The 56,742-nt window shown below is 61.4% G+C and carries 50 protein-coding genes and 4 tRNA genes (1 of these 54 only partly in view); 32 read left to right on the forward strand and 22 right to left on the reverse strand.

The window, feature by feature from the left end:
- Positions 1-2: 2 nt before the first annotated feature.
- The 5 genes from Q7U49_RS13290 to Q7U49_RS13310 form a co-directional block, all read right to left on the reverse strand.
- Positions 3-75 (reverse strand) — tRNA-Thr (locus Q7U49_RS13290).
- A gap of 29 nt (positions 76-104) precedes the next feature.
- Positions 105-1,109: a class 1 fructose-bisphosphatase gene (locus Q7U49_RS13295; RefSeq protein ID WP_304764757.1), complete on the reverse strand. Its 1,005-nt coding sequence runs from the start codon at positions 1,107-1,109 to the stop codon at positions 105-107.
- Positions 1,110-1,132: 23 nt separating this feature from the next.
- Positions 1,133-3,832: an aminopeptidase N gene (pepN, locus tag Q7U49_RS13300; RefSeq protein ID WP_304764758.1), complete on the reverse strand. Its 2,700-nt coding sequence runs from the start codon at positions 3,830-3,832 to the stop codon at positions 1,133-1,135.
- A 95-nt stretch (positions 3,833-3,927) separates the two neighbouring features.
- Positions 3,928-5,032, reverse strand: a protein-coding gene (gene prfB / locus Q7U49_RS13305; RefSeq protein ID WP_304764759.1) for a peptide chain release factor 2 whose coding sequence is annotated in 2 segments (ribosomal slippage) — positions 3,928-4,950 and positions 4,952-5,032 — 1,104 coding nt in all. Because the reading frame shifts where the segments join, the coding sequence is not laid out codon by codon here.
- 56 nt (positions 5,033-5,088) lie between these two features.
- A complete protein-coding gene (locus Q7U49_RS13310; protein ID WP_304764760.1) occupies positions 5,089-5,991 on the reverse strand; it encodes an alpha/beta fold hydrolase in 903 nt (300 codons plus the stop codon).
- Positions 5,992-6,016: 25 nt separating this feature from the next.
- Between Q7U49_RS13310 and Q7U49_RS13315 the strand changes: the two genes are divergently transcribed.
- From Q7U49_RS13315 to Q7U49_RS13335, 5 genes are all read left to right on the forward strand, one after another.
- Positions 6,017-7,894, forward strand: a complete 1,878-nt coding sequence (locus Q7U49_RS13315) for an acyl-CoA synthetase (RefSeq protein ID WP_304764761.1) — start codon at positions 6,017-6,019, stop codon at positions 7,892-7,894.
- 48 nt (positions 7,895-7,942) lie between these two features.
- Entirely contained in the window at positions 7,943-9,007 is a 1,065-nt protein-coding gene (locus tag Q7U49_RS13320) for an aldo/keto reductase (RefSeq protein ID WP_304764762.1), read from the forward strand.
- 29 nt (positions 9,008-9,036) lie between these two features.
- Positions 9,037-9,531 (forward strand): aminoacyl-tRNA deacylase, encoded by a 495-nt coding sequence (locus Q7U49_RS13325; RefSeq protein ID WP_304764763.1) that lies wholly within the window; start codon positions 9,037-9,039, stop codon positions 9,529-9,531.
- A 62-nt stretch (positions 9,532-9,593) separates the two neighbouring features.
- The gene (gene plsY, locus Q7U49_RS13330; protein WP_304764764.1) at positions 9,594-10,325 is read left to right on the forward strand and encodes a glycerol-3-phosphate 1-O-acyltransferase PlsY; all 732 of its coding nucleotides are present in this window, start codon (positions 9,594-9,596) and stop codon (positions 10,323-10,325) included.
- A complete protein-coding gene (locus Q7U49_RS13335; protein ID WP_304764765.1) occupies positions 10,322-11,017 on the forward strand; it encodes an amidotransferase in 696 nt (231 codons plus the stop codon). Before plsY ends, Q7U49_RS13335 begins: the two co-directional genes overlap by 4 nt.
- A gap of 9 nt (positions 11,018-11,026) precedes the next feature.
- Here the strand turns inward: Q7U49_RS13335 and Q7U49_RS13340 are convergent, their stop codons facing one another.
- Complete coding sequence (locus Q7U49_RS13340; protein ID WP_304764766.1) at positions 11,027-11,983, reverse strand: HD-GYP domain-containing protein; 957 nt, start codon at positions 11,981-11,983, stop codon at positions 11,027-11,029.
- A 36-nt stretch (positions 11,984-12,019) separates the two neighbouring features.
- Positions 12,020-12,505: a YajQ family cyclic di-GMP-binding protein gene (locus Q7U49_RS13345; protein WP_304764767.1), complete on the reverse strand. Its 486-nt coding sequence runs from the start codon at positions 12,503-12,505 to the stop codon at positions 12,020-12,022.
- A gap of 33 nt (positions 12,506-12,538) precedes the next feature.
- On the opposite strand from Q7U49_RS13345, the gene murB reads away from it, so the two are divergent.
- Positions 12,539-13,612: a UDP-N-acetylmuramate dehydrogenase gene (gene murB / locus Q7U49_RS13350; protein ID WP_304764768.1), complete on the forward strand. Its 1,074-nt coding sequence runs from the start codon at positions 12,539-12,541 to the stop codon at positions 13,610-13,612.
- Positions 13,613-13,656: 44 nt separating this feature from the next.
- Positions 13,657-14,619, forward strand: a complete 963-nt coding sequence (locus Q7U49_RS13355; protein ID WP_304764769.1) for a complex I NDUFA9 subunit family protein — start codon at positions 13,657-13,659, stop codon at positions 14,617-14,619.
- 69 nt (positions 14,620-14,688) lie between these two features.
- Here the strand turns inward: Q7U49_RS13355 and argG are convergent, their stop codons facing one another.
- The 3 genes from argG to Q7U49_RS13370 are packed head-to-tail and all read right to left on the reverse strand — an operon-like array spanning position 14,689 to position 16,777.
- Entirely contained in the window at positions 14,689-16,032 is a 1,344-nt protein-coding gene (gene argG, locus Q7U49_RS13360) for an argininosuccinate synthase (protein WP_304764770.1), read from the reverse strand.
- Positions 16,033-16,037: 5 nt separating this feature from the next.
- Positions 16,038-16,364, reverse strand: a complete 327-nt coding sequence (locus Q7U49_RS13365; protein ID WP_304764771.1) for a pyrimidine/purine nucleoside phosphorylase — start codon at positions 16,362-16,364, stop codon at positions 16,038-16,040.
- A gap of 47 nt (positions 16,365-16,411) precedes the next feature.
- Positions 16,412-16,777, reverse strand: a complete 366-nt coding sequence (locus Q7U49_RS13370) for an ArsC family reductase (RefSeq protein ID WP_304764772.1) — start codon at positions 16,775-16,777, stop codon at positions 16,412-16,414.
- An 81-nt stretch (positions 16,778-16,858) separates the two neighbouring features.
- Between Q7U49_RS13370 and folC the strand changes: the two genes are divergently transcribed.
- The 10 genes from folC (at position 16,859) to Q7U49_RS13420 (ending at position 24,702) form a co-directional block, all read left to right on the forward strand.
- Complete coding sequence (gene folC, locus Q7U49_RS13375) at positions 16,859-18,175, forward strand: bifunctional tetrahydrofolate synthase/dihydrofolate synthase (protein ID WP_304764773.1); 1,317 nt, start codon at positions 16,859-16,861, stop codon at positions 18,173-18,175.
- 19 nt (positions 18,176-18,194) lie between these two features.
- Entirely contained in the window at positions 18,195-18,878 is a 684-nt protein-coding gene (locus tag Q7U49_RS13380; RefSeq protein ID WP_304764774.1) for an SPOR domain-containing protein, read from the forward strand.
- Between the two features lie 16 nt (positions 18,879-18,894).
- Complete coding sequence (locus tag Q7U49_RS13385; protein WP_304764775.1) at positions 18,895-19,383, forward strand: CvpA family protein; 489 nt, start codon at positions 18,895-18,897, stop codon at positions 19,381-19,383.
- Between the two features lie 27 nt (positions 19,384-19,410).
- Positions 19,411-20,910 (forward strand): amidophosphoribosyltransferase, encoded by a 1,500-nt coding sequence (purF, locus tag Q7U49_RS13390; protein ID WP_304764776.1) that lies wholly within the window; start codon positions 19,411-19,413, stop codon positions 20,908-20,910.
- A gap of 2 nt (positions 20,911-20,912) precedes the next feature.
- Positions 20,913-22,136: an O-succinylhomoserine sulfhydrylase gene (locus Q7U49_RS13395; RefSeq protein ID WP_304764777.1), complete on the forward strand. Its 1,224-nt coding sequence runs from the start codon at positions 20,913-20,915 to the stop codon at positions 22,134-22,136.
- Positions 22,133-23,527 carry a glutamate--tRNA ligase gene (gene gltX / locus Q7U49_RS13400; protein WP_304764778.1) on the forward strand — a complete coding sequence of 465 codons (1,395 nt, stop codon included), beginning with the start codon at positions 22,133-22,135 and terminating at the stop codon, positions 23,525-23,527. The genes Q7U49_RS13395 and gltX overlap by 4 nt, the downstream gene beginning before the upstream one ends.
- A gap of 58 nt (positions 23,528-23,585) precedes the next feature.
- Positions 23,586-23,661 (forward strand) — tRNA-Ala (locus Q7U49_RS13405).
- A 34-nt stretch (positions 23,662-23,695) separates the two neighbouring features.
- A tRNA-Glu gene (locus Q7U49_RS13410) sits at positions 23,696-23,771 on the forward strand.
- 89 nt (positions 23,772-23,860) lie between these two features.
- Positions 23,861-23,937 (forward strand) — tRNA-Asp (locus Q7U49_RS13415).
- Between the two features lie 135 nt (positions 23,938-24,072).
- Entirely contained in the window at positions 24,073-24,702 is a 630-nt protein-coding gene (locus Q7U49_RS13420) for a LysE family translocator (RefSeq protein WP_304765197.1), read from the forward strand.
- Here Q7U49_RS13420 and Q7U49_RS13425 read toward each other — a convergent pair.
- Together Q7U49_RS13425 and Q7U49_RS13430 are read right to left on the reverse strand one after the other, a co-directional pair.
- A complete protein-coding gene (locus Q7U49_RS13425; RefSeq protein WP_304764779.1) occupies positions 24,686-25,591 on the reverse strand; it encodes a DMT family transporter in 906 nt (301 codons plus the stop codon). The two genes, Q7U49_RS13420 and Q7U49_RS13425, sit on opposite strands and share 17 nt — an antisense overlap.
- Positions 25,588-26,082 (reverse strand): methylated-DNA--[protein]-cysteine S-methyltransferase, encoded by a 495-nt coding sequence (locus Q7U49_RS13430; RefSeq protein WP_304764780.1) that lies wholly within the window; start codon positions 26,080-26,082, stop codon positions 25,588-25,590. The genes Q7U49_RS13425 and Q7U49_RS13430 overlap by 4 nt, the downstream gene beginning before the upstream one ends.
- Before the next feature lie 128 nt (positions 26,083-26,210).
- Here Q7U49_RS13430 and Q7U49_RS13435 point away from each other — a divergent pair, with 128 nt between their 5' ends.
- The 7 genes from Q7U49_RS13435 to Q7U49_RS13465 all read left to right on the forward strand — a co-directional run bounded on the left by Q7U49_RS13435 (position 26,211) and on the right by Q7U49_RS13465 (position 34,783).
- On the forward strand, positions 26,211-27,593 hold the full coding sequence (locus Q7U49_RS13435; protein ID WP_304764781.1) for a phosphomannomutase/phosphoglucomutase: 1,383 nt from the start codon (positions 26,211-26,213) through the stop codon (positions 27,591-27,593).
- Positions 27,590-28,594: a lipopolysaccharide heptosyltransferase I gene (gene waaC, locus Q7U49_RS13440; RefSeq protein ID WP_304764782.1), complete on the forward strand. Its 1,005-nt coding sequence runs from the start codon at positions 27,590-27,592 to the stop codon at positions 28,592-28,594. Before Q7U49_RS13435 ends, waaC begins: the two co-directional genes overlap by 4 nt.
- A complete protein-coding gene (locus Q7U49_RS13445) occupies positions 28,591-29,889 on the forward strand; it encodes a 3-deoxy-D-manno-octulosonic acid transferase (protein ID WP_304764783.1) in 1,299 nt (432 codons plus the stop codon). Before waaC ends, Q7U49_RS13445 begins: the two co-directional genes overlap by 4 nt.
- A gap of 82 nt (positions 29,890-29,971) precedes the next feature.
- Complete coding sequence (locus Q7U49_RS13450; RefSeq protein WP_304764784.1) at positions 29,972-30,247, forward strand: helix-turn-helix domain-containing protein; 276 nt, start codon at positions 29,972-29,974, stop codon at positions 30,245-30,247.
- Positions 30,237-31,454, forward strand: a complete 1,218-nt coding sequence (locus Q7U49_RS13455) for a type II toxin-antitoxin system HipA family toxin (RefSeq protein ID WP_304764785.1) — start codon at positions 30,237-30,239, stop codon at positions 31,452-31,454. Before Q7U49_RS13450 ends, Q7U49_RS13455 begins: the two co-directional genes overlap by 11 nt.
- Before the next feature lie 272 nt (positions 31,455-31,726).
- Positions 31,727-32,713 carry a DmsE family decaheme c-type cytochrome gene (locus Q7U49_RS13460; RefSeq protein ID WP_304764786.1) on the forward strand — a complete coding sequence of 329 codons (987 nt, stop codon included), beginning with the start codon at positions 31,727-31,729 and terminating at the stop codon, positions 32,711-32,713.
- Between the two features lie 21 nt (positions 32,714-32,734).
- Entirely contained in the window at positions 32,735-34,783 is a 2,049-nt protein-coding gene (locus tag Q7U49_RS13465; RefSeq protein ID WP_304764787.1) for an MtrB/PioB family decaheme-associated outer membrane protein, read from the forward strand.
- Between the two features lie 245 nt (positions 34,784-35,028).
- Here the strand turns inward: Q7U49_RS13465 and Q7U49_RS13470 are convergent, their stop codons facing one another.
- The 6 genes from Q7U49_RS13470 to Q7U49_RS13495 are packed head-to-tail and all read right to left on the reverse strand — an operon-like array spanning position 35,029 to position 42,446.
- Complete coding sequence (locus Q7U49_RS13470; RefSeq protein WP_304764788.1) at positions 35,029-36,348, reverse strand: TolC family outer membrane protein; 1,320 nt, start codon at positions 36,346-36,348, stop codon at positions 35,029-35,031.
- Positions 36,349-36,407: 59 nt separating this feature from the next.
- Positions 36,408-36,749 (reverse strand): rhodanese-like domain-containing protein, encoded by a 342-nt coding sequence (locus Q7U49_RS13475; protein WP_304764789.1) that lies wholly within the window; start codon positions 36,747-36,749, stop codon positions 36,408-36,410.
- Between the two features lie 2 nt (positions 36,750-36,751).
- Complete coding sequence (locus tag Q7U49_RS13480) at positions 36,752-37,414, reverse strand: protein-L-isoaspartate O-methyltransferase (protein ID WP_304764790.1); 663 nt, start codon at positions 37,412-37,414, stop codon at positions 36,752-36,754.
- Between the two features lie 41 nt (positions 37,415-37,455).
- Complete coding sequence (locus tag Q7U49_RS13485) at positions 37,456-40,632, reverse strand: efflux RND transporter permease subunit (protein WP_304764791.1); 3,177 nt, start codon at positions 40,630-40,632, stop codon at positions 37,456-37,458.
- Complete coding sequence (locus Q7U49_RS13490) at positions 40,633-41,766, reverse strand: efflux RND transporter periplasmic adaptor subunit (RefSeq protein WP_304764792.1); 1,134 nt, start codon at positions 41,764-41,766, stop codon at positions 40,633-40,635.
- Complete coding sequence (locus tag Q7U49_RS13495; RefSeq protein ID WP_304764793.1) at positions 41,763-42,446, reverse strand: TetR/AcrR family transcriptional regulator; 684 nt, start codon at positions 42,444-42,446, stop codon at positions 41,763-41,765. Before Q7U49_RS13495 ends, Q7U49_RS13490 begins: the two co-directional genes overlap by 4 nt.
- 152 nt (positions 42,447-42,598) lie before the next feature.
- On the opposite strand from Q7U49_RS13495, the gene msrA reads away from it, so the two are divergent.
- The 3 genes from msrA (at position 42,599) to clpA (ending at position 45,922) form a co-directional block, all read left to right on the forward strand.
- On the forward strand, positions 42,599-43,147 hold the full coding sequence (msrA, locus tag Q7U49_RS13500) for a peptide-methionine (S)-S-oxide reductase MsrA (RefSeq protein WP_304764794.1): 549 nt from the start codon (positions 42,599-42,601) through the stop codon (positions 43,145-43,147).
- Positions 43,148-43,156: 9 nt separating this feature from the next.
- Entirely contained in the window at positions 43,157-43,513 is a 357-nt protein-coding gene (gene clpS, locus Q7U49_RS13505) for an ATP-dependent Clp protease adapter ClpS (protein WP_304764795.1), read from the forward strand.
- A gap of 81 nt (positions 43,514-43,594) precedes the next feature.
- Entirely contained in the window at positions 43,595-45,922 is a 2,328-nt protein-coding gene (gene clpA / locus Q7U49_RS13510; protein WP_304764796.1) for an ATP-dependent Clp protease ATP-binding subunit ClpA, read from the forward strand.
- Between the two features lie 123 nt (positions 45,923-46,045).
- On the opposite strand, the gene Q7U49_RS13515 is transcribed toward clpA, so the two are convergent.
- The 4 genes from Q7U49_RS13515 to Q7U49_RS13530 form a co-directional block, all read right to left on the reverse strand.
- Complete coding sequence (locus Q7U49_RS13515) at positions 46,046-46,651, reverse strand: DsbC family protein (RefSeq protein ID WP_304764797.1); 606 nt, start codon at positions 46,649-46,651, stop codon at positions 46,046-46,048.
- A 98-nt stretch (positions 46,652-46,749) separates the two neighbouring features.
- Positions 46,750-48,189: an efflux transporter outer membrane subunit gene (locus Q7U49_RS13520; protein WP_304764798.1), complete on the reverse strand. Its 1,440-nt coding sequence runs from the start codon at positions 48,187-48,189 to the stop codon at positions 46,750-46,752.
- Positions 48,182-51,337: an efflux RND transporter permease subunit gene (locus Q7U49_RS13525; protein ID WP_304764799.1), complete on the reverse strand. Its 3,156-nt coding sequence runs from the start codon at positions 51,335-51,337 to the stop codon at positions 48,182-48,184. Before Q7U49_RS13525 ends, Q7U49_RS13520 begins: the two co-directional genes overlap by 8 nt.
- A 12-nt stretch (positions 51,338-51,349) precedes the next feature.
- Positions 51,350-52,567, reverse strand: coding sequence for an efflux RND transporter periplasmic adaptor subunit (locus Q7U49_RS13530; protein ID WP_304765200.1), 1,218 nt, complete (start codon positions 52,565-52,567; stop codon positions 51,350-51,352).
- Between the two features lie 182 nt (positions 52,568-52,749).
- Between Q7U49_RS13530 and Q7U49_RS13535 the strand changes: the two genes are divergently transcribed.
- The 5 genes from Q7U49_RS13535 to pnp all read left to right on the forward strand — a co-directional run.
- On the forward strand, positions 52,750-53,370 hold the full coding sequence (locus tag Q7U49_RS13535; protein WP_304764800.1) for a TetR family transcriptional regulator: 621 nt from the start codon (positions 52,750-52,752) through the stop codon (positions 53,368-53,370).
- Positions 53,371-53,389: 19 nt separating this feature from the next.
- Entirely contained in the window at positions 53,390-54,460 is a 1,071-nt protein-coding gene (tsaD, locus tag Q7U49_RS13540; RefSeq protein WP_304764801.1) for a tRNA (adenosine(37)-N6)-threonylcarbamoyltransferase complex transferase subunit TsaD, read from the forward strand.
- Positions 54,461-54,551: 91 nt separating this feature from the next.
- On the forward strand, positions 54,552-55,799 hold the full coding sequence (locus Q7U49_RS13545) for a branched-chain amino acid ABC transporter substrate-binding protein (protein ID WP_304764802.1): 1,248 nt from the start codon (positions 54,552-54,554) through the stop codon (positions 55,797-55,799).
- Between the two features lie 118 nt (positions 55,800-55,917).
- Complete coding sequence (rpsO, locus tag Q7U49_RS13550) at positions 55,918-56,184, forward strand: 30S ribosomal protein S15 (RefSeq protein WP_300216322.1); 267 nt, start codon at positions 55,918-55,920, stop codon at positions 56,182-56,184.
- 222 nt (positions 56,185-56,406) lie between these two features.
- On the forward strand, positions 56,407-56,742 hold the start of the coding sequence (pnp, locus tag Q7U49_RS13555; protein ID WP_304764803.1) for a polyribonucleotide nucleotidyltransferase. The gene runs 1,779 nt beyond the window's last position; only the first 336 of its 2,115 coding nucleotides appear in the window; its start codon is at positions 56,407-56,409; the stop codon falls past the right edge of the window.

A 56,742-nucleotide genomic window follows, 5' to 3' on the forward strand; every position in this document is an offset into this window, starting at 1 on the left:
GGTGCCGGAGAGATGAATCGAACACCCGACCTTCTCATTACGAATGAGCTGCTCTACCGACTGAGCTACACCGGCTTGGAAAGACGCAGATTATAGCGGCCGGTTCAGGCCTCGCTGTGGTAGCGGGTGACGCGTTCCACCTCGTTTTTGGAGCCCATGAAAACGCTCACGCGTTCGTGCAATTTGGTGGGGGTGATGTCCATGATGCGCTGCTGGCCGTTGGTGGAAGCACCACCGGCCTGTTCGATCAGCCAGCTCATGGGATTGGCCTCGTACAGCAGGCGCAATTTGCCCGCCTTGTCGGGTTCACGCTTGTCCCAGGGGTACATGAAAATTCCGCCACGGGTCAGAATGCGGTGCACGTCGGCCACCATGCTGCCGACCCAGCGCATGTTGAAGTCCTTGCCGCGCGGGCCGTCCCGGCCTTGCATGCATTCGTCGATGTAGCGTGTGACAGGGGCGGCCCAATGGCGCTGGTTGCTCATGTTGATGGCAAATTCCTTGGTGTCGTCGGGCACGCGCAGGTCTTCTTCGGTCAGGATGAACGAGCCCTGTTCACGGTCCAGCGTGAACACGGTGACGCCGTCGCCCACGGTGAGCACCAGCGTGGTTTGCGGGCCGTAAACGCAGTAGCCTGCGGCCACTTGTTTGCTGCCGGCTTGCAGAAAGTCCTGTTCCGACACGCCCGCACCTTCGGGTTTGACCAGCACGCTGAAGATGGTGCCAATGCTGACATTGACGTCGATGTTGCTGGAGCCGTCCAGCGGGTCGAACATCAGCAGGTATTCGCCTTGCGGGTAGCGGTTGGGCACCACGTAGATGCCTTCCATTTCCTCGCTGGCCATGGCCGCCAGGTGGCCACCCCATTCGTTGGCTTCGATCAGCACTTCGTTGGCGATGATGTCGAGCTTCTTTTGCATTTCGCCCTGCACGTTTTCGCTCTCGGCGCTGCCCATCACGTCGCCCAGGGCGCCTTTGCTGACGGCCTGGCTGATGCGCTTGCAGGCGCGTGCCACCACTTCAAGCAGCAGGCGCAACTCGGGCGGAATGTGGCCCTCCATGCGCTGCTGTTCCACCAGGTAACGGGTCAGGGATATTTTCTTGGGCATGTTTTTTTCCTCAATGTGCTTGTTTAATCGGCCAGGGCGCGGCTGACCACTTCGCGCACGTCGTTACTCAGGTCAGGCTTGGCCGCGACGCGTTTGAGGGCTTCCAAAGCGGCGTTGCGGTAAGGCTCGGCCAGCCTTTTCCAGCGGTCCAGCGCGCGTGCCAGGCGCGCCGCCACTTGCGGGTTGATGGCATCGAGCGCCAGCACCTGGTCAGCCCAAAAGACATAGCCTGCCGCATCGGTGCGATGGAAGGCGCCCGGGTTGGCGCTGCAGTAGCTGAAGATCACGCTGCGCGCGCGATTGGGGTTGCGGATGTGGAAGTCGGGGTGCTTGAGCAGTTGGCGCACCGCTGGCAGCACCTGGCCGCCACGGTCGGTGCAACCGGCTTGCAGTGCAAACCATTTGTCGAGCACCAGTTCTTCGGCCTTGAACAGGCTGTGAAAACGCGCCAGCGCTGGGGTAGCCAGCGCATGACCCGTGTGCACCAACGCGCTCAGGGCATTGAAGCGGTCGGTCATGTTGTCGGCATCCTTGAAGCGCTGATAGGCTTTGCCAGGCCAAATCGCGTCACCGGACGCACGGGCGGCCAGGCACAGGCAATTCAAGGCCAGCCCCGCCAGCGCGCGGCGGCCGCTGGACAGGGTGTCGGGGCGGTAGCCGCCATTGTGGCAATGCGCCTCATAGGCCCACTGCCAGTCAGCGCCCAGCTCACAGGCCAATTGCTCGCGCATGGCTTCGCGCACCGCGTGGATGCGTTGCGGGTCGACCACATCAAGCTGCTCGGCGATGTAGGTTTCGGACGGCAGCGTGAGCACCAGTTCCTTGAAGGCGGCATCCAGCGCGGGATGGCGCAGCACCGAACGCATGGCTGAAACAAAGGCCGCATCGAGGCCGCTCGCCGCAGGACCGGCCGCCTTGATGGCGTGGACGGCGCTGCGCAAGGCCAGGCGCTGTCCGGCTTCCCAGCGGTTGAAAGGGTCGGGGTCATGGGCCAGCAGCGTCAGCAATTGCGCATCGCTGTAGTCCAAGTCCACGACCACCGGGGCGCTGAAACCGCGCAGGATCGACGGCACGGGTTCTTCCAGCACATTTTCGAAGGTGATCGACTCCGTCGCCTGGGTCATGACAAACAGGTGGCTGTCGCTGGCAACTGCTGAACTGGCTTGCACCTGCAAGGGCAGGGCGGCACCGCTGCCAGCGCTCACCAGCCCCAGGCTGACCGGGATCACAAAGGGTTCCTTGGCGTCCTGACCCGGTGTGGCTGGGCAACTCTGGACAAAGTTCAGGGTGTAGGTCTGTGCCACCGCGTCGTAGTGCGCGGTGGTGGCCAGTCGGGGGGTGCCGGCTTGGCTGTACCAGCGCTTGAACTGGGGCAGCAGCCTGGCCAGCGCCGAGTCCGGATTGGCATCGGCTACTGCCTGCGCAAAGTCATCGCAGGTCACGGCGCTGCCATCATGGCGGGCAAAGTACAGCGTCATGCCTTTGGCAAAACCTTCGCGTCCGACCAGGGTCTGCATCATGCGCACCACCTCGGCACCTTTTTCGTAAATGGTGACGGTGTAGAAATTGTTGATCTCGATGTAGCTGTCGGGACGCACCGGGTGCGCCATCGGGCCGGCGTCTTCGGGGAACTGGGCCGTGCGCAACACACGCACGTCTTCGATGCGCTTGACAGCGCGGCTTGAGGCGTCAGCGCACAGGTCCATGCTGAATTCCTGGTCGCGGAACACTGTCAGGCCTTCCTTCAGGCTCAGCTGGAACCAGTCGCGGCAGGTGATTCGGTTGCCGGTCCAGTTGTGAAAATACTCGTGGCCGACCACGCTCTCGATGTTGGCAAAGTCGACATCGGTGGCGGTGGCCTGGTTCGCCAGCACGTACTGGGTGTTGAAGACGTTGAGGCCCTTGTTTTCCATGGCGCCCATGTTGAAGTCGCTGGTGGCCACGATCATGAAGCGCTCCAGGTCCAGCGGCAGGCCAAAGCGGGCTTCGTCCCAGATCACGGAGTTGATCAGCGACGTCATCGCGTGCTCGGTCTTGTCCATGTCGCCGGGGCGCACATACACCTGCAGCAGGTGGTCGGTGCCAGCGCGTGAGGTGATGCGTTGCTCGCGGCACACCAACTGGCCGGCGACCAGCGCAAACAGGTAGCAGGGCTTTCTGTGCGGGTCCACCCAGGTGGCAAAGTGGCGACCGTCGTCCAGCAGGCCACTCTCAAGCAGGTTGCCGTTGGAGAGCAGCACCGGGTATTTGGTTTTGTCGGCGCGCAGCGTCACGGTAAAGCTGGCCATCACATCAGGGCGGTCCAGGAAATAAGTGATGCGCCGGAAACCCTCGGCCTCGCATTGGGTGAAAAACGAGTCGTTGCTGACGTACAAGCCCATGAGCTTGGTGTTTTTGGCGGGCGCGCAAGTGGTGAATATCTCCAGCTCGAAGCTACCCTCCAAAGGCAGGTTTTCCAGCACCAGTTGGCCTGCATCCATCTTGAAGCTGGTGCCAGCACCATTGACCAGCACACGCGCCAGGTTGAGCTCGTCGCCGTCCAGGCGCAGCGCCTGGGCCGGTACGCCGGGGTTGCGGCGCAGCGTCATTTTGTTGAGCACGCGGGTCTTGGCCGCGTCGAGGTCAAAGCTCAGGTGAACCGTGTCGATCCAGAACGCCGGGGCGCTGTAGTCCTCCCGCCGGATGACCGTAGCGGGGGTGTTTGCATCACGAAGTAACAACATCAGGAGTCTCCAGGAAATTCGAATTTAAGAGTGCAGGGCATTCGCGCCGGGCGGCGATCATGGGGTCGTGCGCAATGACAATGCGCGGACGGCCATCAAACGCCCTGTTTCAAGGAGGCTTCAATGAAGGGGTCCAGATCGCCGTCAAGCACTTTCTGCGTGGCCGAGGTCTCGTAGTTGGTGCGCAGGTCCTTGATGCGGCTGTTGTCGAGCACATAAGAGCGAATCTGGTGTCCCCAGCCCACGTCGGTCTTGCCGTCTTCAAGCTTTTGCTGTTCTTCCTGCTGCTTGCGCAACTCGAAGTCATAGAGCTTGGAGCGCAGGCGCTTCCAGGCGATGTCGCGGTTGCCGTGCTGGCTGCGGCCGTCCTGGCACTGCACCACGATGCCGGTGGGCAGGTGGGTCAGGCGCACCGCCGAGTCGGTCTTGTTGATGTGCTGACCGCCCGCGCCGCTGGCACGGTAAGTGTCGGTTCGCACATCAGACGGGTTGATGTTGATCTCGATCGAGTCGTCAATCTCGGGGTAGACAAACACGCTGGCAAAGCTGGTGTGTCGGCCGCCCGACGAGTCGAAGGGCGATTTGCGCACCAGCCGGTGCACGCCGGTCTCGGTGCGCAGCAGGCCAAAGGCGTATTCGCCTTCGACCTTGAACGAGGCACCCTTGATGCCGGCGGTGTCGCCCGGGGTTTCGTCCTCGATCTCGGTCTTGAAGCCCTTGCGCTCGCAGTAGCGCAGGTACTGGCGCAGCAGCATGCTGGCCCAGTCGCAGGCCTCGGTGCCACCGGCGCCGGCCTGGATGTCGACAAAACAGTTCAGCGGGTCCGCCGGGTTGTTGAACATGCGGCGGAATTCCAGACCCTTGACGATCTCTTCGAGCTTGGCAGCATCGGTTTCGATGTGGATCAGGCCGGCCTCGTCGCCTTCTTCCTTGCTCATCTCGAACAGCTCGGTGTTGTCCGCGAGTTCGCTTTCCAGTTCGCTGATGGTCACCACCACACCGTCAAGCGCCTTCTTTTCGCGGCCCAGCTCCTGGGCGCGCTTGGGGTCGTTCCAGACGGTGGGGTCTTCGAGCGAGGCGTTGACGGTTCTCAGTCGTTCAAATTTGGCATCGTAGTCAAAGATACCCCCGTAATTCAAGGGTTCGGGCAGTCAAATCTGCCAAATTTGAGCCAAGGGCGTTGATGCGTTCTGCTTCCATGATGCGGGTCCTAAAGGGGTTGGTCGGTCAATAACCCGCTATTTTCTCACGCCGGGCTAACGCATGAAACGCTCCAGCAACGTGGCCACAGCCAGCGGCTGGTCATGGTGCAACATGTGGCCGCAGTCGGGCACTTCGACCCGTTCCAACCAGGCCACAGATTGCAGCCGTTCGTGGTGCTCTGCACGGGTGAACTTTTCCTTCCAGAAGAGGTCGATGGTGTCCTCGCACGCTTCCACCATCAGCGTGGGTGCCGTGATGCAGCGATGGATGGCCAGCATTTCGTCAACCCTGTAAAGTTGGGCGCTGGCGATCTTGTGCGCTGCTTCGCCCAAAATGGACCACTGACCAGGCGTAAGCTCGGCGGACCAGTGGCCCGCTAGCCAATGGGCCTTGTCGTTGCCCAGGCGGGCGTTGGTTTTCATCAGGCGCCGGGCCACGGCTTCGAGTGAGTCGTAGGTTTTGAGCTGCAGCCCGCCGCTGGCGAGGGCTTTCACGCTGTCAAGCCATTGGGTATAACGCACCGGAGCTTGGTCAGCCTGGATGGCGGGCAGACCGAAACCTTCCAGATTCACCAGCCGACGCACCCGCCCAGGCCGTACCCCGGCGTAGACCATGGCCACGTTGGCGCCCATGCTGTGGCCGACCAGATGCACGCTCTGGCCCGGGGCATAGTGGTCCAGCAGGGCGTCCAGGTCGGCCAGGTAGTCGGGAAACCAGAAGGCGTCCGCGCCGCCAGACTGGGTCAGGCCAAAGCCGCGCCAGTCAGGCGCGATGATGAAATGGTCCTCGGTGAGCGCATCGACCACAAACTGAAAGCTGGCTGCCACGTCCATCCAGCCGTGCAGCAGCACCAGCGGTGTTTTGTGGGGTCCGGCTTCGCCCCAGCAGCGCACGTGGTAATTTAAACGGCGTATTGGGACAAACTCGCTATGGGAAATTCTTTTGACTTGGTACATTCGACCGATCATAAGGAGTCATTGCATGTCAGTCAGTCAAGCCAGCGACAAAGTCGCTCTTGCGCGCGCCGGAGGCGTTCATGCCTGGGCTCTGCCACCCGCCTATGCCGGGCTGCACGGGGGCTTTGCCTGGCAGGTGCCAACGTATTTCAACATGGCGCAGGCCTGCTGTGCGCGTTGGGCAACGCAGCCGGACGCGTTACAAAACACAGCCATTCACGACTGTCAGCCCGATGAGGCAAGCCGTTCATATTGCTATGCCGAACTGCAGGACCAGGCCAACCGCCTGGCCAATGTGCTGACGGACCTGGGGGTGTTGCCGGGGGACAGGGTGGCCATCGTGATGCCGCAGCGTTTCGAGACTGCGGTGGCCTACATGGCCGTGCTGCAGATGGGTGCCGTGGCCATGCCACTGTCGCAACTTTTTGGCCCGGAGGCGTTGGAGTTCCGTTTGCAGGACAGCGAGGCTGTGGTGGCGATCGGCGACGCCCAGACCCTGGCCAACGTGCGGGCGGTGCGTGCCAGTTGCCCGGATCTGCGCCAAGTGATCGGTGTCCGGCTTGATGCCCAGACCCGGACGCTGGCCGACAAAGCCTATGAACCGGCGCTGGCAGGCGCCAGTGACCAGTTCGATTTGGTGACCACGCGCGCTGACGCACCCGCCATCCTGATCTACACCAGCGGGACTACCGGTAACCCCAAGGGCGCGCTGATTCCGCACCAGGCCCTCATTGGCAACCTGACCGGGTTTTTGTGCAGCCAGAACTGGTTGGGTTTTGCCATGACGGCCGCGCCGGTTGATAGTTTGCAACAATTGACCAACCCGCAACATTTGCCCACCGGCTCCGAAGCCGTGTTCTGGAGCCCCGCCGACTGGGCCTGGACCGGTGGGCTGATGGATGCGTTGCTGCCCTCGCTTTACTTTGGCCGCCCGATCGTGGCTTTTAATGGTCGCTTCGGCCCTCAAGTGGCGCTGGAGCTGCTGCGCGACTTTGGTGTGACGCACACTTTTCTCTTTCCCACGGCCCTGAAAGCCATGATGAAAGCCTTTCCCGGCCAAACTGGCCAGACCGTCAACGCGCAATTCGGCCTCAAGCTGCAAGCCATCATGAGTGCTGGCGAGGCCGTGGGTGACGCGGTGTTTGACTACTGTCAGTCGCAATTGGGCGTGACCGTGAACGAGATGTTTGGCCAGACCGAGATCAATTACATCGTGGGCAATTGTGCTGCCCTGTGGCCGCCCAAACCCGGCAGCATGGGCATGGGCTACCCCGGCCACCGGCTGGCCGTGATCGACGACGCGGGCACCGAGTGTGCCCCCGGAGAGTTGGGCGACGTGGCTGTCAACCGCTTTGACGTGCAGGGCCAGCCCGACCCCATCTTCTTTTTGGGTTACTGGAAAAACGAGGCCGCAACGCAGGCCAAGTTCACCGGTGACTGGTGCCGCACCGGCGACCTGGCCAGCCGCGACACCGACGGCTACCTGTGGTACCAGGGCCGCAGTGACGACGTGTTCAAGGCCGCGGGCTACCGCATTGGGCCTGGCGAAATCGAAAACTGCCTGGTCAAACACCCGGCGGTGGCCAATGTGGCCGTGGTGCCCAAGCCCGATGCGGCGCGCGGCGCGGTGGTCAAGGCCTATGTGGTGTTGTCACCCGACTTTATGGCGGCGCGCGCCAACTTCACCGGGACCCGGGAACAATTTGAGGCCCAGCTCCTGGGGCAACTGCAAGCCCATGTCAAGGACAAGCTGGCTCCCTATGAATACCCCAAGGAAATCGAATTTCTGGACGCTCTGCCCATGACCACCACCGGCAAGGTGCAGCGGCGCGTGCTGCGGCTGCAGGAAGAAGCCCGGGCGCTTGCGCTCAAGGCGACCACCACTTCTGCCGCCAACACGTAAACTACAAAAGTCGGCTGCAAGGCCATTTTCAATTCAACTTACTGACGCATGAAAAAAATTCAACTGGGTCAAAGCGACCTCCATGTCACGCCCATCTGCCTGGGTACCATGACTTTTGGCGAGCAGGTCGACGAGGCCACATCTTTTGACATTCTGGACCGTTCGCTGGAACGTGGTGTCAACTTCATTGACACGGCCGAAATGTATGCCGTCCCGCCGCGCGCCGAAACCTTCAATGCCACCGAAAAAATCATTGGCAACTGGCTCAGCCAGCGCCCTGGTGCACGGCAAAAGTTGGTGATGGCAACCAAGGTGGCGGGGCCGTCGCGCAACATGCCGTGGATCCGTGGCGGCAGCCCGGATTTAACAGGCAAGGACATTCTGGAAGCCTGTGAGGGCAGTCTGAGGCGCCTGAAGATTGATGTCATCGACCTGTACCAGATTCACTGGCCGGTGCGCTCCGTCCCGGCTTTTGGCGGCGTGTATTACCAGCCTGCCAGTGTCAGTGAGGGCACCTCTATCCACGCCCAACTGGAAGCCTTGCAGCAGCTGGTGCAGGCGGGCAAGGTGCGCGCCATCGGCCTGTCCAATGAAACGCCCTATGGCGTGCATGAGTTCGTGCGTCTGGCCGAGCAGTACGGTTTGCCGCGCGTGGCCACGGTGCAAAACGGCTACAGCCTGCTGAACCGCAGTGTTGAAAACGCCCTGGATGAAACCCTGCATCGGCTCAATGTGTCGCTGCTGGCTTACTCACCGCTCTCCTTCGGTTTGCTCACGGGCAAATACGATGTCACCGGCCTGACTGGGCCAGGCACATCGCCTGAAGCACGGTTGACCAAATTTGAGTCGAGCCGCAAGCAGCGCTGGGGCCGCCCGGCGGCCCTCGCCGCGGCCAGGCGCTACAGCGCGCTGGCGCGCGAGCATGGCCTGACGCCGCTGCAAATGGCGCTGGCGTTTTGTTACACCAAATGGCAGGTGGCCAGCACCCTCATTGGCGTGACATCGGTGGCCCAATTGGATGAGTGTCTTGATGTCTGGGGCACCACGCTGAGCCCCGAGTTGCTCAACGCCATCGATACCCTGCGCTGGGAAATACGCGACCCTGCGCAGTAAATTAATTGGGTTCAGATTCCAGTTAATTTATGGCCAAACACGTCAGCCTGACGCCGGCCACCCGGTTCCTCAAGGACAGCAAGGTGGTCTTTAGCGAGCACCCTTATGCCTACCTTGAGCATGGTGGCGCGCTGCACAGTGCCTCTGAGTTGGGCTGGGACCCTTACGCGGTGGTCAAAACCCTCATCATGCAAGACCAGGACGCCAAGCCGCTGGTGGTGCTGATGCACGGAAACCGCAAGGTGTCGGCGAAAAATCTGGCGCGCCAGATCGGCGCCAAGTCGGTCGAGCCTTGCGCGCCCGAAGTGGCGAATCGGCACAGCGGCTACCTGGTCGGTGGTACCTCGCCCTTTGGCACACGGCGTGCCATGCCGGTTTATATCGAGTCGACCATTCTGACGCTGCCTAAAATTCTGATCAATGGCGGGCAGCGCGGTTATCTGGTGGGTATTGACCCGCTGCTTTGCGTGACCCTGCTGGGTGCCCGGGCAGTGCAGTGCGCGCTGGCCGAGGCCTTGAGCTGACACTGGCAAAATAGCGCCATCGCACCCAAACCCTTGGGTCGCCAGGAGTTGATTTGGAATCCATGCAGAGTTTTTTACCGCTGTTGGCGGTGTTGGTCGGCTACCTGATCGGGTCGCTGTCGTTTGCCGTTATCGTCAGTCGCGCCATGGGTTTGAGTGACCCGCGCACCTTTGGCAGCAAAAACCCGGGCGCCACCAATGTGCTGCGCTCCGGCAGCAAGGCAGCGGCCATCCTGACCTTGTTGCTGGACGCGGCCAAGGGCTGGCTGCCGGTGGTGCTGGTCAAGTGGTACGGCCCGGCTTACGGTCTGGGCGATGGCACGCTGGCCTTGGTGGGTTTGGCGGCATTTTTGGGCCATGTGTTCCCGGTGTTCTTCCGGTTTGTGGGTGGCAAGGGTGTGGCCACGGCGCTGGGTGTGCTGCTGGGTTTCAGCGGCTGGCTGGGGTTGGCCACGGCGCTGATCTGGCTGCTGATGGCGGTGCTGTTTCGCTACTCGTCACTGGCCTCCATCACGGCTGCGCTGCTGGCGCCCGTGGTCTATGTGCTGGGCGACGGCGGGCTCTGGCTCATGAGCAAAAGCGTGGCCTTGAGTGTGGCTGTGATGTCGCTGTTCTTGCTTTACCGCCATGCCGAAAACATCAACCGGTTGATCAAAGGGACAGAAACAAAGCTGGGCAAGAAGGCTGGCGCTGCGCCGGTCGTGCAAACCCATGCCCATGGCCACGCCAAGCATGGTCATCGACATCCGCCGCACGGTGATCAAAAGTCTCAGACAAAAAACGACCACGCATGAAACTCTGCATTCTTGACAACGACTTTCTGGACCCGGCGGTCGCGCCGACCTATGTCGGTTACGGCGCCATGTTCGAGCGCCTGCTGCGCCAGGCCGGCGCCGACGGCACGTTTGATATCTTCAACACCGTCAAGGGCGAGTACCCGGCTTCTTTCGATCCGTACGATGCCGTGCTGCTCACGGGCAGCAAGGCCGATTCGTTTTCACAAGAGCCCTGGGTGCTGACACTCAAGGACAAGGTGCAGGCGCTCCTGAAAAGCAGAAAGAAGTTGATCGGCGTGTGTTTCGGCCACCAGTTGATCGCCTTGTGCCTGGGCGCCAAGGTGGGCCGCGCACCGCAAGGCTGGGGCGCCGGGCGCATGCGCTACCAATGGCTGGCACCCGAGCTGGCGCCGGGCCGCGAGGAAGTCGCGCTGCTGGCCAGCCACCAGGACCAGGTGTTCGCGCTGCCCAGCGGCACCCGGCTGCTGGCCACCAGTGATTTTTGCCCGGTGGCGGCCTTTGGCGTTGACGGGCAGGTGTTTTGCGTGCAGGCGCATCCTGAATTCGTCGAGGACTACAGCGCCTTTTTGCTCAATAAGCGGCGCACCATGTTTGGCGAGGAGCGCTACCAGGCCTTCACCCAGAGCCTGGCCAAGGGCCACGAAGGTTTGGCTGTCGCACGCATGATGGTGGCGTTTGTCAACGCCTGAGATGCGGGCTTAAACTGCCTGAGCGCCGAGTTGCAGGATCAAATGGTGGTTCAGGTGTTCCTGAACGCGCGACGCGGGCAGGGCAGCGGCGATGGCGGGATTGCCCGCAACACTCGAATGCAGGCTGGGCGGGCGCATCAGTTGGCCTTTCTCGTTGAGCACAATGGCCACGTCTGGGCGCTTGGCTTCGCTGCGGCGGCGCATGACCACGCCCACGGTGGCGTTGTCCAGCTGAACGTAGGTGCCAGGCGGGAACAAGCCCACCACGCGCAGCAGCGCCTGGCCCACCTGGTTGTGTTGTGCGGAAGTGGTCGCCACCAGGCTTTTGGCAGATTCGGTTGCGCTGCGTCCCTCACGCGACTGCCGCGGGCTGATCATGGCGGCGTAACGGTCCACCACGTTGAGCATGTGCACCAGGCGCTGCGGCGCTGCCAGGCGCATCACGTCGTCACTCAAGCTGGTTTCCTGGTGGTGTTGCTGCACGGTTTGCAGCCAAAGCGCGTCGGTGATGCCCAAAGTGCGCAACAGTTCGGCGCTACGCGCTTCATGTGCGCGCACGGCTGCTTCCTGCTCTGGTGTCAGACGCCCGCGCTGGTTGGCCAGCTGGTCTTGCAAGCCAGTCATGGCAAGGTTCATGGTCAGGGCCGCATGAACCAGGCTGTCGCGTTCGGTCTGTGGTAACTCAATTTCTTGGGCCAGCAGATGACACAAGACAGCACAGACCAGGGCGTGGGAGGCGCTGTAGCCCACAGGCGAGTGGCTGGCCAGTTGAAACAACAGGTACAGTGCCACGTCGGTGTCGTACTGGATCAGGTTCTGCATCCAGCGGTCGTATTGTTCAATGCGCGTCGCAAACTGCTGCACGCTGTGCGGGTGGCTCAGGACGATGCCCAGGCCCGCTTCCAGGTCGGACCAGAGGCCCAGCAGGTCCTCGTATTCGTCCTCGGACTTCAGGATGAAGCTCATGGCGTGGTGCGTGTCCAGGACCGCTGAGGCGTTTGCTTAATCGCGAAAGTTGTCAAAACTCAGCGGAATGTCGGTGATTTCCTTGCGCATCAGCGCCATCGCGGCCTGCAGGTCGTCACGCTTGGTGCCACTCACGCGCAGCTTGCCGTCCTGGATGGCGGCCTGCACCTTGATCTTGCTGTCCTTGATGATGCGCTGGATCTTTTTGCCGAGTTCGGTCTCGATGCCGTCACGCACCTTGATGACCTGCTTGACCTTGTCGCCGCCCATTTTTTGCACGTCGCCCTTGTCCAGAAAACGCACATCGACATTGCGCTTGGTGAGTTTGTTGCGCAGGATGTCCTCGATCTGGCTGAGCTGAAAATCAGCGTCGCCGATCAGCGTGATCTCCTTGTCCTTGAGCTCGATGGCAGCGGGTGTGCCCTTGAAGTCAAAGCGGGTGGTGATTTCCTTGACTGTATTTTCAATGGCATGTTTCACATCGACCATGCTGGCTTCGCAAACGGTATCAAAAGAGGGCATAAGGGTTCTCGCTAAATGTTCGACAATCCCGCCATGTTAGTCCAGAAAAACGTATCCCTTCAGCCCTTCAATACCTTTCACATTGTTGCCAAGGCCCATGCGCTGGTGCGTATCAGCAGCGAATCCGACGTGCAGGCGGTCCTGACCGACCCCACCTGGGCCGGGAGCCCGAAGTTTGTACTGGGTGGCGGCAGCAACATTGTGCTGACCGGCGATGTCAAGTCCCTGGTGCTGAAAGTCGAGGTGATGGGCCGGCGGCTGGTGCAGGAAACCGCCAGAGCTTTCATTGTGGAAGCCGGTGCCGGTGAAAACTGGCACGACTTTGTCAGCTGGACGCTCGAAGCTGGCTACCCCGGGCTGGAAAATATGGCTTTGATTCCGGGCACGGTGGGCGCCTCGCCGGTGCAGAACATCGGTGCTTACGGGGTCGAGCTGCAAGACCGCTTTGATTCACTGGACGCCATCGACCTGCAGACCGGCCAACTTTTTACCCTGAATGCGGCGCAATGCGCGTTTGGTTACCGCGACTCGGTGTTCAAACACGCCAGCGCGTCAGATGCCGATGCGGGTCACCAGGCCGTGGGCCTGAAAGACCGGGCGTTGATTTTGCGGGTGCGTTTTGCCCTGCCCAAACCCTGGAAGCCGGTGCTGGGTTATGCCGACATCGACAAAAAGATGGTTGAGCAGGCCGTCAGCAATCCGACCGCGCAGCAACTTTACGACTGGGTGTGTGCCATTCGGCGCGCCAAGCTGCCCGACCCGGATGTGATCGGCAACGCCGGCAGTTTTTTCAAAAACCCCACGGTCACGCCTGAACAGTGTGCCGATATCATCGCCCGTGAGCCCAAACTGGTGCATTACGTGCTGGCCGATGGCTCGGTCAAGCTGGCCGCAGGCTGGCTCATTGATGCCTGTGGCTGGCGCGGCAAGTCGGTGGGGCAGGCGGGGGTCTATGAAAAACAGGCACTGGTGCTGGTCAACCGCGGCACCGGTGTGGACGGCTCGGGCACCACTGGCGGCGAGGTCATGACCTTGGCCCGGGCGATCCAGACCAGCGTATACGAACGTTTTGGCATCCGGCTGGAAACCGAGCCGGTCATTATTTAAACCCGGGACCGCGACGCGTCCCATTTTTAGCGCATCATCACGACATGAAAAAAATATTTGTTTTAGGCAGTACCGGCTTCGTTGGCACCCATGTGTGTGAAAAACTGGTGCGCGAGGGCTGGCAGGTCACGGTCGCCACGCGGCGCCGCTCCAACGCCGATGTGGTGATGCATTTGCCTGGCCTCACCGTGCAAGAGCTCGACGTGCATGATGAAGCGGCCTTGACGCGCGCTGTCGCCGGGCATGACGCGTTGGTGAACCTGGTGGCCATTCTGCATGGCACGCAGGCGGCGTTTGAGCATGTGCATGTGGCCTTGCCGCAAAAAATTGCCCATGCCTGCCTGGCCAATCGCGTTGCCCAGGTGGTGCACATCAGTGCCCTCGGGGCCGATTCACTGCAACCCACGCTGGCACCTTCCATGTACCTGCGGTCCAAGGGTGAGGGCGAGGCCGTGCTGGTGCAAGCGGCCATGGGTGGCAGTGCTGGTGACACAGCGCAGGCCGGATTCGATCTGAGCATCCTGCGCCCGAGCGTCATCTTTGGCGCCGAAGATAAATTCTTGAATATGTTTGCCAAGCTGCAAAAAATGCTGCCAGTGGTGCCGCTGGCGGGCGCTGATGCCAAATTCCAGCCGGTGTGGGTGCAAGACGTTGCCACCGCCGTGGTGCGCTGCCTTAGCGGTGCCAGCGCTGCGCCGTCGCCGCGGGTGATCGAGGCCTTTGGCCCGGAAATCCTGACGCTGAAACAATTGGTGCAAATCTCGGCGCAGCTCAGTGGCTCGGGCGGTGGCATGGGTCGCCTGGTGATTCCGCTGCCGGGCTGGGCCGCGCGGCTGCAGGCTACCGTGATGGGCATGGCCCCGGGCGAGCCCATGATGAGTCTGGACAACCTGGACTCGATGAAGGTCGACAACATCGCCACGGGCAAGCAGCCCGGGCTCGAATCCCTGGGCATCAAGGCAGCGGCCCTGCGGCCGATTGCCAAGCAGTACCTGGGTAAGCGCTGATCCTGGACCTTGTGGGGTCGACTTCAGTCGACCTGGCAGACTGAAGTCTGCCCCACAGTTGTCAACTGTTCAGCGCTTGCTCTCGCCCGTGAGGCTGAGCAGGTCGCCGCCGCCACCCAATGACAGCAGGCCCGACTTGGCATAAATGCCCAGTTTGGCGCGGGTGTCGACAATGTCGAGGTTGCGCATGGTCAGCTGGCCAATGCGGTCGGCGGGTGAAAACGGTGCGTCTTCCACTTTTTCCATGCTCAGGCGTTCGGGCGCGTAGGTCAGGTTGGGTGACTCGGTGTTCAGTAGCGAGTAGTCATTGCCGCGGCGCAGTTCCAGCGTCACTTCGCCGGTCACGGCGCGCGCCACCCAGCGCTGGGCGGTTTCGCGCAGCATGATGGCTTGCGAGTCAAACCAGCGGCCCTGGTACAGCAGGCGGCCCAACTTGCGGCCGTTGTCGCGGTACTGCTCGATGGTGTCTTCGTTGTGGATGCCGGTCACCAGACGCTCGTAGGCGATGAACAGCAACGCCAGCCCGGGGGCCTCGTAGATACCTCGGCTCTTGGCTTCGATGATGCGGTTTTCGATCTGGTCGCTCATGCCCAGGCCGTGGCGGCCACCGATGCGGTTGGCTTCCAGGATCAGGCTCACCAGGTCGGGGTATTCGACGCCATTCAATGCGACCGGGCGGCCTTCTTCAAAGCGCACCGTTACCTCTTCGGCTTTCACAACGCAGTCGTCGCGCCAGAACGGCACGCCCATGATCGGGTTGACGATGCGCATGCCGCAGTTCAGGTTTTCCAGGTCCTTGGCCTCATGGGTGGCGCCCAGCATGTTGGAGTCGGTCGAATAGGCCTTCTCGGCGCTCATCTTGTAGCCAAAACCATGCTGCGTCATGAAGGCCGACATCTCGGCGCGGCCGCCGAGTTCGTCAATGAAGGCCTGATCCAGCCAGGGCTTGTAGATCTTGAGCGAGGGGTTGGTCAGCAGGCCGTAGCGGTAAAAACGCTCGATGTCATTGCCCTTGAAGGTGCTGCCGTCGCCCCAGATATTGACGTCGTCTTCCTTCATGGCGGCCACCAGCATGGTGCCGGTGACAGCGCGGCCAATGGGCGTGGTGTTGAAGTAGGTCACGCCAGCCGTGCTGATGTGGAAGGCACCGCTTTGCAGCGCCGCCAGGCCCTCGGCGGCAAGCTGCTGGCGGCAGTCGATCAGGCGGGCTTTTTCAGCGCCGTATTCCATCGCCTTGCGCGGGATCTCGTCGTAATCGGTTTCGTCGGGCTGGCCCAGGTTGGCGGTGTAGGCGTAGGGCAGGGCGCCCTTGAGCTTCATCCAGTGCAGCGCGGCGCTGGTGTCGAGGCCGCCCGAAAAGGCGATGCCGACCTTTTGGCCGGCGGGAATGTTTTGAAGGATGGTGGCGCTCATGGGGTTCAACCGAAGTGGCAGATGTAGTGGTAAGGCTCGCTGCCCGGGTTAATGCGAATGTCGAATTGGGTGTTGCCGGGAACGCTGAATTGCTCACCGGCGCTGGACTTGACCCAGTCCTCGGTGCCCGCCAGCCGGTATTCACAGCTGCCGGCCACGCATTCCATGACTTCGGAGACGCCGGTGTTGAAGGTCAGGGTGGCAGGCAGGATCACGCCGACTGATTTTTTGGTGCCGTCCGCGAAGGTGATGCCGTGGCTGATGCATTTACCGTCAAAGTAAACGCTTGCTTGCGTGGTGACGGTCACGCCGTCGATGTGGGTGGTTGTCATGGTGAAGGTGCTCTTGAGCGGTGAAAAGGGAGATTTTAGAGGAGGCTCTACAGCGCTGCCCGTGCGGCAAAACCGGCTGCATCAAAGCCCACACTGATTTGGCCATTGGGCCACAGCGCTACCGGGCGCTTGATCACGCTGGGCTGGGCCAGCATCAAGGCGGTGGCCGACGCATCATCGACCACGGCGGCGCGGGTGGCCTCGTCAAGCTTGCGCCAGGTCGTGCCCTTGCGGTTCAGCAGCACAGCCTCGCCCACCTGCGCCAGCCAATTTGGCAGCAACTCGGCGGGCACGCCCTGTTTCTTGAAATCATGAAACTGGTAGGCCACACCATGGTCGGTGAGCCAGGCGCGCGCTTTTTTGACGCTGTCGCAGTTGGGAATGCCGTAAACAATGAGAATGGAGGTTTTCATGGCCTCCATCATGCCATTAGCGGGGAATAAGGCCCGGGCGGCAAGGGTGTGCACGCCGTCTGGTGGACAATTCGGGGCTGTATGAAACCAACGCCTCAAACCCTCAACGACTGGCTCGCCCATTGCGAGCAACTTCATCCCACCACCATCGACATGGGCCTGGAGCGTGTGCATGCCGTGGCCCGGCGCATGGGCATTGGTTTTACTTGCCCGGTGATCACCGTGGCCGGCACCAATGGCAAGGGCTCGACCTGTGCCATGCTGGAATCCATTTTGTTGCAGGCGGGTTACCGCACCGGGGTCTATACCTCGCCGCATCTGGTGCATTTTGAGGAGCGGTTGCGTTTGAACGGTGAACCGGTCAAGGCGTCCGAGCTGGCGGCGGCGCTGGCCCGGGTGGAAAGCGCCCGGGTGCAGGGGGATGATGCGGTCTCCCTCACTTATTTTGAATTCACCACGCTGGCCATTCTGGACGTGCTGCGGCACAGCCGCCTGGACGTCGTGGTGCTTGAAGTCGGCCTGGGTGGCCGGCTGGATGCGGTCAATATCATCGAACCTGACTGCGCCATCATCACCAGCATCGACCTCGATCACACCGCGCTGCTGGGTGAGACCCGCGACGCCATCGGCTTTGAGAAGGCTGGCATCATGCGCACCGGCAAGCCGGTGGTGGTGAGCGACCCCATGCCACCGCAAAGCGTGCTGGACCGGGCGCTGGAGGTGGGCGCCGACCTGTGGCGCGTGGGGGTGGACTTCAACGTGACCGGCGACAAGCAGCAATGGGCCTGGGCCGGGCGCGGCAGGCGCTACAGCGGCATGGCTTACCCGGCGCTGCTTGGCGCCAACCAGCTGGTCAACGCGGCAGGCGTGCTGGCGGCGCTGAATGCCTTGCGCGATTGCCTGCCCATCACGGCACAGGCGGTGCGCAACGGCTTTGCCTTTGTCGACTTGCCGGGGCGCTTTCAAATTGTGCCGGGTCAGCCCAACCTGGTGCTGGATGTGGCGCACAACCCGCATGCGGCGGCGGCACTGGCGGCCAACCTGGATGCCATGGGCTTTTTCCCGACCACCCACGCGGTGTTTGGCGCCATGGCCGACAAGGACATTGCCGCCGTGCTGGCACGGCTCAATCCGCTGGTCGACAAGTGGTACTTCACCAATTTGCCGACCGAACGGGCAGCCCGCGCCACTGACTTGATGGCCCAATGGCAGGCTGCAAACCAGCGCAAGGACTGTACTGCCGAGGTCTATGTCGACCCCGAGTCGGCGCTGCAGGCGGCCCTCTCGCAGGCGGACCCCGCTGATAGAATCGTCGTTTTCGGATCGTTCCTGACGGTGGGCGGCGTGCTGAAAGATGGCGTGCCCCGATTGCAGGCCAAGCATTTGCCGCATTCCTGATTCACTCAAACTCATCTGCATGGACTTTTTCAAGTTTCGCAAAAAAGGCGATCCCTCCCCCAGCGCGTCGGTTCAGCCTGAAAGTGTGGAGCGCATGCGCCAACGCGCCCGCCATCGCCTGGTGGGCGCGACCGTGCTGGTGCTGGTTGGCGTGATTGGTTTTCCCTTGCTGTTCGACAAGCAGCCACGCCCCATTGCGGTGGACACACCGATCGATATTCCCGACAAAAGCAAGGTGTCCCCCCTGGCCTTGCCGGCATCGCCAGCCTCCAGCATCGCGCCGCTTGCACCTGCGCCTGCTGCGGCTGCGGCGTCGGCACCGCAGTCGGTGGTGATCACCGAGAGCGCCGAGCCCGCCAAGGCTGTCAAGCCGGAAGCCAGCGTGGTGAGCCCGCCGGTGGCGGTCAAGGCAACCGAGGCCGACAAGGTGCAGGCCTTGCTGGATGGCAAGGCGGCGCAAGAACCCGCTGCGGCTGGCCGTTTTGTGGTGCAAGTGGGTGCTTTTGCCGACCCGGCGCGGGCCCGTGAAGTGCGCCTGAAACTGGAGCGTGCCGGCCTCAAAACCTACACCCATGTGGCAGAAACCAAGGAGGGTCCGCGAACCCGGGTGCGCGTCGGTCCTTTCGCCAGCAAGGCAGAGGCAGAAAAGACCGCCGAAAGAATCAAAAAGCTGAACCTGCCCGCAGGCATATTGACGCTGTGACGCGTGCTTGCTGACCATGCCTGTGCTGGATTGGGTTTTTGCCGCGGTATTGCTGTTGTCGGTGTTGTTGGGCGCCTGGCGCGGCTTGGTGTTCGAGGTCTTGTCGGTGCTGAGCTGGATCGCCGCCTTTGTGCTGGCGCAGTGGCTGGCACTGGACGTGGCACACTATTTGCCGATGAGCGGCGCCAGTGACATGGTGCGCTACGCTGCCGGTTTCCTGCTGGTCTTCATTGCCACGGTCATGTTTGGCGGTCTGGTGGCCGCACTGCTGAAAAAGCTGATGGCGAGTGTTGGTTTGCGGCCGGTGGACCGCGTGCTGGGGGCTATTTTTGGCGCTGCACGAGGTGTTTTGCTGTTGCTGCTGGCCACCTTGCTGGCTGCCATGACGCCCTTCAAAGCCAGCTCAGCCTGGCAGGAGTCCAGTGGCGTGGCGCTGTCCCTGGCGGTGTGGCACAGTCTGCAGCCCAGTTTGCCGCGTGATCTGGTGAAGTATTTGCCTGCTTGAACAAGTCGTTGAAAAGATTGGAAAACTATGTGTGGAATTGTTGGTGTTGTCAGTAACGCCCCGGTAAATCAGCTTTTGTACGATGCCTTGCTGTTGTTGCAGCACCGTGGCCAGGACGCTGCGGGCATCGTGACGCAGCAGGAGCGCAAATTTTTCATGCACAAGGCCAAGGGCATGGTGCGTGACGTGTTTCGTACCCGCAACATGCGCTCGCTGCCGGGCAATTGCGGGCTGGGCCAGGTGCGTTACCCGACCGCCGGCAACGCCTTCAGCGAAGAAGAAGCCCAGCCTTTTTACGTCAATGCGCCCTTTGGCATTGTGTTGGTGCACAACGGCAACCTGACCAACGCCCACGCCCTCAAGGCCGAGCTGTTCAGTGCCGACCATCGCCACATCAACACCGAGAGCGACTCCGAGGTCCTGCTCAATGTGCTGGCCCACGAAATCGGCGAAACCACGCGCGGCATGCCGTTGACGCCCAACGACCTGTTCGAGGCGGTGCGCAAGGTGCATCGGCGCGTCAGGGGTTCGTATGCCGTGATCGCCCTGATTGCCGGCCATGGCGTGCTGGCGTTTCGCGACCCGTTTGGCATTCGCCCGCTGTGCATGGGCGTGGCCGATGGCACCGTCATGCTGGCCAGCGAATCGGTCGCCATGGAGGGCACCAACCACAAGTTTGACCGCAACATCCAGCCGGGCGAGGCGGTGTTCATTGACCTGCAAGGCCAGGTGCATGCGCAGCAGTGCGCCGATCATCCGGTGCTGAACCCCTGTATTTTCGAGTTCGTCTACCTGGCGCGGCCCGATTCCGTGATGGACAACATCTCGGTCTACCAGGCGCGCTTGAACCTGGGTGAGTCATTGGCCAAGCGGGTGATCTCGACGGTGCCGCCCAACGAGATCGACGTGGTCATTCCGATCCCCGAGTCCAGCCGGCCCAGCGCCGCCCAATTGGCGCAGTTGTTGGGCTTGCCTTACCGTGAGGGTTTTGTCAAAAACCGTTATGTCGGGCGTACCTTCATCATGCCCGGGCAATCGGTGCGCAAGAAGTCGGTACGCCAAAAGCTCAACGTGATCGCCAGCGAATTCAAGGGCCGCAATGTGCTGCTGGTGGATGACTCCATTGTGCGCGGCACCACGTCGAAAGAAATCGTGCAAATGGCGCGCGATGCCGGTGCCAACAAGGTCTACATGGCCAGCGCCGCGCCGCCGGTGCGCTACCCCAACGTCTATGGCATTGACATGCCCACGTCGAGCGAGTTGGTGGCGCACAACCGCACGGTCGAGCAGATCCGCGAGATCATTGGCTGCGACGCCCTGATCTACCAGGATGTGGATGGCATGAAGAAAGCCATTGGCTCGCTCAATGCCAACATCAAGGACTTTGATGCGTCCTGCTTTGACGGTATTTACGTCACTGGCGACATCACGCTGGACGACATCGAGCGCCTCAATGCCAACCGTGTTCAGGGCGATGAAACCCTGGAGGACAACTCGCGTCTGGCCCTGCCGAACCACGAAGACTGACCATGAGCGCTAGACAACTCCCAGACAACCTGCACCGTGACACGTTGGCGGTGCGCGCTGGCATCGAGCCCAGCCAGTATGGTGAAAACAGCGAGGCGCTGTACCTGACCAGCAGTTTCGTGCAGCCCGACGCCGAAACCGCGCGCAAGCGTTTCGCCAACGAGGAAGACGGCTACACCTATAGCCGCGTGGGCAACCCGACCGTGACCGGCATGGAACAGCGCCTGGCCGCACTGGAAGGCACCGAGGCGGCCATGGCCACGTCGAGTGGCATGTCTGCCGTGCTCTTGCTGGGCATGGGCCTGCTGCGCGCCGGTGACCATGTGGTGTGCTCGCAGTCGGTGTTTGGCTCCACGCTGCGCCTGTTTGCCGTGGAGTTTGCCAAGTTCGGCGTGGAAACCACCTTTGTCTCGCAGACTGACGTGGCCCAGTGGCGCGCGGCGCTCAAACCCAACACCAAGTTGCTGTTTGCCGAAACGCCGACCAACCCGCTCACCGACATTTGCGACATCGCCGCGCTGGCCGAGGTGGCCCACACCGGTGGCGCGCTGCTGGCCGTGGACAACTGCTTTTGCACCCCCGCGCTGCAGCGCCCGGTGGAATTTGGCGCTGACTTTGTGATTCACTCCGGCACCAAGTACCTGGACGGCCAGGGCAGGGTGGTGGCCGGTGCCATTTGTTGTTCGCACAAGTATGTCAACGACGTCTTTTGGCCGATCAACCGCACCGCTGGCATGGTGCTGTCGCCCTTCAACGCCTGGGTCGTCACCAAGGGCATGGAAACACTCGCGATTCGTATGCGTGCCCAGTGCGACGCTGCGCTGGCGCTGGCGCAATGGCTGCAGCAGCAGCCCAATGTGGCCCATGTTTATTACCCCGGCCTGGCGTCACACCCGCAGCACGACCTGGCCATGCGCCAGCAAAGCGGCCTGGGTGGCGCAGTGGTGTCGTTTGACGTGCTTGCCGCCGATGCGACGCAGGGTCGCAAGCGCGCCTTTCACGTGATCGACAGCACCCAGGTGTGCTCGGTCACCACCAACCTGGGCGACACCAAGACCACCATCGCCCACCCCGCCACCACCTCGCACGGCCGCCTGACCGAAGCGCAGCGCCAGGCCGCCGGCATTGGCCAGGGCCTGATCCGTGTGGCCATGGGCCTGGAACACCTCGGTGACATCCAGGCCGACCTGGCCCGTGGCCTGCACAACCTGAATACCTTGTCATGACCCCAAAAACCCGTACCCGTTTCGCCCCATCGCCGACCGGTTTCATTCACCTGGGCAACATCCGCTCGGCGCTGTACCCCTGGGCGTTTGCGCGCTCGACGGGCGGCGACTTCATCTTGCGCATCGAAGACACCGACCTGGAGCGCTCCACCCAGGCGGCTGTCGATGTCATCATTGAGAGCATGGATTGGCTTGGACTCGATTACGACGAAGGTCCGTTCTACCAAATGCTGCGCATGGACCGCTACAAGGCGGTGCTGGCCGACATGGTGGCTGCCGGCCATGTTTACCCGTGCTACATGAGCATGGCTGAGCTCGATGCCCTGCGTGAAGCCCAGACCGTCGCCAAGGAAAAGCCGCGCTACGACGGTACCTGGCGCCCCGCGCCGGGCAAGACGCTGCCGCCCATTCCCGAAGGCGTGCAGCCGGTGCTGCGTTTCAAGAACCCGCAAGGTGGCTCGGTGGTGTGGGACGACAAGGTCAAGGGCCGCATCGAGATCAGCAACGACGAGCTTGACGACTTGGTCATTGCGCGCCCGGACGGCACGCCCACCTACAACTTCTGTGTGGTGGTGGACGATATCGACATGGACATCACTCATGTGATTCGCGGCGACGACCATGTCAACAACACGCCGCGCCAGATCAACATCTTCAAGGCACTCGGCAAGGAACCGCCGGTGTACGCCCATTTGCCCACGGTGCTCAATGAGCAGGGCGAAAAAATGAGCAAACGCAATGGCGCCAAGCCGGTCACCCAGTACCGTGAAGAAGGCTACTTGCCCGACGCCATGGTGAACTACCTGGCTCGCCTGGGTTGGAGCCATGGCGACGACGAGATTTTCAGCCGGGCACAGTTCCTGGAATGGTTCAACCTGGACCACCTGGGCAAGAGCGCCGCACAGTTTGACGAAGCCAAATTGCGCTGGGTCAACGCGCAGCATATCAAGAGCACGGCCGACGAGGTGCTGGCGCCGCTGGTGCAGGCGCAATTGGCCAAGCGCGGCATCGAAGCAGATGCGCGTTTGACCGGCATTTGCGCGCTGTTCAAGGACCGCTGCGACACCACCGTGGCACTGGCCGATTGGGCCGCCGTGTTTTATGCCGACGTGCAACCGACAGACGCCGATCTGGCCCAGCATGTGACCGACGCCGTCAAACCGGCGCTGACTCAGTTGGCTGACAAGCTCGCCACCTGCGCCTGGGACAAGGCCGGCATTGCCGCGGCCATCAAGGAAGTGCTGACGGCTTGCGGCCTGAAAATGCCGCTGTTGACCATGCCGGTGCGGGTGTTGGTGGTGGGAAATGCACACACGCCATCGCTGGATGCCTTGCTTTCTTTATTTGATCGTGAAAAAGTTATTGCCAGATTAAAAGCGGCTAAAAATTAACGCTATAATTTGAGGCTTGGAAACAAACACTGCTTCTAAACAAAGTGGTTGTGGATTCGGGGGTATAGCTCAGCTGGGAGAGCGCTTGCATGGCATGCAAGAGGTCAGCGGTTCGATCCCGCTTACCTCCACCAAAGTTTTCAAGAATGACGGAAGTCCAAAGGTTATGACCCCATCGTCTAGAGGCCTAGGACACTACCCTTTCACGGTAGGTACCGGGGTTCGAATCCCCGTGGGGTCGCCAGTTTATCGCAAGATAAATCGGCGCAAGTCGGTAACGGTTTGTCCGCAAGGGCAGATGACTTGGCTCGCAAGAGCAAACGTTAGCTACCAGGAGTGGTAGTTCAGTTGGTTAGAATACCGGCCTGTCACGCCGGGGGTCGCGGGTTCGAGTCCCGTCCGCTCCGCCAGATATAGCCCCAAGCAGTTGATCTGCTTGGGGCTTTTCTATTTCAATTTGTCAATCATCAGCTTGCGCCTTAATTTTCTTGACCCTGATTGGTCAGGCCAAGACGGTGTTTGGTGTTTGGCTGAAAGATGAAATGATGAGTTTGCAAACCTGGTGGTTGTTTGTTTTGATGACTTTTGTGGTCTCGGCCACACCGGGCCCCAACATGTTGCTGGTCTTGAGCAACAGCGCCCGCTTTGGGCTGCACGCCGCCATGGCCACCATGCTGGGCTGCATGAGTGCCTTGCTGGCCATGATGAGTATTTCGGCAGCAGGCCTGGGTGCCTTGTTGCAGCTGTTTCCAGCCGTGTTCGATGCCCTGCGCCTGGCCGGCGCCGCTTACCTGGCCTACCTGGGTATCAAAAGTTGGCGTGCGCCTGTGGTAGAGCACGCCGTCGAAGCCGCCGGCCTGATGGCGCCCGCGGTCAAGCGCGCAGCCCACTTTCGCCAAGGCATGTTGGTGGCCGCCAGCAACCCGAAGGCGATCCTGTTTGCCGTGGCTTTTTTGCCCCAGTTCATCAACCCGCTGCAGGCTCAATTGCCCCAGTTTGGCATTCTTTTGTTGACCTTTGCAGTCATCGAGGTGAGCTGGTATTTTGTTTACGCGCTCAGCGGAAAGCGCATGGCGGTCTACCTGGAGCGCGCCAGCGTCATGAAGATGTTCAACCGGGTGACCGGCGGCGCCTTTGTGGGCTTTGCCGCCATGATGGCTACTGTGCGGGACTGAACCGTTTCAGCAAACCCATTGACAAGGCGGTGCCCAGCAAAATGACGATACCGCAAATCAGCATCCAGGCCGTCACGGATTCCCCCAGAAACACCACACCGTAAAGCACGGCAAAAACCGGAATCAAGAAGGTGACGGTCAGCGAACCCGCCGCGCCCACCTTGTCCACCAGGCGGAAAAAAAGCACATAGGCTACCCCGGTGCACAACACACCGACTGCCAGCAATGCCAGCCATGCCGCGCTGCTGGGCGGCTGGCTGGGCCACAGCCACAGCGTGGGCAGGGCCAGGCCGAGGGTGGCGCCCAACTGGCTGCCGGTGGCAATCACCAGCGAGGGCACGCCGCCCAAATGGCGCTTGGTGAAACTGGCCGACAGGCCGTAACACAGGCAGGCACCCAGGCAGGCCAGCACCGCCCAGCCCGTGACCAGACCCGAGGCATCGGGCTTGAAGCTGGCCTTGCCCCAGGCCAGCATGGCCACCCCGACAAAGCCAATCAGCAAACCCAGAATCTTCATGCCATGGGGCCGGTCCTTGAGCCAGAGCCAGGCCACCAGCGCGCCAAACAGCGGCACGGTGGCATTCAGCAGCGAAGACAAACCGGTGCTGATCGACAGCAGCGCGTAGGCATACAGTGCAAAGGGAATGCCCGAATTGAGCATGCCCAGGAAAAAGATTTTTTTCCAATGAGTTGACAGGGCTTGCCACTGGCCGCGCAGCAGCAGCAAGGGCAACAGGAAAACGGCCGCAATGCCCACCCGCAGCCCGGCGGTGGGCAACGCGCCAAATTCAGCAGCGCCGAGCCGCGTGAATAAAAACGAGGCGCCCCAAATGGCACCCAGCAAGATGAATTCGGTTAGCCAGACTTTCGGGGGATGCGATGAAGTCAAACCGCGCCTTCGAGCTTGAGCAAGGCGGCCTTGCGATCCAGCCCGCCCGCGTAGCCGGTCAAGGCCCCGTTGGCGCCCAGCACGCGGTGGCAGGGCACCACGATGCTCACGGGGTTGCGCCCCACCGCACTGCTGACAGCCCGCACCGCGCTAGGTCGGCCCAGTTGGGCGCTCAAGGCGCCGTAGCTGCAGCTTGTGCCAAAAGGCAGGCTTTGCAGCGCCTGCCACACGGTTTGCTGAAAGGGGGTGCCAGCGCTCAGGTCCAGCGGCAGGTCAAATTGGCGGCGTTGTCCGGCAAAGTACTGGGTCAATTGCACCGTGGCTTGTTGTAGCAGCGGGTGATCTTCAACCGTGGGCCACCTGCTGGCGTCAGGCTGGTGGCGCTGGCCTTCGAACCAGACGCCGCATACGCCTTGTGGGCTGGCTGCAACGCGGATGAGGCCCAGTGGGCTGTCAAAGGTGGCGGTCAAGGGGGCGGCATTCTTGTTCATTTTTTAACAGGTTAAAAGCCCCGGATGATAAGCGCTGCACCCGCTTCAAGCGAACATTCGGGGCCCGTGGTGGACAACGCGGCACCTACAATTGTGCGCTTGACCCATTCCATCCCCAAGTACATGCCATGCAATTGACAGCTTCCATTTTCAAGGCCTACGACATTCGTGGTGTCGTGCCCAGCACCATTGACGCCCCAGTGGCACAAGCGCTGGGCCGGGCCTTTGGCACGGTGGCCTTGCGCGAAGGGCAAACGGCGGTGGCGGTGGGCCGTGACGGCCGTCTGAGCGGTCCGGACTTGAGCACCGCCCTGATGCGCGGCCTCGCCGAGGCGGGTGTTGAGGTCATCGACATCGGCCTGGCCACCACGCCCATGCTCTACTTTGCCGCCAATACCTTGTGCAACAGCGGTATTCAGGTGACCGGCAGCCACAACCCCAAGGACTACAACGGTTTCAAGATGGTGCTGGCCGGTCGCGCCATTTATGGCGACGAGATCCAGGCGCTGCGCCGCATGATGGAAGCGGAAACCTGGGAACTGCGCGCCAATGGTCAGGTGCGCCGCGTGGACGTGCTGGCGGCTTACCAGGCGCGCATTGTGGGCGACATCAAACTGGCGCGCCCCCTGAAAATTGTGGTGGACTGCGGCAACGGCATTGCCGGTGCGTCGGCCCCTGGCATCCTGCGCGCCATTGGCTGCGAGGTGACCGAGCTGTTCAGTGAAGTCGATGGCAATTTCCCCAATCACCACCCCGACCCAAGCAAGCCCGAGAATCTGCGCGATGTGATGGCCGCGCTCAAAAGTGGCGATGCCGAACTGGGCCTGGCCTTTGACGGCGACGGCGACCGCCTGGGACTAGTCACCAAAGAGGGCAATACCATTTACCCTGACCGTCAGATGATGTTGTTTGCCCGTGACGTGCTGAAGCGCGCGCCGGGCGGCACCATTTTGTTTGATGTGAAATGTTCACAACAGCTGGCGCCGGCCATCGCGGCCGCGGGCGGCGTGCCGATGATGTTCAAAACCGGCCATTCGCTCATCAAGGCCAAGATGAAAGAGATCGACTCGCCGCTGGGCGGAGAGATGAGCGGTCACATTTTCTTTAAAGAGCGCTGGTACGGCTTTGACGACGGCACCTACGCGGGCTGCCGCCTGCTTGAAATTTTGAGCCAATCGCCGGACGCCAACGCGGTGCTGAACGCCTTGCCCAGCAGTTTTTCGACCCCGGAACTCAACGTGAAATGTGACGAAGGCCAGCCGCAAATTCTGGTCACGCAACTGGTGTCACGCACTGATTTTGCTGCGCCGGCCACGCTCAACACCATCGACGGGCTGCGGGTCGATTGGCCCGATGGTTTTGGTTTGATTCGCGCCTCCAACACCACGCCGGTGCTGGTGCTGCGCTTTGAAGGCCATACGCCCGAGGCGCTGGCGCGCATCCAGACTGACATGATGACGCTGTTGCACCAGGTGCTGCCCGGTGCTGTCACCGACGAGGCCGCGCATTGAAGATTCTGATCGTCAAGCTGTCATCGCTTGGCGACGTGGTGCACGCCATGCCGGCGGTGCAAGATATTTTGCGCGCCCTGCCTGAGGCGCATATCGATTGGGTGGTGGAGCGCGGTTTTGCCCCGCTGGCGCAACGCTGCCAGGGCGTTCGGCGCGTCATTGCCAGTGACTTGCGGCGCTGGCGCAAAGCCCCTTTCAGCACTGACACACGAAGCGCCTGGCGGGCATTCAAGTTTGAACTGCAGCTGGAAGCCTACGATGCGGTGATCGATTTGCAGGGCCTGACCAAGTCGGCGCTGGTGTCGTGGCTGGCCCGTTTAAGCCCCGGTGGCCAGCGCTACGGCCTGGCCAACCAGACCGAAGGCTCCAGCTTTGAGGCCCCTGCGCGCTGGGTGGCGCACCAGGCCATCACGCTGCCGGCGCACAGCCACGCCGTGATGCGCTCGCGTGAGTTGTGTGCGCAGGCGCTGCACTACCGAGTGCCCGACGAGCTGTCGTTTGGTCTGGTGACGCAACAGGCTCAGGTGTCACGGGCCAGCGCCGGGATGGCATCGGCGTCGGGTCTGCGCGGCACAGTGGCGCTGGTGCACGGCACCTCGCGCGCTGACAAACAATGGCCGCTGGCGCATTGGCGCGCGCTGGCTCAGCGGCTTAACGCCACCGGCTTGGGCGTGGTCTTGCCACACGGCAGCCCGGCCGAGCTGCAAACCGCAAACGACATTGCCCAGGGTCTGGCCCATGCCCAGGTGTGGCCGCCTTTGAAGCTGGATGCGCTCACCGACGCGCTGGCCACTTGCAGCGGTGTGATCGGCGTCGACAGCGGCCTGAGCCACATCGCCGTGGCGCTGGACCTGCCCCATGTGCAGATTTACAACTTCGACACCGCCTGGCGTACCGGGCCATTGGCGGCATCACCGCGCCAATGCAGCGTGTTCGCCCAGCCCACGCCCTCAGTTGACGCTGTCTGGCAGGCCTGGCTTGGCGTGTCGGCTGTCGCATGATTCTTTGGCTCTACTCCTGGCTGATGTGGCTGGCCCAGCCATTTCTTCGGCGTAAACTGCTGCGCCGCAGCGTTCAGGAGCCAGGCTACGGCCAATGCATTGAAGAACGCTTTGGCCGCTATGCGCAACCAGTGCCCGCGCATGACGGCCCAACCGTCTGGCTGCATGCCGTGTCTTTGGGCGAGACCCGCGCCGCTGCCGTGTTGATCACAGCATTGCGTGAGCAGTTGCCGCACATGCGCCTGCTGCTGACCCATGGCACCGCGACCGGCCGCGCCGAAGGTGTCAAACGACTTGAAGCGGGCGACTTGCAAGCCTGGCAGCCATGGGACACGCCGGGTGCGGTGCAGCGTTTTTTGAGCCACTTCAAGCCTGATCTGGGCATCTTGATGGAAACCGAAGTCTGGCCGAATCTGGCGCATGCTTGCCAGCGACTGGGTGTGCCGCTGGTGCTGGTGAACGCGCGCCTGAGCGACAAGTCGCTGCGGCAAGCACAGCGACTGGCTTGGCTGGCACGGCCGGCCTTTGCCGCCCTGACAGGTGTTTGGGCGCAAACCCCGCAGGACGCACAACGGCTGCAGTCCTTGGGCGCCAAAGTGAAGGGCGTGGCGGGTAACCTCAAGTTTGACGCGGCGCCCAACGCAGCGCAGTTGGCGCTGGGGCAGCAGTGGCGCGCGCAATTGGCACGTCCCGTGGTGATGTTCGCCAGCTCGCGCGAGGGCGAAGAGCTGGCGTTGCTGCAGATCCTGGGCCGTGTGCCCAGTCATGCCGCAAACGTGCAATGGCTCATCGTGCCGCGCCATCCGCAGCGCTTCGATGACGTGGCCGCCTTGATCGAAGCCCATGGTTTTGCCGTGCAGCGGCGCAGTGCCTGGGGGCAGGGCGGGCCGCCTGCCGCAGCCGATGAAAAACAGGTCATTTGGCTCGGTGATTCTCTGGGCGAAATGGCGCTGTATTACGGTCTTGCTGACGTGGCCCTGCTGGGTGGCAGTTTTGAGCCGCTGGGTGGCCAGAACCTGATCGAAGCCGCCGCCTGTGGCTGCCCGGTGGTGATGGGACCGCATACCTTCAATTTTTTGGAGGCGGCTGAGCAGGCAGAGTTGGCGGGTGCGGCGCTGCGGGTGGCTGACTTGGCCGAGGCCGTTGCGATGGCAGGAGCGCTGTGTTTTGACCGCCCTCGCTCGGAAGTCATACGGCAGGCTGCCAAACGCTTCGCTCAATCGCATCAGGGGGCAGCCCAGCGCTTGGGAGAAATGTTGGCAAGCGAATGGTCACAGAGGGATTTGTCCAAGTAGCCCATGCTCCATCAGTTTCTTTTTGCTTCAAATTTGTCTTTTAATCTGGACAAATGTTGAATAAACAACAATAATGTCTTTTATGAAGGACATTATTCGTTTACCCCAAGACCTTGGTAAAGCCATCAGGAATGCCCGAAAAGAGCTAGGGCTCAAAACCACCGATATTGCAAAGCACAGCGGGCGTAGTCGTGACGTGTTGTACCGTCTGGAGCACGGCGATGACGTGACCGTGTCGTCGTTGATAGCGATCCTCGCAGCCATGGGTCTGGTGCTACGCCTTGAGCAAGCCGGTCTGCCCACCTTGCAAGAAATGACCGAGCGCTTTGCCGATCTGGACGATGATGATGCTTCCTGAAAAAATCAAGCTGCTTGACGTGGTGATCGGCTTAAAAGGTGCTGGGCAGTTGTTGCATCAAAGCAGGTTTGAGTTTCGTTACCTGGATCCCAACCCAAGCCAGCCCGCCGTGGGCCTTTTGATGCCGCCGTCCAGGTTGACTTATGAAGACAGCGCGTTGTTTCCCGTGATGGACCAGAATCTGCCCGAGGGCGATTTGTTCATGCGGCTCAGGCAAATGTTCCCCAAACAGCCTTTGACAGCCATGCATCTGCTGGCGCTGGCGGGTGCCAATGGCATTGGTCGCCTTGGCTTTTCAATGCCGGGCATTGCGCCCGCGCCGCAAGCGCCCGTTATCTCCCGAGCGCAGTTGCTGTCTACCGCGTTCACGCCAGAAGTTTTCGACGATTTGGTCCGCGCGTATCTCAGCACGGGCGCCGGTGTCGCCGGCATGCAGCCCAAGATCATGGTGCCGGTGCGGGCGACCATTCCCATTCCTACCGTGATCGTCAAAGCAGCGTCAGCAGCCTACCCAGGCCTGGCTGCCAATGAGTTTCTTTGTCTGAAAGCCGCCAGTGCAGCAGGCATTCTGACACCCGGTTTTGATTTGTCTGACGACGGCCAGATCCTGCTGGTCGACCGCTTTGACATCGATGCCAACGGGGATCGGACTGGCTTTGAAGACGTGGCCTCCCTCATGGGTTTGCGGGTTCGCGACACGCTTTCTGATCGCAAATACCACGGGAGCTACGAGCGGATCGCTGAGGCGTTGAAGATGCTGCGCTTGCCAGATGCTGATTTGCACCGATTCTTTGAACAAGTCGCTTTCACCGTGATGGTTTCCAACGGGGATGGCCACCTGAAGAATTTTGGCGTGCTGTATGGCGACGCGCATGGTGTGCGCCTGGCCCCCATGTTTGACGTGGTCACCACCAGAATCTACCGATACGCGCGGCTACAGGGTGGGGCGGACCTGGAAGACCAGACCCTGGCGCTTAAATTGTTCGCAGGCAAGGGCCAGACCCGGACTTACCCCACCACTGAAGAATTGCTACGTTTTGGTCGGGAGGTGTGTCGTGTGACTGTCCCGCAGAGCGTGCTCGCGCGCATTGCGCAGGCCATGTCCGACACCTTGGTCCAGGCCCGCCAGGACGCGCGCATTCCGCCGACTACCCTGCGCGATATGGCTACGCTGTGGGACAGTGGCATGGCTTACGCCCGGGCATGACCGGCTCTGCTACCTGACTTCCGCCAGGCGGGGCCATCACAGCCTTGTTCAATCCGCGCCGCAATTGATCAAGCCTCATTCGTTTGATCCAAATCAAACAACTTAAAAATTCAAAAAACCAAAAAAGCCATTTCAGGCTGTGGGGACACTATGATCGCCTGCAAAGTTCTTGTAAAGATTTGTGTACCCGGGTTGAAGAACTTTTTGCCGAGTCATCCTGAATGGATGAACGCTTGGTCGATCAAACGACAGAAATGTAAAGGATTAGCAGCATGAAAAATATCTCTGGATTCAAGCAGTTTCTCAAGGTCACGCTTCGATGCGCGATCATGAGTGCGGTACTTGCCGGTGGTGTCGCCATGGCGGCGGAGCCCCAGGATTTGTTGCTCAAGGGCGATGCCAAATGTACCGGTTGTCATGATGAAGCTGACGACACTGGTGTTGCGTCCAAGACCATGCTGGAGGCACGCCCCTCGGTGCTGGCGATTGGCAAGACCCGTCACGGTGTCAAGGCCGATAGCCGCAGCCCCACCTGCACGGATTGCCACGGTGACAGCAATAATCACAAAGATTACAAGGGTGGCGACAAGCCGCCCAAAGCCGACCGCACCTTTGGTAAAAAGTCCACAACTCCGGTGCAAGTGCGCAATGATTCGTGTCTGAGTTGTCACCAAAAAGATGCCAAGCGCTCGCATTGGGAGGGCAGTGCCCACCAGACCAGGGACGTGGCATGCACATCGTGCCATCAGGTTCACGCCGCCCATGACAAGGTGCGCGACAAGAAGACCGAGGCCGGGGTCTGCTTCACCTGCCACAAGGAGCAGCGCGTACAGGTCAACAAGCCCTCACGCCATCCCATTCCAGAAGGCAAAGTCGCCTGCTCCGACTGCCACAACCCGCATGGCTCCGCCGGACCGAGCATGATGGTGCGCGACAGCGTGGTGGACACCTGCTACACCTGCCACATGGAAAAACGTGGCCCGTTCGTGCGCAACCATCAGCCTGTGCAAGAAGATTGTTCGATTTGTCACAACCCGCATGGCACGACCAATGCGAATTTGCTCAAAACCCGCGGTCCGTTTTTGTGTCAGCAATGTCATGAACCGACCAGTCATCGCGGTGGCATTGCGTCTTTGCAAACTACGACCGGGTCTACCAGCACCAATACAGTGGCGCGCGATTGTTTGAACTGCCACACCCAGATTCACGGCACCAACAATCCAATAAATACGTCCAATGAGCGCACCTTCCGTCGCTGATAGACCCAAAGGAGAATCATCATGAAAACAAATAGTCATTCGGTTTTTCCTCTGGCGGCATTGGCTGCGGCGCTGCTGGCGGCTTATGGCCCTGTCTTGGCCCAAGAGAGCGACGAGTTGACCCAACTTATCACACCCGAGAGCAGCTTCAGCGTTGGCGTCGGACATCTGTCCAAAGATGCGCCGCGCTTTGGCCAATACAGCGGCGTGCGCGACAAGGGCGTCTACGGCCTGCTGGATGTGGACTTTGTCCGGCGCGACGAGGCCACCGGTACTTGGCTCAAATTCAGCGGCCAGAACCTCGGCCTCGATAGCCGGGAATTTCGCATCAGCCATGATCGTCAGGGCGACTGGGCCTACTATCTGGACTACAACCAGACACCGCGCTACGAGCCTTACACGGTGACTACCGCCGTGACCGGCATTGGCACGGCGAATTTGGTTATTCCCACGACATCAACTGCGGGTAGTGCAGTTCAATTAAAAACCAAACGTGAAGCCATTGGCCTGGGCTTCAGCAAGCAACTGGGCAACGGTTTTGATGTTCGAGTCACCGCACGCAACGAAGAAAAGGACGGCGCACGCTTGTTTGCTCGGGGAACCACTGGCAGTAACGGATTTGGGTTTACTCCAGAGCCGATCAATTCCACTACCCGGCAAATCGAAGCCATCGTCGGCTACAACACCGAACGGTTGACTTTGTCGGGGGGATATTACGGCACGGCATACATCAACCAGAATACGGCCTTGACGACAACTGGTGGCGCCGGCGCTATTGCGGCATTTACACCGATCGGGCTGCCGCCCGATAACCAGTCGCACCAGTTGTCGTTGGCAGGGGCCTATCGCTTCACGCCGACCACGCGTGGCACCTTCAAGGTGGCCTATGCCAGGGCGACTCAGGACGATCCATTTTTGACGGGCGTGGCTTTGGCACCAGCCATCGTAGGTGTTAACAACCTCGGGGCCCGCGTTGACACGACACTGGTTCAAATGGGTCTCACGGCGCGACCTATGCCCCAGCTCTCGCTGCTGGCCAATTTCCGTTACGAGGACCGGGACGATAAAACGCCGGTTCTGAAATACGGCGTTGTAACTTCCGGCAGCTGGGATGGCTCTAACGAACCACGATCGACCAGAACGACCAGCGGCAAGCTCGAAGCAAGTTACCAGTTGCCGATGGCCCTGCGCGTGACCGGTGGCATTGACTATGAAGAGAAGGAGCGCAACACTTCCGCCGTGCGCTCCGTCAGCTTCCGCGACAAAACGCAGGAGGCCTCGTATCGGATCGAACTGCGGCGTTCCATGTCGGATACCCTCACCGGCGCTGTCTCGTATGTTCGCAGCGATCGAGATGGCTCTGATTTCCTGACCACCAGGACCTTGGACGGCGCTGTAGGCAGCAATCTGGTCGCGCCGCTGCACTTGGCCGACCGGGAGCGCGACAAGCTGCGTCTCTCGCTCAACTGGGAGCCGACCGAGCTACTGTCGGTGCAGTTCGTGGCCGATAACATGCAGGATGACTATGGGCAGCGAACCGCTGCCGCGTTGGGCATCCGCGAAAGCGAGTCTGAAAATTACGCAATCGATGCCGCTTATGCAATTTCCGATAAATGGCAGGCCAATGCTTGGGCGTCATTTAATGAAAATAATGTCACCCAATCCACAAGTACTACCAATCCCAATAGGCCTTGGGCTGCCAACCTTGGAAGCAAAACCAATGCTTTCGGTGTGGGCTTGCGGGGCCAAATCAGCGCCAAACTCGAAGCGGGCGTTGATCTGAGTCATTCCGACATCGTCGACAAATACCAGCAGGCATTCACGGATGGCGGCGCCGGAGCGGCGCCGGTATTGCCTGACGTCGCAACCCGACTGACCAGCGTCAAATTGTTCGGAACCTACACCGTGGACAAACGCTCCAGCGTGCGCCTGGATTACGTGTATGACCGCTATAAATCCAATGACTGGACCTGGTCAAACTTCACCTACGCCGACGGCACCCGGCTAAGTCAAAACCCCAAGCAGTCGGTTAATTTCATTGGTGTTTCCTATATGTACAAGTTCCAGTAATCGGCCGATCGGGCCGGTGAAATCCGGCCCAATTGTCCTGCTAGTGGGCGTGGCTCATGAGTTTGAAATTGACTTAAGCTAACGCAAGGACCCTGAAGCCGTGCGGGCGCTTCAGGGCAGCGAGCTCATGCTGCTCCGGGCGATTAGAAAGATCATCATTCGGGACATGCTGGGGCGGATTAAGGGTCGGTAACTTTCCCCCGCCATGGCCGACTGAAGTCGACCCCTTCAGTAAGCTCAAACGCTTACTTGGCCAGCAGCGCGTTCACCGCGTTCAGGTCGTCCGCCTTGAGCGAGCCATTGGCCTGGCGCAGTTTCAGGCCACCCAGCAGCACGTCGTAGCGTGCCTTGGCCAGTTTGGCCTTGGTGTCGAACAGCGCAGTCTGGGCATTGAGCACGTCGATGTTGATGCGCACACCCACCTGGTAGCCCAGTTTGGTGGCATCGAGCGCGCTTTGGCTGGAGGCTTCGGCGGCTTCCAGGGCCTTGACCTGGCCCAGGCCGGATTCAACACCAAAAAACGCGGTACGTGTGCTTTGCGCCACGCCGCGCTTGGCGGCGTCAAGGTCGCTGCGGGCCTTGTCTTCCAGCGACAAGGTTTCCTTGATGCGGTTTTGAATGGCGTAACCGGCAAACAACGGCAGGTTGAAGCTCAAGCCGACCTGTGCCACATTGGTGCGGTAATCCTGCGTGGTATTGGATGAGCCGTTGTTTTGGGTGATGTTGTAGCTACCGGTCAAATCCAGCGTGGGCTTGTTGCCTGCTTGCGCTTTTTGGGTTTCAAGCTGGGCCACTTCCAGGCCCAGTTGGGCTTGGCGCACGGCTGGGCTCATGGCTTCCGACTGGGCGACCCAAGCGGTCACGTCCGCGGGTGCAACGGGGGCAATCACCACGGGCATGGCCAGCGGCTTGGGTGCGGCACCAGCTTTGCCGGTGAGTTGGTCGAGCGCCAATTTCTTGACGCGCAGGTCGTTCTCGGCGGCAATTTCCTGCGCCAGCACCAGGTCAAAGCGGGCCTGGGCCTCGCGGGTGTCGGTGATGGTGGCGGTGCCGACTTCAAAGTTGCGTTTGGCCGAGGCCAGTTGCTCGGACACCGCAGACTTTTGCGCCTTGACAAAGTTCAGGCTGTCGTTGGAGGCCAGCACATCAAAGTAGACCTGACTGACGCGCACGATCAGGTCCTGGTCGGCTGCCTGCAATTGGGCCTGGGCCACGCCAACCGACTTTTCTCCTTGCGCAGCCGTGGCGACATTGGCGGGCCGGTACAAGGGCTGGCTCGCGCTCAGGGTGGCGCTTTGGTTGCCGTAAGAGCCGCGGTCAAATTGTGTGGTGTCGCTTGAAACGTTGGTGCGGTTCACCCCCATGGCCAGACCGACGGTGGGCAGCAGCCCCGCCTTGGCCTGTTCTGCCTTGGCCAGATTGGCCTCAAACAGTGACTTGGCCGACTGGTAGCTGGCATCAAAGCCGCGTGCCGCATCAAAGAGCTCCACCAGACTTTGGGCCTGTGCGGGCAGCACGAAGGCGGCGGTCAGGGCCAGAGCAAGGGGGAGTTGACGCAGAATCATGATGGTGTGCCTGAGGTGAGGTGCTAGCAAGTAGCGGGGTCGGTGGAAAACGCGTGGAATCAGTAGCGTGGCACGCTGGGGTCGATTTCGGACGACCAGGCGTTGATACCGCCCGAGACATTGGCCACGTGTTTGAAGCCGCGCGCCTTCAGGAAATTGGCCACTTGCATGCTGCGTGCGCCATGGTGACACAGGCAGGCCACGGGCTGGTCGGGGTCCAGCTCATTCAGACGCGGCGGAATCACCCCCATGGGGATGGTGATGAGCTCAAAGCCATCGGCCCTGATGCTGGCGGTGCGCAGTTCGTGGGGCTCGCGCACATCAAGCACCACCGGGTCGCCGTGACCACGCACAGCATCGAGCCAGTCTTTGAGTTGAAGGGGGCGAACTTGTGTGACCATGTTTAAAACTTGAAGGCGCTGGGTTGCTGGAAGTTGAGCAAACGGGGTGCGTTGTCGTCCCATTTCTCGACCGATGTGAAGTTGGTCTCGCTGCTGCGGGTAATCACCTGCGCGTGCATGATGGGCTCTTCGCCGATGATACCGACCAGGCGGCCTCCGATCTTGAGCAGGTTCAGCAGCGACTGCGGCACCTCGGCGACCGAGCCGCCCAGCACAATCACATCAAAGGGCGCGTCAGCTGGCGTGCCTTTGGCGCCGTCCACCACCAGAACGTCTGCGTTATGGATGCCGGCGCGCTGCAGGTTGGCACGGGCCAGGTCGGCAATTTCGGGGTTGATTTCCAGCGACACCACACGTTGCGCCTGATGCGCCAGCAGGGCCGTCATGTAACCCGAGCCGGTACCAATTTCCAGCACCTTGTCGGTGGGCTTGACGGCGGCGTCCTGCAGCAAACGCGCCTCGACGCGCGGGGGCAGCATGCTCTGGCCGGCAGGCAGCGGGATGGCCATGTCGACAAACGCCAGGGACTTTTGTGCCAGCGGCACGAAGTCTTCGCGCTTGACGCTGGCCAGCAGGTCCAGCACCGCAGCATCAGACACATCCCAGGGACGAATTTGTTGCTCGATCATGTAATAACGGGCCTGTTCCACGTTCTGCAAGTTCATTTTTGGTACTCCTGGGGGTATGTTAACGGAATCCACAGATTTTAGCTGGTGGGGCCGTCAATAGCCTGGTTTTGCAAGGCTTTTGCAGCGGGCTGGCGCCAAAATTTACGCAGCCATTGCGCCAAATCATCCATGTAGCAGTAAACCACCGGCACCACCACCAGCGTCAGCAGTGACGAGGTGATGACACCGCCGATGACCGCCTGGCCCATGGGCGCCCGCATTTCAGAGCCCTCGGACAGGGCAAAGGCGAGTGGCACCATGCCAAAAATCATGGCCAGCGTGGTCATCAAAATCGGGCGCAGCCGCACCTTGGCGGCCAGTAGCAGGGCGTCGTGGCGATTCAAACCGTCTTCGCGCGCCCGGATGGCAAAGTCCACCAGCAAAATGGCATTCTTGGTGACCAGTCCCATCAACATCACCACGCCAATCACCGAAAACATCGACAGCGTTGAGTTGAACAGCATCAGCGCCAGCACCACGCCAATCAGCGTCAGCGGCAGCGCCGTCATGAGTGCCAGCGGCTGGAAAAAGCTCTTGAACTGGCTGGCCAGAATCATGTAGATGAAGATCACCGCCAGCGCCAGCGCTGACAGCGCGTAGCCAAACGCTTCAGCCATGTCCTTGACCGAGCCGCTGAACTTGTAGCTGTAGCCCGGCGGCATGGCAATGCTGTCCATCGCTTGTTTGATGTCGGCAGATACTTCGCCGGCCGAACGGCCCGACACGTTGCCGGTGATGGCGACCTCGCGCGTCAGGTCGCGCCGGTTGATCTGGTTGCTGCCAGTGGCTTCGATCACGCTGGCCACCTGGTCGAGCCGCACCACGCGGGCGCTGCCATCCGCCTGGGTGCCGACGGTGAAGGGCAGGGCGCTCAAATCTTGCGGCTGATTGCGTGATTGGGGCGACAGGCGCACATTGACGTCATAGGTCTGGTCATCTGGCGCACGCCAGTTGCCCACGGTCTGACCGGCCACCAGCGTGCGCAGGGACGAGCCAATTTGTGCCACGCTCAGGCCCAGGTCGGAGGCCACGTCGCGGCGCACCTGCACGTCCAGCGTGGGCTTGTCGGGTTTCAGGGACGAGTCCACGTCGACCAGGCCGGGGACGGTGCGTATTTTTTCCAGCGCCAGCGCGTTCAGCCGTGACAACTCGGCCATGTCGGCGCCCTGAAGGGAGAATGCAATCTGCTTTTGGCCACCCACCGGATCCAGCAGGCCGACGTGGGTGACATTGATGCCCGGCACCTCGCGCAGGCGTTGGCGCAGCACGGTGGACATGTCATCGACACTGCGCGAGCGCTGCTTGCGGTCCACCAAGCGGATGTAAATGCTGGCGTACATCTTGCCCTGGGCGTTGCCGGTGTTGATGGTGGTCAGGGTGTAGTTGACCTCGGGGAAGGCGCGGATGATGCCCTCCACCTGACGCGCCCGGGCTTCGGTGACTTCGAGCGACGAGCCCACGGGCGTATTGAAGGTGAGGTTGGTCTCGGAAAAATCCGACTTGGGCACGAACTCGGTGCCCAGCAGCGGCACCATGAAAATGCTGCTGACAAAGATCACGACGGCCAGCGCCACGGTGCTGAGCTTGTGGTCCAGCGCCCAGCGCAAGATCCCCTGGTAGATGTCAACCAGCGCATCGGTGCCCACATCAAACAGCGCGGTGATGCGGCCAATGGTCTTGTCGTAAAACGTGCTTGGGGCGAGGTGCTTGCCATGGGCCTCAATGCTGGGGTCGTGCCAGATGGAGGACAGCATGGGGTCGAGTGTGAAGCTGACAAACATCGAGATCAGCACCGCCGCCACAATCGTCAGGCCGAACTCGTGAAAGAACTTGCCGATGATGCCGCCCATGAAACCGATCGGCAAAAACACCGCCACGATCGACAGCGTGGTGGCCAGCACCGCCAGGCCAATTTCAGCGGTGCCGTCCATCGAGGCGTCAAACGGGTTCTTGCCCATTTGCACGTGGCGCACGATGTTTTCGCGCACCACGATGGCGTCGTCAATCAACAGTCCCACGCACAGGCTCAGCGCCATCATGGTGATCATGTTGATGGTGAAGCCCAGCAGGTTCATGAAGAAAAAGGTGCCGATCAGGGCAATGGGCAGCGTCAGCCCCGTGATGACGGTGGAGCGCCAGGAGTTCAGGAACAAAAACACGATCAGCACGGTGAGCAGTGCGCCCTCGAACAGGGTTTGTCGCACGTTGGACACCGACACCCTGATTTGCCGTGAGCCATCGGTGATTTGCGTCAGCTTGACACCGGGGGGCAATTGCTGCTGCAGCTCCGCCAGGGTGGTGTTGAGGCCATCGACCACGGCAATGGTGTTCTCGTCCTGCGACTTTTGCACGTTGAGCAGCAGGGTGCGTTCGCCGTTGTAGAGCGCCAGGCTCTCGATTTCCTGTGACCCGTCTTTCACCTCGGCGACTTGGTCAACCCGTACCGGCGCGCCATTCTTGCGCGTGATGATGATGCGGCCGAAGTCCTCTGGGCGCTGCACGCGCGCGGCGATCTGGATCACCCGGTCTTGCGCGCTTGAGCGGATGCTGCCCACCGGGTAGTCCTGGTTTTCATTGCGCACCGCGCTGGCCACCTGCTCGGGTGTGATGCCGAATGAGGCCAGCGCCTGCGGGTTCAGGTAAATATTGATCTCGCGCTGGCTGCCACCGACCAGCGCCACGGAGCCCACGCCGCGCACGTTTTCCAGGCGTTTTTTCAGGGTTTGCTCAGCCCAGCTACTGAGTTCCACGGCGTTCAGTGAGGCGCCCGCACTGGCATCGGGCAACACCGCTACCGACCAGATGGCGCGACTCGCCGGGTCAAAACGCAGCACGCGCGGTTCCTTGACCTCATCACGCAGCGTGGCGCGAATGGCGGCCACTTTCTCGCGCACGTCGTCGGCGGCCTTGCGGCCGTCCATGTGCAGACCGAATTCGATGATGACCACCGACTGGCTCTCGTACGAGCGCGAGGTCAGGGCGTTGATGCCGGCGATCGAATTGACGCCTTCCTCGATTTTCTTGGTGACTTCGCTTTCAACAATTTCGGGTGAGGCGCCGGGGTAGTCGGTGCTGATCACCACCACCGGAAAGTCGATGTTGGGGAACTGGTCCACCTGCAGCCGTTGCATGGAAAACAGCCCCAGCACCACCAGGGCCAGCATGACCATGGTGGCAAACACCGGGTTGTGAAGGCTGACGCGGGTGAACCACATTTATTGGGGTCCTTGTGTGCTGGTCACCAGCGTGCCCACACGCAGGCTGCCCACTGCACCGTCAATCACTACGCTGCCCTCGGCCACGCCGGTGACGGCCACCATGGTCAGGTCGGCAAGATTGCCGCGAACCCCAAGCGTCACGTTGGCGTGTTGCACCTGGTTTTGATTCACCAGTTGCACATAGGCTTGCGGCTTGTCGGTGCGCACGGCACTCAGCGGCAAGGCCAGGGTCGTGACGGCCCCCACGTTCAGGCTGCCCTGGGCAAACAGGCCGTGGCGCAAATTGGCATCTTGTGCCAGTGCCAGATACACCAGCACGGTGCGGCTGCCGACGGAGGCACTGGGGTTGATGCATACCACTTTGGCCTGGATCACCTGGTGGGTGCCGTCCAGTGTCAGCTGGGCGCTTTGCCCCACCTTGACCTGCAGCGAATCGGCGGCGTTCAGGCTGGCTTCCAGTTCCAGTTGCCGGTTGTCGACGATCTCCACAATGCGGGCGTCCACCGGTACGCGTTCACCCGGCTGGGCCAGTCGTTGCGAAATTTGTCCGGCAATGGGGGCGCGCAACACCGTGTCGTCAAGGGCCTTGGCAGCCAGGTCAGCGCCCGATTGCGCCGCCTGGTAGCTGGCCTGGGCGGCGTCCAGGCTGGCCTGGGACGACGCCAGCGCGGTGCTGGAGATAAAACCCTGCGCCACCAGCGCCTGGTTGTTGTCAAAGGTGCGCTGGGCCATGGCCACCTGGGCTCTGGCCGCCGCGGCCTGCTGGCGGGCCTGGCGCAGGCGAGCCTCGGACTCGGTGGGGTCGATGCGGGCCAGCACCTGGCCGGCGCGCACAGAATCACCTTCGCGCACGGTCAGATCCTGCAGTTCGCCGGGGATGCGCGCCTTGACCAGTGCCGTATGGACCGCTTTGATGGGGCCGGAGATCAGCACGGTTTGCTGTAGTTCGAGGGTTTTGACCTGCACCAGGTCGTTGGCTGCCAGCGCCACGCTGACTTGCGACTTTTGTGCGACCTGTTGCGCTTCCAGGGCGGCTTGACGGGCCTGACGCGCCGACAAGGTGCGCAGCGTGCCGCCCACCAGCACGGCCACAGCGAGGCCGGCCAGCGTCCATTTGATCCAGGGTTTCATGACAAGGGGTGCTCCAGGGAGGGGTTGGGCTGGCAAAAGCCCAGGGTCAGCATGTCGAGTTGGGCTGCCAGGTACTCATGCGGGTCGAGTTGCGCCTGGTTGCCACAGCTGAGGGCCAATGAGTGCTTCCAAAGCGTCAAAAAAAGCATCGGGGCCAGCACCAGGTAAACCGCATAAGTCAGGTTCATTGGGCGAAATTCACCGCGCGCCACACCCCGTTTCAGAATCCGCTCGATCAGGGCATTGCCCGGCTGCATCACTTCTTGCTGGTAAAAGTTGGCCAGTTCCGGAAAATTTTGCGCTTCGCTCATGATCAGCTTGGGGATGCCGCTGGCCTGGGTGGAACCAATGCGCTCCCACCACTGGAACAGGCATTCGCGCAGCATGTCACGGGCGCTGCCTTCAAAGCGTTCGATTTCGTCGCTCCACTCGGCAAAACGGCCGGAAATATTCTCGCGCACCACGGCCTTGAAGAGTTCTTCCTTGCTCGGGAAATACAGGAACAGCGTGCCTTTGGAGACTCCGGCGCGCCGCGCCACTTCTTCGACGTGGGTCGCGGCAAAGCCTTTTTCGACAAACAAGTCCAGCGCAGCCGCCAGCAACTCGGCGGGACGCGCCTCCTTGCGGCGGGCCCGGCGGACGGGTCGCACCGGTGGTGCGGGATTCTTGGCTAAAGGCATCAGCGTGAAATTAATGACTATTGGGTTATTAATGTAACCTGAGCGGGTTTGGCATGTCAATTCAGACAAAGACCCGCGTACATCAGGTTTGTCCCTTTGCGGCTAGCATCAAACAGGTCATTTTTTATTCGTATTTTCCAAGGGGTCCAAGCATGGGGCAAACAAATCAAACCATCACGCTGGGCGGCGGCTGCTTCTGGTGCACCGAGGCGGTTTTTGTGCGGGTCCAGGGCGTGCTCGACGTTGAGTCGGGTTATTGCAATGGTGAAACGGTCCAGCCAAGCTACGAGCAGGTGTGCACCGGGCGCACCGGGCATAACGAGGTGGTCAAGCTGGTCTATGACCCGGCACAAATCAGCGTGCGTGACATTCTGGAAATCTTTTTTGTCATTCACGACCCCACCACGCTCAACGCCCAGGGTAATGACCATGGCACGCAGTACCGCAGCGGCATTTACTTCAGCACACCAGAGCAGCAGCAGCAAGCTGTGACGCTGATCGCGGAACTTGAGCACAGCGGCGTTTACCCACGAGCGATCGTGACCGAGGTATTGCCGCAAGCCAATTACTGGCCGGCCGAAGACTACCACCAGGATTTTTTTGAAAAGAATCCGGGTCAGGGCTATTGCCTGGCGGTGGCCGCGCCCAAGGTCGCCAAGTTTTGCAAGACCTTCGCTCGCTTGCAGAAGCCAGACCGATAAAATCGACCGATGGCTACCAAAATCCCCAAAATTGTCCCCGCCCAACCTGTTCTGCCTGCCGAAACCGACGGCACCGTGGTGCTGGAGCGCCGCACCCAGCGCACCAAACCGCCCCAGATGTACCAGGTGGTCATGCTCAATGACGACTACACCCCGATGGAGTTCGTGGTGATGGTGTTGCAGGAGTTTTTCAGCAAAGACCTCGACACCTCGACCCGGATCATGCTCAAGATCCACCTGGAAGGCAAGGCGGTGTGTGGCGTGTATTCCCGCGACGTGGCCGCCACCAAGGTCGACCAGGTGCTGGATGCGGCGGCCAAGTCCGGGCATCCGCTCAAGTGTTTTTGTGAACCTGTCGCGTCGTAACTGTTGAATCCTGACGCGCGCAAATGAATTAGAAATCCGATTACAGTTGAAACCTGAAACAAAAGCTATTAAAGGAACTTTATGATTGCCCAAGAACTGGAAGTCAGTCTCCACATGGCGTTTGTTGAGGCGCGTCAACAGCGCCACGAATTCATCACCGTGGAACATTTGCTGCTGGCATTGCTGGACAACCCCAGCGCGGCCGAAGTGCTGCGCGCTTGCTCGGCCAACATCGATGATTTGCGCAAGTCCCTGATCACTTTCATCAAGGACAACACGCCGCAGGTGGCCGGCACCGAAGACGTCGACACCCAGCCCACGCTGGGTTTCCAGCGCGTCATCCAGCGCGCCATCATGCATGTGCAGTCCACCGGCAGCGGCAAGAAAGAAGTGACCGGTGCCAACGTGCTCGTGGCCATTTTTGGCGAAAAAGACTCGCATGCCGTGTATTACCTGCACCAGCAGGGCGTGACGCGCCTGGATGTGGTCAATTTCATTGCCCATGGCATCAAGAAGAGCGACCCGCCCGAGCCCGTGCGCTCGGCAGACAACCCGGCCGAGGCCGAGGAAGGCGCCAGCGAAAAGAACGAAAAGTCTTCGCCACTGGAGCAGTTCACGCAAAACCTGAATCAACTCGCCAAGGACGGCAAGATCGACCCGCTGATCGGGCGCGAGTACGAGGTCGAGCGCGTCATCCAGATCCTGTGCCGGCGCCGCAAGAACAACCCGCTGCTGGTGGGTGAGGCCGGCGTTGGCAAGACCGCCATTGCCGAGGGCCTGGCCTGGCGCATCACGCAAAAAGACGTGCCCGAGATTCTGGCGGACTCCATCGTCTACTCGCTCGACATGGGCGCGCTGCTGGCCGGCACCAAGTACCGGGGTGATTTTGAGCAACGCCTCAAAGGCGTGCTGAAGGCGCTCAAGGACAAGCCCAACACCGTTTTGTTCATCGACGAAATCCACACCCTGATCGGTGCCGGTGCCGCCTCGGGTGGTACGCTGGATGCTTCCAACCTGCTCAAGCCGGCCCTGAGCTCGGGCGCGCTCAAGTGCATTGGCGCCACCACCTTCACCGAGTACCGCGGCATTTTCGAGAAAGATGCGGCGCTGTCGCGTCGCTTCCAGAAGATCGACGTGGTCGAGCCCACAGTGGAGCAGACGGTTGAAATTTTGAAGGGACTGAAGTCGCGCTTTGAAGAGCACCACAACGTCAAGTACGCGGTGGCGGCCCTGCAGGCGGCGGCCGAGCTGAGCGCCAAGTACATCAACGACCGCCATTTGCCCGACAAGGCCATCGACGTGATCGACGAGGCCGGTGCCGCCCAGCGCATTTTGCCGCCGTCCAAGCGCAAAAAGATCATCACCAAGGCCGAGGTCGAAGACATCGTGGCCAAGATCGCCCGCATTCCGCCAGCCAACGTGTCCAACGACGACCGCGGCAAGCTCAAGACGCTGGAGCGCGATTTGCGCAACGTGGTGTTTGGTCAGGACAAGGCGCTCGACATGCTGGCGTCGGCCGTCAAGATGTCACGTTCGGGCCTGGGCAAGGGCGACAAGCCGATTGGCACCTTCCTGTTCAGCGGCCCCACCGGCGTGGGCAAAACCGAGTCGGCCAAGCAACTGGCCTACATCATGGGCATCGAGCTGATTCGCTTTGACATGAGCGAGTACATGGAGCAGCACGCCGTGAGCCGCCTGATTGGCGCGCCCCCGGGTTATGTCGGCTTTGACCAAGGGGGTTTGCTGACCGAAGCCATCACCAAGAAACCGCACTGTGTGCTCTTGCTGGATGAAATCGAAAAAGCGCACCCGGCCATTTTCAATGTGCTGTTGCAGGTCATGGACCATGGCACGCTGACCGACAACAACGGTCGCAAGGCCGATTTCCGCAATGTCATCATTGTCATGACCACCAATGCCGGTGCCGAGACCATGAACAAGGCCACCATCGGCTTCACCAACCCGCGCGAGGCGGGCGACGAGATGGCCGACATCAAGCGCATGTTCACGCCCGAGTTCCGCAACCGGCTCGATGCCATCGTCAGCTTCAAGGCGCTCGACGAGAACGTCATCATGCGGGTGGTGGACAAATTCCTGCTGCAGCTCGAAGCGCAACTGGCCGACAAAAAAGTCGAGGTTACCTTCACCGACAAGCTGCGCAAGCACCTGGCCAAGAAGGGCTTCGACCCGCTCATGGGCGCACGACCCATGCAACGCCTGATCCAGGACACCATTCGCCGCGCCCTGGCCGACGAGTTGCTGTTTGGCCGCCTGGTCGATGGCGGCCGTTTGACGGTCGATCTGGACGACACCGACGAAAGCAAGACCGACGTGCTGCTCGACATTCAGCCCCTGCCCAAGAAAGAGGGCAAGTCCAAGCCCGAGTTTCAGGAGCCTGCGACGACCTGAGCTCGCCAGTCAAAGCAAAACCCCCGTTCAAGCTGCCAACGCAGCCTGAACGGGGGTTTTTTTATGTTGAACGACGGTATTTTGTGGAGGCCCGCCCTCGGGCCGATCGATGTCGTGCTTAGCCTATTCCACACCCAGCAAATTCGCCAACGCGGCGGTTTCCATGGCGCCGTTGTAGCTCACGATATCGCCGGTTTTGCGGTGCTTGCCCAGCAAAAACGGCACCGACTCCACGCCCAACTGGTTGAGCAACTGGGTGTTGTTGGTGATGGCTTGTTTCAGTTCCTCCGGCACATCGGCGCTGGCGGCCATGCCGCCGGTGCCCGCCAGCAAGGACTGTTCGTGCGCGGTCATGGTGTCGACCGGGTTGGCGGCGCTGAGCAGGGCGGCGCCTTGCGGCAGGCTTTTGGCCGGGTTGAATGAGACCGGAATCCAGACAAATTTCACCTTGCTGTGCAGTGGCAAGGCGGCCTGCCACAGGCGGCCGCAGTGCGGGCATTGCGGGTCAAACAGCACATAAACGGGCTGCGCGCTCATCAAGGCGCCCACGGTAAAGCCTTTGCCGTTGGCTGCCACCAGGTCGTAGCTCGAGCCGGCCTGGGCTGCAGGCGCGGCAGCAGCCGGTGCGGCCGCGGACGGGTTCGGTGTGGCGCTGGGCGTTTCTGTTTTGGAGCAGCCGACCACCGACAGAACAAGCGCTGCGGTGAGGGTAAGGGTGGTGATGTTCATGGTGGTCATTCAATCAATGTTTGAGACGGGAGCCCTGAGTCAGGGCGACGCAGCCGGAATTGTCAGGGCAAATGCGATGCTGCTGCGGTCTTTGGGGCTTAAAGCCCCGTGGCCGCTTCCATGCCACCGCCCAGGGTCTTGAACAGGGCAATCTGATTTTGCAAACTGGCCAGTCGGGTTTGCACCAGTGCCTGCTGGGCGCTGAACAGGGCCCGTTGGGCATCGAGCCAGTCGAGCTGGTTGGCCACGCCATGCTCCAGGCGCAACTGTGTCAACTGGCTGCGCGCTGTCTCGGCGTCCAGCAGGGCTTGCTGGGCCTGCAGTTGTTCGACCAGCGTGGCCCGGCTGGCCAGGCCATCGGCCACCTCGCGGAAAGCGCTCTGAATGGCTTTTTCATACTGTGCCACTGCGATCTCACGCCCGGTTCGCGCCGCGTCCAGATTGGCCTGGTTGCGCCCGGCATCAAAGATCGGCAGCACCAGTTGCGGCGCCAGCGTCCAGCCCCAGGAGCCGCTCTTGAACAGCCCGGACAGTGCGCTGCTGGCGGACCCGGCACCCGCCGTCAGGCTGATGCGTGGGAAAAACGCCGCCCGGGCCGCGCCGATGTTGGCATTGCTGGCCACCAGTGATTGCTCGGCCTGGCGAATGTCGGGGCGCCGGGCCAGCAGGTCAGAGGGCAGTCCGGCAGGCAACTCGGCAAACATCAGTTGACTCAGCTTGTGGGGCGTCCATTGCTCCCGTTGAGCCGCGCTGACGGGTTGGCCCAGCAACAGTGCCAGGGCGTTTTCGTCGAGCGCGCGCTGGCGCATGTGCTGGGCCAGCGTGACGCGGGCCGACTCCAGCAAGGTTTGTGCGTTGCGGCGCTCGAAGTCCGAAGCCGCGCCGTGTTCGACCTTGAGGTCGACCAGCTTGAGTGATTCAGCGCGGGAGTCGAGTGTCCGCCGTGAAACGGCCAGCAGTTCTTCGTCCGCCAGCAGGTTCAGCCAGGTCTGCGCCACGGTGGCGATCAGGCTGATCTGGACGGTTTGGGCAGCTTCGGCGCTGGCCAGCACCTGGGCCAGGGCTTGTTCCTTGAGGCTGGCGACCCGGCCGAAAAAGTCAAGCTCGTAAGCGGTGACCGTCAGCCCGGCGCTGTACGTGCTGTTGATGGCCCCATCGCTGCCCGGCGCGCGAGAGCCGGCAGCGGCAGCGTTCAGGGTGGGGAGCTGGTCGGCCCGGCGCACACCCAGCTGGGCGCGCGCCTGGTCGATGTTGAGCAGCGCCACGCGCAGGTCCCGGTTGTTGGCCAGTGCGGTGTCGATGAGCTGGCGCAGCGCCGGGTCGGAAAAGTAGCTTTGCCAGTTCACGACAGCCTGAGGGGTGGCATTGGCGCTACCGTCCGCTGTGTTGACCCCGGCGCTGGCTGGCCACTGCGCCGCCACCGGCGCGCTGGGGCGCTGGTAAGTTGGCATGAGCGAGCAGCCCGTCAGCAAGCTGATGGCAAGCACTGCCACGGAGCGTTTCAGGGCGGAAGCTGAGGACCGTTGTTGTTTATTCATGCGAATGCACTCCCATGTGTTCTGCCTGCGCCGCATGCACCTGCTGTTGGCGCACACTGTCCTTGAACAGGTTGCGAATGACGACAAAAAAGATCGGGACAAACACCACGGCCAGGGCGGTGCCGGTCAGGATGCCGCCAATCACACCGGTGCCAATGGCGCGCTGGCTGGCCGAACCGGCGCCCGTGGCAATGGCCAGCGGCAGCACGCCCAGCGTGAAGGCCATCGAGGTCATCACGATCGGGCGAAAGCGCAGGTGGGCGGCTTCCAGGGCCGCCGCCACCACGCTCTTGCCCTGGGCCTGCAGGTCCTTGGCAAATTCGATGATCAGGATGGCGTTTTTTGCCGACAAGCCGATGATGGTGATCAGGCCGACCTGGAAATACACGTCATTGGAATAGGCGCGCAGCAGCGTGGCCACAATCACCCCGAGCACGCCCAGCGGCACCACCAGAATGACCGCCAGCGGAATGGTCCAGCTCTCGTACAGGGCTGCCAGGCACAGGAACACCGACAGGATGGCAAAGCCATAAAGGATCATGGCCTGGGCACCGGCCAGCTTTTCTTCGCGCGAGGTGCCAGTCCACTCAAAACCAAAACCGGGCGGCAACTGGCTGGCCAGGCTTTCCATTTCTTTCATGGCGTCGCCGGTGCTGAAGCCATCGGCGGCGCTGCCGCCAATGCGCATGGCCGGGTAGCCGTTGTAGCGCACCGTCTGCATGGCGCCGGTGACCCAGCGCGCGCTGGTGAAGGCGGACAAGGGCACCATTTGTCCCTTGGTGTTGGGCACGTTGAGTTTGAGCAAGTCATCAGGCTGCATGCGTGCGGGTGCGTCGGCTTGCACCATCACACGCTGCAGTCGTCCGGCGTTGGGGAAGTCGTTGACATAGCTTGACCCCAGCGAGGTGGAGATGGTGGCGTTGATGGCCTCAAACGGCACGCCCAGCGCGCTGGCCTTGTCGCGGTCGATGTCCAGTTGCAATTGCGGTGCGTCTTCCAGGCCGTCAGGGCGCACCTGGGTCAGCACCTTGCTCTTGGCAGCCAAGCCGAGCAGCTGGTTACGGGCGCCCAACAGCGCCTCGTGACCCAACCCGGCACGGTCTTGCAGCCGGAAGCTGAAGCCCGAGGACGAGCCCAGTTCGGGAATCGGTGGCGGGCTCAAGGGAAAGATAAAGGCGTCACGAATGCCCGACAGCGAGCCAAAGGCGCGTCCGGCCAGCGCCTGCGCCGAACTGCCGGGCTCGCTGCGCTCGGACCAGTCCTTGAGTGTGACAAAAGCCAGGGCGGCATTTTGTCCCTGCCCCGAGAAGCTGAAGCCCAGCACACTCACCATGCCCTGCACTTCAGGCTGCTTGAGCATGAAGCCTTCGACCTGCTCCATCACGGCCAGGGTCCGCCCCTGGGTGGCGCCGGGCGGCAACTGCACATTGACCAGCATCGTGCCCTGGTCTTCGTTGGGCAGGAAGGACGCGGGCAGGCGCTGGTACATCCAGCCGGCACCCGCCACGATGGCCAGGTAAATCACCAGATAACGCGCAGCGCGCGGCAGCAGCCTGGCGACACCGCCCTCATACGCCTTGGCTGTTCTGGCAAAGCCGCGGTTGAACCAGCCAAAAAAACCGGTCTTGGCGTGGTGGTGACCGGCTTCGACGGGTTTGAGCAGGGTGGCGCACAAAGCCGGCGTGAGCGACAGCGCCAGAAAGGCCGAGAACGCAATCGAAACACCCATCACGGCGGCAAACTGGCGGTAAATATTGCCAATGGAGCCACTGAAAAACGCCAGCGGCACAAACACCGAGATCAGCACCACGGTCACGCCAATGATGGCCCCCGAGATTTGACCCATGGCCTTGCGCGTGGCCTCCAGTGGCGCCAACCCTTCCTCGCTCATGATGCGCTCGACGTTTTCCACCACCACGATGGCGTCGTCCACCACAATGCCGATCACCAGCACCATGGCAAACATGGTGAGCACGTTGATCGAGAACCCCATGGCCAGCAGGGTGGCGAACGTGCCCAGCAGTGCAATCGGCACCACCAGCGTGGGGATCAGCGTGTAACGCCAGTCCTGCAAAAACAAAAACATGACCAGAAACACCAGCACGATGGCCTCAACCAGGGTGGTTGCCACCTGGCGCAGCGAGGTGTCGATGAAGCGCGAGCTGTCGTAGGGAATGGCCCAGGTCATGCCTTTTGGGAAAAACTTTTCAAGTTCTGCCATGCGGGCGCGCACCGCTTTGGCTGTGGCCAGGGCATTGCCACTGGGCGACAACTGCACGCCGATGCCGGTGGAGGGTTTGCCATTGAGCCGGGCCGAGGTGGCGTAGGACTGGGCGCCGAGTTCGATGCGTGCCACGTCCTTCAGACGCACGCTGGAACCGTCGGTGTTGGCGCGCAGCACCACGTTGCCGAACTGCGCCACGCTGCTGAGTTGGCCACCCACCACCACGGTGGCGGCAATGCCCTGACCCGCCACGTTGGGCAGACCGCCAATTTCACCGGCTGACACTTGCGCGTTTTGCGCCCGAATGGCCGCCGTCACGTCGCTGGCCGACAAGTTGTAGCTTTGCAGCTTGGCTGGATCGACCCAGATGCGCATGGCGCGTTCGGTGCCGAACAGTTGCACCTGGCCGACACCGGGCAGGCGCTGCAGTTCGGGCACGATGCTGCGCGAGGCGTAGTCACCCAAGGCCACCGGATTCAAGGCCGGGTCGTCGGATGAAAGAATGGCAAACAGCAGGAAGTTGCTGCGCGCCTTGTCTACCCGCACGCCCTGTTGTGTCACAGCCGATGGCAGACGCGGTGCGGCGCGCGACAGCCGGTTTTGCACGTCCACTTGCGCCAGATCGGCGTTGGTGCCGGGCTCGAAGCTCAGCGTGATGCTGCCCGAACCGCTGGCCTGGGCCACAGACTCCATGTAGATCAGGCCGGGCGAGCCATTCATTTCCTGCTCGACGATCGACAGCACACTGTCTTCCAGGGTTTTGGCCGAAGCGCCGGGATAGTTGGCGGAAATGACGATCGAGGGCGGTGCCACGGGCGGGTACTGGGCAATGGGCAACTGGGTGACGGCCACCGAGCCGAGCACGATGATGAAGAGCGCGATGACCCACGCAAAAATGGGTCGGTCAATGAAAAACTTGGCCATGGCAAGAACTCCTTAGCGCGCCGCGCTGGCGGCTGCAGCAGGGGACGATGCCGCAGGGGTGGCCTTGGCGGGCGCGCTGCCGGGGGCTTGCCACGGCACGGCTTTCACCGGGGCCCCGCCACGCAATTTCTGGAAGCCGTCGACCATCACCTGGTCACCGCTTTGCAGGCCGTCCAGAATCACCCACTGGCCGCCTTGTTGGCCGCCCACTTTGACCGGGCGCGGGGCCACCTTGCCGTCGTTGCTCACCACCATGACGGAGTCGCCTTGAGGCGCGCGCGTCACGGCTTGCTGGGGCAGGGTGATGGCGCTGCTGGCTTGCGCCTGTTCCACGCGCACTCGAACGAACAGGCCCGGCAGCAGGGTGCCCACAGGGTTGGGCACTTCGGCGCGCAGGGTGATCTGGCCGCTGGTGCTGTCCACCGTCACATCAGAAAACAGTAATTTGCCGGGCTTGGCGTACTCGGAGCCATCCTCCAGCACCAAGCGCACGCTGGCCGCCTGGCTCCCGGCGCGTTTGAGCTGGCCGGATTCCAGTTGGCGGCGCAATTGCATCACTTCCGAAGCGGATTGGGTGAAGTTGACATACATCGGGTCGGTTTGCTGAATCACCGCCATGGGGGTGGCCTCGCCTTGGCCGACCAAGGCGCCTTCGGTGACGAGGGCGCGGCCAATCCGGCCGCTGATGGGCGCGGTAATCGTCGCGTAGCCCAGGTTGATGCGCGCGGTTTGCACTGCGGCGCGGGCCACGGCCACGTCGGCTTCCGCCAATTTTTGCGCTGCCTGGGCATTGACAAATTCCTGCTGGCTGATGGCCTTGGCCTCGATCAAGGGCTTGAAGCGTTCGGCCTGGGCACGGGCTTGCATCTGGTTGGCCTCGGCCTTGGCGACCGACGCCAGGGCGCTGGCCAGCGTGGCCTGGTAAGGGCTGGCATCAATCTGAAACAAGGCCTGGCCGGCTCGCACCTGGCTGCCCTCGGTAAACAGGCGCTTTTGCAAAATGCCGGCGGCGCGTGCCCGCACCTGCGCCACCCGCGAGGCCTCCAGCCGGCCGGGCAATTCGGTCACCAGGCCCACATCGGCCAGTTTGACCGTGACCACGCCCACCTCGGCCGGTGGTGGCATGCCCCCCGGTCCACCGGGGCCAGCCGCAGGTGCGTTGCCCTGGCCGCAGGCCGACAACAACAGGCTCAATCCCAGCGCCGTGGGTGCCCAGATGCGCTTGTGCATGGAAAATCGGAAAAGACTTGAGCAAGCCGTGGGGGCGCAGGTGTGCAGCATGGCGGAATTCCTGGAAAAAAAAGAAAGCCCTGACAGTGACACGGGCAGGGCGGATCAACAGTTGGTGATTTTTCCAGAAGTATACATACAATCACGAATGTAAATTAATCGCCCCACGAGCAAACACATTCATGGTCCGCCGCACGAAAGAAGACGCTGAAGAAACCCGCCACCAGCTGCTGGAGGCGGCGCAGCGCGTATTTGTAGAAAAAGGCGTGTCGCGCACGTCGCTGCAAGACATTGCGCAAGCTGCTGGCGTGACACGCGGGGCGATTTACTGGCACTTCAAGAACAAGGCCGAGTTGTTCAACGCCATGATGGACAGCGTCGTCTTGCCCATGGAACAAGCCATGCAGCAGATGGGTCATGATGCAGGACAAGACCCACTGGTCGAGCTCGAGCGCGCCGTCTTGCAGACGATGCACAGCATTGATTCCGATGCGCGCACCCGCGCCATTTTTGAAGTGGCTACCCTGAAGGTGGAATACGTGGACGAGTTGCTGGCGGTCAAGCAGCGGCATGTGGCGTGTTACCTGGAAGGAACGCGCCAGATGCAACGCAGCCTGGAGGACGCTGCCGCCCGGCGCGCGGTGACGCTGGCCGTGCCGGCAGACGCCGCCGCGCAGGGCCTGCATGCGTTGATGGTGGGCCTGATTCACAGCTGGATGCTGGAACCTGCCGGGTTCAAGCTGGTAGCGGTGTCTCAAGCGGCTATCAGGACCTATCTGGCGGGCTTGGGCCTGAAATTCTGATCACCTAAACTTGCCCGCTATGGCAAAAGACTACTGTGTGTTGGGAATCGAATCGTCCTGTGATGAAACCGGCGTGGCGCTGGTGCGGGTCAGCGGCCAGCGTTTGCCCGAGTTGCTGGCCCATGCCTTGTACAGCCAGATTGACATGCACCAGGCCTATGGTGGTGTGGTGCCCGAGCTGGCCAGCCGCGACCATATTCGCCGCGTCTTGCCGTTGACCCGGGAGGTGTTGGAGGCCGCTGGCAAAACCCTGCAGGAGGTTGATGTGGTGGCCTTCACCCGAGGCCCGGGTCTGGCCGGTGCGCTGCTGGTGGGCTCTGGCGTGGCCTGCGCCCTGGGGGCTTCTTTGGGCAAGCCGGTGCTGGGCGTGCACCATCTGGAAGGGCATTTGTTGTCGCCTTTTTTAAGCGCCGATCCGCCCGAATTTCCCTTTGTGGCCTTGCTGGTGTCGGGCGGGCATACGCAATTGATGCGGGTTGATGGGGTGGGGCGCTACCAGATGCTGGGTGAAACCATCGATGACGCCGCCGGCGAGGCGTTTGATAAATCGGCCAAGCTGCTGGGGCTGGGTTACCCGGGGGGGCCGGCGCTGTCCAAACTGGCGGAAATTGGCGACCCGTTGGCGTACAAACTGCCACGGCCGCTGCTGCACAGCGACAACCTGGATTTTTCTTTTGCCGGCCTGAAAACAGCGGTGATGGTGCAGGCCAAAAAACTCGCCACCGCGCAAGCGTGCGCCGTGGAGGCCTTGCCAACTGCTGTGTTGGCTGATCTGGCCGCGTCCACCCAGGCCGCCATCGTGGAGGTGCTGGTGAAAAAATCTCTGGCAGCGCTCAAGGCGGCGGGCCTGAAGCGCCTGGTGGTCGCAGGTGGCGTGGGGGCCAACCGCAGCTTGCGTGAGCAACTCGACCGGGCCTGTGGCCAGCGCGGCGTGCGCGTGCATTACCCGGAGCTGCATTTGTGCACCGACAACGGCGCCATGATTGCCATGGCAGCCGCCATGCGGCTGCAGTCAGGCATCCAGGCCGCCAATGAGGTCTATGCGTTTGACGTCAAGCCACGCTGGCCGCTCGACGAAATTCTGCTGTGACTGCGCATTACACTGCGCAGCGTTCCGAGTGAACCAGCCGCCTGCCTCCACTGTGGCGAGTGACAGGGCTGACATTAAAAAGATTGCTGTGATGTTGAAAATAATGCGACGAGCCGTGTTGGGGCTCACTTGCTTGGTCTTCCTGCCGCTGGCAGCGCTGGCGCAAACGCCCGCTGTGCCGGTCAAAATTGCCATGATCGAGGGCCTGAGCGGGCCGTTTGGCAACACCGGGGAAGCGGTGTTTCGCAACCTGGTCTGGGCCGTGGAGCGGGTCAATGCGCGCAATGGTGTGCGCCTGGAGTTGGCGCGTTACGACAGCAAGGGCCAGGCCGAAGAAGCCTTGTCGGCGCTCAAGTCGGCCATTGACGATGGCGCCAGGTTCATCATGCAGGGCAACTCCTCGGCCGTTGCCGCGGCCTTGGTGGATGCCATCAACAAACACAACGCACGTGAGCCGGCCAAGCGGGTGCTGTTTTTGAATTATTCGGCGGTCGATCCCATTTTGACCAACGAGAAGTGCAGTTTCTGGCATTTCAGGTTTGATGCCCATGCCGACATGCGCATGACGGCACTGATGGACGTCTTGAAGAGCGATCAGGGCCTTCAAAGCGTCTACATCCTGGGCCAGGACTACAGCTTTGGCCATGCCGTGGCACGTGAAGCCAAGCGCCAACTGGCGGTGTTGCGACCGGATGTGCGGGTGGTGGGTGACGAATTGCATCCGATGGGACGCGTCAAGGACTTTTTGCCTTACGCGGCAAAAATCAAGGCCAGCGGCGCGCAGGCGGTCATCACCGGTAATTTTGGCAATGATTTGACCTTGTTGGTCAAGGCCGCCAAGGATGTGGGTTTTGACGGCAAGTTTTATACTTTTTACGGCAATGCCCTGGGCGCACCGGCGGCCATCGGGGACGCCGGGGTGGGCAAGGTGGTGGCGGTGGCCGACTGGTTGCCCAATGTGCAAAATGCCCAGAGCGAGGCCTTTTACCAATCCTTCCGTGTGCGCTTTCCCAAGCCGGCTGACGACTATGTGCACATGCGCATGCAGCTGATGGTGGAGGCCCTGGCCCAGGCCATCGACAAGGCCGGCACCACCGAAGCGAAGGCGGTGGCCACCCAGCTGGAGCAGGCCCGCGTGACTTTTGCTGCGCAAACCGGCACCATGCGCGCCGCCGACCACCAGTTCCAGCAGCCGCTGGTGGTGGGTGTGATGGACAAGGTCGGCGCGCCGGGGGTGAGGTTTGACGTCGAAGGCTCAGGCTACGGTTTCCGGGTGATCAAAACCGTGGCGGCCGCGGCAGCTGAACAGCCCAGCAGTTGCAATATGCAGCGTCCCTGAAGGGCGTCCAGGTCGGGCGCCAAGCTCTGGCTATAATAGCGGACTCTGCGCACAGCAGCAGTGCACGTCAGGGGCAGTTCCAGCGCCTGTCGCAAGTTCTTAATTAACAGGAAAAAACATGATTGCATCCAGTATCAAAGCCGCAGTTGTCAAGGACAACGCACGTCAAGCCGGTGACACCGGTAGCCCCGAAGTTCAGGTCGCCTTGCTGACGGCCCGTATCAACGAACTCATGCCCCACTTCAAGACCCACGCCAAAGACCACCATGGTCGTCGTGGTCTGTTGCGCATGGTGAGCCGTCGCCGCAAGCTGCTGGACTACCTCAAGTCCAAGGATGCTGACCGTTACCTGGCCCTGATTGCCAAGCTGGGTCTGCGCAAGTAATTGGTTCAAAAAGAATGACGAACGCCTGAGTTAGGTCACTAGCTCAGGCGTTTTTTACTTTAATTCACGTCGGAAACAGCAAAAACGGAGCGAAGCTGTGTCATTCCAAAGCCAAATGACCCGAAATCGGGTGTGGTTCTGGAATGGCATCGTGTTCTGTGTTGCGGCTTCCGGGCTTCGCCAGGGTGGCCTGCACCCTGCAAACTCACAGGAGATTTAAAAATGACGATGTTCAACAAAGTAAGCAAGACGTTTCAATGGGGTCAGCACACGGTCACCATGGAAACCGGCGAAATCGCCCGCCAGGCCACCGGCGCCGTGCTGCTCGACATGGACGGCACCGTGGTGCTGGCCACAGTGGTCGCCAAGACCGATTCCAAACCAGGCCAGGATTTCTTTCCCCTGACCGTGGATTACGCTGAAAAGTCCTACGCCGCCGGCAAGATTCCGGGCAGCTTCTTCAAGCGTGAAGGCCGTCCCAGCGAGCTCGAAACACTGACCTGCCGCCTGATTGACCGGCCGATCCGTCCGCTGTTCCCGGAAGGCTTCTTCAACGAA

It is taken from the genome of Rhodoferax sp. (genome assembly GCF_030653815.1).
Lineage (GTDB): Bacteria > Pseudomonadota > Gammaproteobacteria > Burkholderiales > Burkholderiaceae_C > Rhodoferax.

What these genes read in the sequence shown, in the direction of transcription:
- Q7U49_RS13295 (WP_304764757.1), bottom strand. Translation starts at nt 1,109, where the DNA reads ATGCCCAAGAAAATATCCCTGACCCGTTACCTGGTGGAACAGCAGCGC.
- pepN (WP_304764758.1), bottom strand. Translation starts at nt 3,832, where the DNA reads ATGTTGTTACTTCGTGATGCAAACACCCCCGCTACGGTCATCCGGCGG.
- Q7U49_RS13310 (WP_304764760.1), bottom strand. Translation starts at nt 5,991, where the DNA reads ATGTACCAAGTCAAAAGAATTTCCCATAGCGAGTTTGTCCCAATACGC.
- Q7U49_RS13315 (WP_304764761.1), top strand. Translation starts at nt 6,017, where the DNA reads ATGTCAGTCAGTCAAGCCAGCGACAAAGTCGCTCTTGCGCGCGCCGGA.
- Q7U49_RS13320 (WP_304764762.1), top strand. Translation starts at nt 7,943, where the DNA reads ATGAAAAAAATTCAACTGGGTCAAAGCGACCTCCATGTCACGCCCATC.
- Q7U49_RS13325 (WP_304764763.1), top strand. Translation starts at nt 9,037, where the DNA reads ATGGCCAAACACGTCAGCCTGACGCCGGCCACCCGGTTCCTCAAGGAC.
- plsY (WP_304764764.1), top strand. Translation starts at nt 9,594, where the DNA reads ATGCAGAGTTTTTTACCGCTGTTGGCGGTGTTGGTCGGCTACCTGATC.
- Q7U49_RS13335 (WP_304764765.1), top strand. Translation starts at nt 10,322, where the DNA reads ATGAAACTCTGCATTCTTGACAACGACTTTCTGGACCCGGCGGTCGCG.
- Q7U49_RS13340 (WP_304764766.1), bottom strand. Translation starts at nt 11,983, where the DNA reads ATGAGCTTCATCCTGAAGTCCGAGGACGAATACGAGGACCTGCTGGGC.
- Q7U49_RS13345 (WP_304764767.1), bottom strand. Translation starts at nt 12,505, where the DNA reads ATGCCCTCTTTTGATACCGTTTGCGAAGCCAGCATGGTCGATGTGAAA.
- murB (WP_304764768.1), top strand. Translation starts at nt 12,539, where the DNA reads ATGTTAGTCCAGAAAAACGTATCCCTTCAGCCCTTCAATACCTTTCAC.
- Q7U49_RS13355 (WP_304764769.1), top strand. Translation starts at nt 13,657, where the DNA reads ATGAAAAAAATATTTGTTTTAGGCAGTACCGGCTTCGTTGGCACCCAT.
- argG (WP_304764770.1), bottom strand. Translation starts at nt 16,032, where the DNA reads ATGAGCGCCACCATCCTTCAAAACATTCCCGCCGGCCAAAAGGTCGGC.
- Q7U49_RS13365 (WP_304764771.1), bottom strand. Translation starts at nt 16,364, where the DNA reads ATGACAACCACCCACATCGACGGCGTGACCGTCACCACGCAAGCAAGC.
- Q7U49_RS13370 (WP_304764772.1), bottom strand. Translation starts at nt 16,777, where the DNA reads ATGAAAACCTCCATTCTCATTGTTTACGGCATTCCCAACTGCGACAGC.
- folC (WP_304764773.1), top strand. Translation starts at nt 16,859, where the DNA reads ATGAAACCAACGCCTCAAACCCTCAACGACTGGCTCGCCCATTGCGAG.
- Q7U49_RS13380 (WP_304764774.1), top strand. Translation starts at nt 18,195, where the DNA reads ATGGACTTTTTCAAGTTTCGCAAAAAAGGCGATCCCTCCCCCAGCGCG.
- Q7U49_RS13385 (WP_304764775.1), top strand. Translation starts at nt 18,895, where the DNA reads ATGCCTGTGCTGGATTGGGTTTTTGCCGCGGTATTGCTGTTGTCGGTG.
- purF (WP_304764776.1), top strand. Translation starts at nt 19,411, where the DNA reads ATGTGTGGAATTGTTGGTGTTGTCAGTAACGCCCCGGTAAATCAGCTT.
- Q7U49_RS13395 (WP_304764777.1), top strand. Translation starts at nt 20,913, where the DNA reads ATGAGCGCTAGACAACTCCCAGACAACCTGCACCGTGACACGTTGGCG.
- gltX (WP_304764778.1), top strand. Translation starts at nt 22,133, where the DNA reads ATGACCCCAAAAACCCGTACCCGTTTCGCCCCATCGCCGACCGGTTTC.
- Q7U49_RS13420 (WP_304765197.1), top strand. Translation starts at nt 24,073, where the DNA reads ATGAGTTTGCAAACCTGGTGGTTGTTTGTTTTGATGACTTTTGTGGTC.
- Q7U49_RS13430 (WP_304764780.1), bottom strand. Translation starts at nt 26,082, where the DNA reads ATGAACAAGAATGCCGCCCCCTTGACCGCCACCTTTGACAGCCCACTG.
- Q7U49_RS13435 (WP_304764781.1), top strand. Translation starts at nt 26,211, where the DNA reads ATGCAATTGACAGCTTCCATTTTCAAGGCCTACGACATTCGTGGTGTC.
- Q7U49_RS13445 (WP_304764783.1), top strand. Translation starts at nt 28,591, where the DNA reads ATGATTCTTTGGCTCTACTCCTGGCTGATGTGGCTGGCCCAGCCATTT.
- Q7U49_RS13450 (WP_304764784.1), top strand. Translation starts at nt 29,972, where the DNA reads ATGAAGGACATTATTCGTTTACCCCAAGACCTTGGTAAAGCCATCAGG.
- Q7U49_RS13455 (WP_304764785.1), top strand. Translation starts at nt 30,237, where the DNA reads ATGCTTCCTGAAAAAATCAAGCTGCTTGACGTGGTGATCGGCTTAAAA.
- Q7U49_RS13460 (WP_304764786.1), top strand. Translation starts at nt 31,727, where the DNA reads ATGAAAAATATCTCTGGATTCAAGCAGTTTCTCAAGGTCACGCTTCGA.
- Q7U49_RS13465 (WP_304764787.1), top strand. Translation starts at nt 32,735, where the DNA reads ATGAAAACAAATAGTCATTCGGTTTTTCCTCTGGCGGCATTGGCTGCG.
- Q7U49_RS13470 (WP_304764788.1), bottom strand. Translation starts at nt 36,348, where the DNA reads ATGATTCTGCGTCAACTCCCCCTTGCTCTGGCCCTGACCGCCGCCTTC.
- Q7U49_RS13475 (WP_304764789.1), bottom strand. Translation starts at nt 36,749, where the DNA reads ATGGTCACACAAGTTCGCCCCCTTCAACTCAAAGACTGGCTCGATGCT.
- Q7U49_RS13480 (WP_304764790.1), bottom strand. Translation starts at nt 37,414, where the DNA reads ATGAACTTGCAGAACGTGGAACAGGCCCGTTATTACATGATCGAGCAA.
- Q7U49_RS13485 (WP_304764791.1), bottom strand. Translation starts at nt 40,632, where the DNA reads ATGTGGTTCACCCGCGTCAGCCTTCACAACCCGGTGTTTGCCACCATG.
- Q7U49_RS13490 (WP_304764792.1), bottom strand. Translation starts at nt 41,766, where the DNA reads ATGAAACCCTGGATCAAATGGACGCTGGCCGGCCTCGCTGTGGCCGTG.
- Q7U49_RS13495 (WP_304764793.1), bottom strand. Translation starts at nt 42,446, where the DNA reads ATGCCTTTAGCCAAGAATCCCGCACCACCGGTGCGACCCGTCCGCCGG.
- msrA (WP_304764794.1), top strand. Translation starts at nt 42,599, where the DNA reads ATGGGGCAAACAAATCAAACCATCACGCTGGGCGGCGGCTGCTTCTGG.
- clpS (WP_304764795.1), top strand. Translation starts at nt 43,157, where the DNA reads ATGGCTACCAAAATCCCCAAAATTGTCCCCGCCCAACCTGTTCTGCCT.
- clpA (WP_304764796.1), top strand. Translation starts at nt 43,595, where the DNA reads ATGATTGCCCAAGAACTGGAAGTCAGTCTCCACATGGCGTTTGTTGAG.
- Q7U49_RS13515 (WP_304764797.1), bottom strand. Translation starts at nt 46,651, where the DNA reads ATGAACATCACCACCCTTACCCTCACCGCAGCGCTTGTTCTGTCGGTG.
- Q7U49_RS13520 (WP_304764798.1), bottom strand. Translation starts at nt 48,189, where the DNA reads ATGAATAAACAACAACGGTCCTCAGCTTCCGCCCTGAAACGCTCCGTG.
- Q7U49_RS13525 (WP_304764799.1), bottom strand. Translation starts at nt 51,337, where the DNA reads ATGGCCAAGTTTTTCATTGACCGACCCATTTTTGCGTGGGTCATCGCG.
- Q7U49_RS13530 (WP_304765200.1), bottom strand. Translation starts at nt 52,567, where the DNA reads ATGCACAAGCGCATCTGGGCACCCACGGCGCTGGGATTGAGCCTGTTG.
- Q7U49_RS13535 (WP_304764800.1), top strand. Translation starts at nt 52,750, where the DNA reads ATGGTCCGCCGCACGAAAGAAGACGCTGAAGAAACCCGCCACCAGCTG.
- tsaD (WP_304764801.1), top strand. Translation starts at nt 53,390, where the DNA reads ATGGCAAAAGACTACTGTGTGTTGGGAATCGAATCGTCCTGTGATGAA.
- Q7U49_RS13545 (WP_304764802.1), top strand. Translation starts at nt 54,552, where the DNA reads ATGTTGAAAATAATGCGACGAGCCGTGTTGGGGCTCACTTGCTTGGTC.
- rpsO (WP_300216322.1), top strand. Translation starts at nt 55,918, where the DNA reads ATGATTGCATCCAGTATCAAAGCCGCAGTTGTCAAGGACAACGCACGT.